At 45.5% G+C, this 56,350-nt stretch carries 66 protein-coding genes (1 of these 66 cut by a window edge); 42 read left to right on the top strand and 24 right to left on the bottom strand.

The window, feature by feature from the left end:
* The 3 genes from Q338_RS01615 to Q338_RS01605 form a co-directional block, all read right to left on the bottom strand.
* Positions 1–1,529, bottom strand: partial view of a 5'-nucleotidase C-terminal domain-containing protein gene (locus Q338_RS01615; RefSeq protein WP_051968397.1) — the 5' portion only. Its footprint begins 292 nt before the window's first position; 1,529 of the gene's 1,821 nt are visible here — the first part of the coding sequence; its start codon is at positions 1,527–1,529; its stop codon lies beyond the left edge, outside the window.
* Between the two features lie 86 nt (positions 1,530–1,615).
* Positions 1,616–2,290, bottom strand: a complete 675-nt coding sequence (locus Q338_RS01610; RefSeq protein WP_034291348.1) for a CPBP family intramembrane glutamic endopeptidase — start codon at positions 2,288–2,290, stop codon at positions 1,616–1,618.
* A 60-nt stretch (positions 2,291–2,350) separates the two neighbouring features.
* Positions 2,351–3,211 carry an endonuclease/exonuclease/phosphatase family protein gene (locus tag Q338_RS01605; RefSeq protein ID WP_034291346.1) on the bottom strand — a complete coding sequence of 287 codons (861 nt, stop codon included), beginning with the start codon at positions 3,209–3,211 and terminating at the stop codon, positions 2,351–2,353.
* Between the two features lie 110 nt (positions 3,212–3,321).
* Here Q338_RS01605 and Q338_RS01600 point away from each other — a divergent pair, with 110 nt between their 5' ends.
* The 5 genes from Q338_RS01600 (at position 3,322) to prmC (ending at position 6,562) form a co-directional block, all read left to right on the top strand.
* Positions 3,322–3,738, top strand: a complete 417-nt coding sequence (locus Q338_RS01600) for a gamma-butyrobetaine hydroxylase-like domain-containing protein (RefSeq protein ID WP_034291345.1) — start codon at positions 3,322–3,324, stop codon at positions 3,736–3,738.
* 55 nt (positions 3,739–3,793) lie between these two features.
* Positions 3,794–4,453 carry a rhomboid family intramembrane serine protease gene (locus Q338_RS01595; RefSeq protein ID WP_034291343.1) on the top strand — a complete coding sequence of 220 codons (660 nt, stop codon included), beginning with the start codon at positions 3,794–3,796 and terminating at the stop codon, positions 4,451–4,453.
* 1 nt (position 4,454) lies between these two features.
* Entirely contained in the window at positions 4,455–4,871 is a 417-nt protein-coding gene (locus tag Q338_RS01590) for a hypothetical protein (RefSeq protein ID WP_034291340.1), read from the top strand.
* A 54-nt stretch (positions 4,872–4,925) separates the two neighbouring features.
* Entirely contained in the window at positions 4,926–5,663 is a 738-nt protein-coding gene (gene ubiE, locus Q338_RS01585) for a bifunctional demethylmenaquinone methyltransferase/2-methoxy-6-polyprenyl-1,4-benzoquinol methylase UbiE (protein ID WP_034291338.1), read from the top strand.
* Between the two features lie 74 nt (positions 5,664–5,737).
* On the top strand, positions 5,738–6,562 hold the full coding sequence (prmC, locus tag Q338_RS01580) for a peptide chain release factor N(5)-glutamine methyltransferase (protein ID WP_034291336.1): 825 nt from the start codon (positions 5,738–5,740) through the stop codon (positions 6,560–6,562).
* Here the strand turns inward: prmC and Q338_RS14290 are convergent.
* Together Q338_RS14290 and Q338_RS01575 are read right to left on the bottom strand one after the other, a co-directional pair.
* On the bottom strand, positions 6,559–6,720 hold the full coding sequence (locus Q338_RS14290; protein WP_156961021.1) for a hypothetical protein: 162 nt from the start codon (positions 6,718–6,720) through the stop codon (positions 6,559–6,561). The two genes, prmC and Q338_RS14290, sit on opposite strands and share 4 nt — an antisense overlap.
* Before the next feature lie 57 nt (positions 6,721–6,777).
* A complete protein-coding gene (locus Q338_RS01575) occupies positions 6,778–8,430 on the bottom strand; it encodes a multidrug ABC transporter permease/ATP-binding protein (protein ID WP_034291334.1) in 1,653 nt (550 codons plus the stop codon).
* A 179-nt stretch (positions 8,431–8,609) separates the two neighbouring features.
* On the opposite strand from Q338_RS01575, the gene Q338_RS01570 reads away from it, so the two are divergent.
* Positions 8,610–8,945, top strand: a complete 336-nt coding sequence (locus Q338_RS01570; protein WP_034291333.1) for a hypothetical protein — start codon at positions 8,610–8,612, stop codon at positions 8,943–8,945.
* Positions 8,946–9,000: 55 nt separating this feature from the next.
* Here the strand turns inward: Q338_RS01570 and Q338_RS01565 are convergent, their stop codons facing one another.
* Positions 9,001–9,324, bottom strand: coding sequence for a hypothetical protein (locus Q338_RS01565; protein ID WP_034291331.1), 324 nt, complete (start codon positions 9,322–9,324; stop codon positions 9,001–9,003).
* A 162-nt stretch (positions 9,325–9,486) separates the two neighbouring features.
* On the opposite strand from Q338_RS01565, the gene Q338_RS01560 reads away from it, so the two are divergent.
* The gene (locus tag Q338_RS01560) at positions 9,487–10,128 is read left to right on the top strand and encodes a TetR/AcrR family transcriptional regulator (RefSeq protein ID WP_034291329.1); all 642 of its coding nucleotides are present in this window, start codon (positions 9,487–9,489) and stop codon (positions 10,126–10,128) included.
* Positions 10,129–10,257: 129 nt separating this feature from the next.
* Here the strand turns inward: Q338_RS01560 and Q338_RS14285 are convergent, their stop codons facing one another.
* Complete coding sequence (locus Q338_RS14285; protein ID WP_156961020.1) at positions 10,258–10,422, bottom strand: hypothetical protein; 165 nt, start codon at positions 10,420–10,422, stop codon at positions 10,258–10,260.
* 96 nt (positions 10,423–10,518) lie between these two features.
* Positions 10,519–11,937 carry a cysteine--tRNA ligase gene (cysS, locus tag Q338_RS01555; protein ID WP_034291328.1) on the bottom strand — a complete coding sequence of 473 codons (1,419 nt, stop codon included), beginning with the start codon at positions 11,935–11,937 and terminating at the stop codon, positions 10,519–10,521.
* Positions 11,938–12,403: 466 nt separating this feature from the next.
* Here cysS and gshA point away from each other — a divergent pair, with 466 nt between their 5' ends.
* The 3 genes from gshA (at position 12,404) to grxB (ending at position 15,239) form a co-directional block, all read left to right on the top strand.
* Positions 12,404–13,744 carry a glutamate--cysteine ligase gene (gene gshA, locus Q338_RS01550; RefSeq protein ID WP_034291326.1) on the top strand — a complete coding sequence of 447 codons (1,341 nt, stop codon included), beginning with the start codon at positions 12,404–12,406 and terminating at the stop codon, positions 13,742–13,744.
* Between the two features lie 165 nt (positions 13,745–13,909).
* Positions 13,910–14,545, top strand: coding sequence for an imidazole glycerol phosphate synthase subunit HisH (hisH, locus tag Q338_RS01545; RefSeq protein ID WP_034291322.1), 636 nt, complete (start codon positions 13,910–13,912; stop codon positions 14,543–14,545).
* 46 nt (positions 14,546–14,591) lie between these two features.
* Positions 14,592–15,239, top strand: coding sequence for a glutaredoxin 2 (gene grxB, locus Q338_RS01540; RefSeq protein WP_034291319.1), 648 nt, complete (start codon positions 14,592–14,594; stop codon positions 15,237–15,239).
* A gap of 59 nt (positions 15,240–15,298) precedes the next feature.
* Here the strand turns inward: grxB and hpaR are convergent, their stop codons facing one another.
* Together hpaR and Q338_RS01530 are read right to left on the bottom strand one after the other, a co-directional pair.
* Positions 15,299–15,748, bottom strand: a complete 450-nt coding sequence (hpaR, locus tag Q338_RS01535; protein ID WP_034291318.1) for a homoprotocatechuate degradation operon regulator HpaR — start codon at positions 15,746–15,748, stop codon at positions 15,299–15,301.
* A 199-nt stretch (positions 15,749–15,947) separates the two neighbouring features.
* A complete protein-coding gene (locus Q338_RS01530; protein ID WP_034291316.1) occupies positions 15,948–16,568 on the bottom strand; it encodes an L-threonylcarbamoyladenylate synthase in 621 nt (206 codons plus the stop codon).
* Between the two features lie 106 nt (positions 16,569–16,674).
* On the opposite strand from Q338_RS01530, the gene tmk reads away from it, so the two are divergent.
* The 5 genes from tmk to Q338_RS01505 all read left to right on the top strand — a co-directional run bounded on the left by tmk (position 16,675) and on the right by Q338_RS01505 (position 21,642).
* Positions 16,675–17,292 carry a dTMP kinase gene (gene tmk, locus Q338_RS01525; RefSeq protein ID WP_034291315.1) on the top strand — a complete coding sequence of 206 codons (618 nt, stop codon included), beginning with the start codon at positions 16,675–16,677 and terminating at the stop codon, positions 17,290–17,292.
* Positions 17,293–17,526: 234 nt separating this feature from the next.
* Positions 17,527–18,639 (top strand): ABC transporter ATP-binding protein, encoded by a 1,113-nt coding sequence (locus tag Q338_RS01520; RefSeq protein ID WP_034291314.1) that lies wholly within the window; start codon positions 17,527–17,529, stop codon positions 18,637–18,639.
* 15 nt (positions 18,640–18,654) lie between these two features.
* Positions 18,655–19,611: an ABC transporter permease subunit gene (locus tag Q338_RS01515; RefSeq protein ID WP_034291312.1), complete on the top strand. Its 957-nt coding sequence runs from the start codon at positions 18,655–18,657 to the stop codon at positions 19,609–19,611.
* Positions 19,611–20,477, top strand: a complete 867-nt coding sequence (locus Q338_RS01510; protein WP_034291310.1) for an ABC transporter permease subunit — start codon at positions 19,611–19,613, stop codon at positions 20,475–20,477. Before Q338_RS01515 ends, Q338_RS01510 begins: the two co-directional genes overlap by 1 nt.
* A 229-nt stretch (positions 20,478–20,706) precedes the next feature.
* Positions 20,707–21,642, top strand: coding sequence for a LysR family transcriptional regulator (locus Q338_RS01505; RefSeq protein ID WP_034291393.1), 936 nt, complete (start codon positions 20,707–20,709; stop codon positions 21,640–21,642).
* 140 nt (positions 21,643–21,782) lie between these two features.
* On the opposite strand, the gene proC is transcribed toward Q338_RS01505, so the two are convergent.
* Positions 21,783–22,580, bottom strand: a complete 798-nt coding sequence (proC, locus tag Q338_RS01500; RefSeq protein WP_034291309.1) for a pyrroline-5-carboxylate reductase — start codon at positions 22,578–22,580, stop codon at positions 21,783–21,785.
* Positions 22,581–22,655: 75 nt separating this feature from the next.
* Here proC and Q338_RS15440 point away from each other — a divergent pair, with 75 nt between their 5' ends.
* The 3 genes from Q338_RS15440 (at position 22,656) to Q338_RS01485 (ending at position 26,288) form a co-directional block, all read left to right on the top strand.
* Complete coding sequence (locus tag Q338_RS15440; RefSeq protein WP_034291307.1) at positions 22,656–24,155, top strand: NYN domain-containing protein; 1,500 nt, start codon at positions 22,656–22,658, stop codon at positions 24,153–24,155.
* 128 nt (positions 24,156–24,283) lie between these two features.
* On the top strand, positions 24,284–25,576 hold the full coding sequence (gene hisD, locus Q338_RS01490) for a histidinol dehydrogenase (RefSeq protein WP_034291391.1): 1,293 nt from the start codon (positions 24,284–24,286) through the stop codon (positions 25,574–25,576).
* 187 nt (positions 25,577–25,763) lie between these two features.
* Positions 25,764–26,288, top strand: coding sequence for a hypothetical protein (locus tag Q338_RS01485; protein WP_147293697.1), 525 nt, complete (start codon positions 25,764–25,766; stop codon positions 26,286–26,288).
* Between the two features lie 186 nt (positions 26,289–26,474).
* Here Q338_RS01485 and Q338_RS01480 read toward each other — a convergent pair whose 3' ends face one another.
* Together Q338_RS01480 and Q338_RS01475 are read right to left on the bottom strand one after the other, a co-directional pair.
* Positions 26,475–27,386 carry a hypothetical protein gene (locus tag Q338_RS01480; protein ID WP_034291303.1) on the bottom strand — a complete coding sequence of 304 codons (912 nt, stop codon included), beginning with the start codon at positions 27,384–27,386 and terminating at the stop codon, positions 26,475–26,477.
* A 118-nt stretch (positions 27,387–27,504) separates the two neighbouring features.
* Positions 27,505–28,074 (bottom strand): CreA family protein, encoded by a 570-nt coding sequence (locus tag Q338_RS01475; RefSeq protein ID WP_034291301.1) that lies wholly within the window; start codon positions 28,072–28,074, stop codon positions 27,505–27,507.
* 94 nt (positions 28,075–28,168) lie between these two features.
* Here Q338_RS01475 and Q338_RS14280 point away from each other — a divergent pair, with 94 nt between their 5' ends.
* A complete protein-coding gene (locus Q338_RS14280) occupies positions 28,169–28,336 on the top strand; it encodes a hypothetical protein (protein ID WP_156961019.1) in 168 nt (55 codons plus the stop codon).
* On the opposite strand, the gene Q338_RS01470 is transcribed toward Q338_RS14280, so the two are convergent.
* Positions 28,313–29,611 (bottom strand): MFS transporter, encoded by a 1,299-nt coding sequence (locus Q338_RS01470; protein ID WP_034291300.1) that lies wholly within the window; start codon positions 29,609–29,611, stop codon positions 28,313–28,315. The genes Q338_RS14280 and Q338_RS01470 overlap by 24 nt on opposite strands.
* Before the next feature lie 103 nt (positions 29,612–29,714).
* Between Q338_RS01470 and Q338_RS01465 the strand changes: the two genes are divergently transcribed.
* From Q338_RS01465 to ptsP, 6 genes are all read left to right on the top strand, one after another.
* Complete coding sequence (locus tag Q338_RS01465) at positions 29,715–30,110, top strand: PTS sugar transporter subunit IIA (protein ID WP_034291299.1); 396 nt, start codon at positions 29,715–29,717, stop codon at positions 30,108–30,110.
* Between the two features lie 28 nt (positions 30,111–30,138).
* A complete protein-coding gene (locus tag Q338_RS15095; RefSeq protein ID WP_245946739.1) occupies positions 30,139–30,627 on the top strand; it encodes a nucleotidyltransferase domain-containing protein in 489 nt (162 codons plus the stop codon).
* Positions 30,628–30,633: 6 nt separating this feature from the next.
* On the top strand, positions 30,634–30,915 hold the full coding sequence (locus Q338_RS15090) for a hypothetical protein (RefSeq protein ID WP_244773597.1): 282 nt from the start codon (positions 30,634–30,636) through the stop codon (positions 30,913–30,915).
* Position 30,916: 1 nt separating this feature from the next.
* On the top strand, positions 30,917–32,008 hold the full coding sequence (locus Q338_RS01455) for a DNA polymerase beta superfamily protein (RefSeq protein ID WP_034291298.1): 1,092 nt from the start codon (positions 30,917–30,919) through the stop codon (positions 32,006–32,008).
* Positions 32,009–32,179: 171 nt separating this feature from the next.
* Positions 32,180–32,449, top strand: coding sequence for an HPr family phosphocarrier protein (locus Q338_RS01450; RefSeq protein ID WP_034291296.1), 270 nt, complete (start codon positions 32,180–32,182; stop codon positions 32,447–32,449).
* A 2-nt stretch (positions 32,450–32,451) separates the two neighbouring features.
* Positions 32,452–34,203 carry a phosphoenolpyruvate--protein phosphotransferase gene (gene ptsP / locus Q338_RS01445; RefSeq protein ID WP_172540022.1) on the top strand — a complete coding sequence of 584 codons (1,752 nt, stop codon included), beginning with the start codon at positions 32,452–32,454 and terminating at the stop codon, positions 34,201–34,203.
* Positions 34,204–34,341: 138 nt separating this feature from the next.
* On the opposite strand, the gene Q338_RS01440 is transcribed toward ptsP, so the two are convergent.
* Both Q338_RS01440 and Q338_RS01435 read right to left on the bottom strand, forming a co-directional pair.
* On the bottom strand, positions 34,342–35,571 hold the full coding sequence (locus Q338_RS01440) for a YihY family inner membrane protein (RefSeq protein WP_244773596.1): 1,230 nt from the start codon (positions 35,569–35,571) through the stop codon (positions 34,342–34,344).
* Positions 35,540–36,475, bottom strand: coding sequence for a LysR substrate-binding domain-containing protein (locus tag Q338_RS01435; protein ID WP_034291292.1), 936 nt, complete (start codon positions 36,473–36,475; stop codon positions 35,540–35,542). The genes Q338_RS01440 and Q338_RS01435 overlap by 32 nt, the downstream gene beginning before the upstream one ends.
* 492 nt (positions 36,476–36,967) lie before the next feature.
* Here Q338_RS01435 and Q338_RS01430 point away from each other — a divergent pair, with 492 nt between their 5' ends.
* A complete protein-coding gene (locus Q338_RS01430) occupies positions 36,968–37,657 on the top strand; it encodes an OmpA family protein (RefSeq protein ID WP_034291290.1) in 690 nt (229 codons plus the stop codon).
* A gap of 78 nt (positions 37,658–37,735) precedes the next feature.
* On the opposite strand, the gene Q338_RS01425 is transcribed toward Q338_RS01430, so the two are convergent.
* Together Q338_RS01425 and dnaG are read right to left on the bottom strand one after the other, a co-directional pair.
* Positions 37,736–38,683: a hypothetical protein gene (locus Q338_RS01425; RefSeq protein ID WP_034291288.1), complete on the bottom strand. Its 948-nt coding sequence runs from the start codon at positions 38,681–38,683 to the stop codon at positions 37,736–37,738.
* Between the two features lie 35 nt (positions 38,684–38,718).
* Positions 38,719–40,485: a DNA primase gene (gene dnaG / locus Q338_RS01420; protein ID WP_034291287.1), complete on the bottom strand. Its 1,767-nt coding sequence runs from the start codon at positions 40,483–40,485 to the stop codon at positions 38,719–38,721.
* A 19-nt stretch (positions 40,486–40,504) separates the two neighbouring features.
* Between dnaG and Q338_RS14275 the strand changes: the two genes are divergently transcribed.
* Positions 40,505–40,648 (top strand): hypothetical protein, encoded by a 144-nt coding sequence (locus Q338_RS14275; protein WP_156961018.1) that lies wholly within the window; start codon positions 40,505–40,507, stop codon positions 40,646–40,648.
* A gap of 15 nt (positions 40,649–40,663) precedes the next feature.
* Here the strand turns inward: Q338_RS14275 and Q338_RS01415 are convergent, their stop codons facing one another.
* Positions 40,664–41,512 carry an SPFH domain-containing protein gene (locus Q338_RS01415; RefSeq protein ID WP_034291286.1) on the bottom strand — a complete coding sequence of 283 codons (849 nt, stop codon included), beginning with the start codon at positions 41,510–41,512 and terminating at the stop codon, positions 40,664–40,666.
* A 148-nt stretch (positions 41,513–41,660) separates the two neighbouring features.
* On the opposite strand from Q338_RS01415, the gene hisA reads away from it, so the two are divergent.
* The 14 genes from hisA to Q338_RS01345 all read left to right on the top strand — a co-directional run bounded on the left by hisA (position 41,661) and on the right by Q338_RS01345 (position 51,530).
* The gene (gene hisA / locus Q338_RS01410; protein ID WP_034291284.1) at positions 41,661–42,401 is read left to right on the top strand and encodes a 1-(5-phosphoribosyl)-5-[(5-phosphoribosylamino)methylideneamino]imidazole-4-carboxamide isomerase; all 741 of its coding nucleotides are present in this window, start codon (positions 41,661–41,663) and stop codon (positions 42,399–42,401) included.
* A 61-nt stretch (positions 42,402–42,462) separates the two neighbouring features.
* Entirely contained in the window at positions 42,463–42,813 is a 351-nt protein-coding gene (locus Q338_RS01405; protein WP_034291282.1) for a hypothetical protein, read from the top strand.
* 87 nt (positions 42,814–42,900) lie between these two features.
* Complete coding sequence (gene hisF / locus Q338_RS01400; protein WP_211249418.1) at positions 42,901–43,665, top strand: imidazole glycerol phosphate synthase subunit HisF; 765 nt, start codon at positions 42,901–42,903, stop codon at positions 43,663–43,665.
* Positions 43,666–43,721: 56 nt separating this feature from the next.
* Complete coding sequence (locus tag Q338_RS01395) at positions 43,722–44,456, top strand: FKBP-type peptidyl-prolyl cis-trans isomerase (RefSeq protein WP_034291278.1); 735 nt, start codon at positions 43,722–43,724, stop codon at positions 44,454–44,456.
* A gap of 97 nt (positions 44,457–44,553) precedes the next feature.
* Complete coding sequence (locus tag Q338_RS01390) at positions 44,554–45,486, top strand: hypothetical protein (RefSeq protein ID WP_156961017.1); 933 nt, start codon at positions 44,554–44,556, stop codon at positions 45,484–45,486.
* Between the two features lie 3 nt (positions 45,487–45,489).
* Positions 45,490–46,893: a mechanosensitive ion channel family protein gene (locus tag Q338_RS01385; protein ID WP_051968396.1), complete on the top strand. Its 1,404-nt coding sequence runs from the start codon at positions 45,490–45,492 to the stop codon at positions 46,891–46,893.
* A gap of 39 nt (positions 46,894–46,932) precedes the next feature.
* Positions 46,933–47,406: a hypothetical protein gene (locus tag Q338_RS01380; RefSeq protein ID WP_034291272.1), complete on the top strand. Its 474-nt coding sequence runs from the start codon at positions 46,933–46,935 to the stop codon at positions 47,404–47,406.
* 4 nt (positions 47,407–47,410) lie between these two features.
* A complete protein-coding gene (locus Q338_RS01375; protein WP_051968395.1) occupies positions 47,411–48,097 on the top strand; it encodes a hypothetical protein in 687 nt (228 codons plus the stop codon).
* Between the two features lie 19 nt (positions 48,098–48,116).
* The gene (locus Q338_RS01370) at positions 48,117–48,839 is read left to right on the top strand and encodes a hypothetical protein (protein WP_034291270.1); all 723 of its coding nucleotides are present in this window, start codon (positions 48,117–48,119) and stop codon (positions 48,837–48,839) included.
* Positions 48,840–48,948: 109 nt separating this feature from the next.
* A complete protein-coding gene (locus tag Q338_RS01365; RefSeq protein WP_034291269.1) occupies positions 48,949–49,164 on the top strand; it encodes a hypothetical protein in 216 nt (71 codons plus the stop codon).
* Between the two features lie 89 nt (positions 49,165–49,253).
* On the top strand, positions 49,254–49,919 hold the full coding sequence (gene tsaB, locus Q338_RS01360) for a tRNA (adenosine(37)-N6)-threonylcarbamoyltransferase complex dimerization subunit type 1 TsaB (protein ID WP_084693449.1): 666 nt from the start codon (positions 49,254–49,256) through the stop codon (positions 49,917–49,919).
* Between the two features lie 28 nt (positions 49,920–49,947).
* Positions 49,948–50,292, top strand: coding sequence for a YraN family protein (locus Q338_RS01355; RefSeq protein WP_034291266.1), 345 nt, complete (start codon positions 49,948–49,950; stop codon positions 50,290–50,292).
* A 4-nt stretch (positions 50,293–50,296) separates the two neighbouring features.
* Complete coding sequence (locus Q338_RS01350) at positions 50,297–50,890, top strand: phosphoheptose isomerase (protein ID WP_034291264.1); 594 nt, start codon at positions 50,297–50,299, stop codon at positions 50,888–50,890.
* A 100-nt stretch (positions 50,891–50,990) separates the two neighbouring features.
* Positions 50,991–51,530 (top strand): hypothetical protein, encoded by a 540-nt coding sequence (locus Q338_RS01345; RefSeq protein ID WP_244773591.1) that lies wholly within the window; start codon positions 50,991–50,993, stop codon positions 51,528–51,530.
* A 74-nt stretch (positions 51,531–51,604) separates the two neighbouring features.
* Here the strand turns inward: Q338_RS01345 and tsf are convergent, their stop codons facing one another.
* Positions 51,605–52,459 (bottom strand): translation elongation factor Ts, encoded by an 855-nt coding sequence (gene tsf / locus Q338_RS01340; protein ID WP_034291261.1) that lies wholly within the window; start codon positions 52,457–52,459, stop codon positions 51,605–51,607.
* A gap of 85 nt (positions 52,460–52,544) precedes the next feature.
* Positions 52,545–53,273: a 30S ribosomal protein S2 gene (rpsB, locus tag Q338_RS01335; protein WP_034291259.1), complete on the bottom strand. Its 729-nt coding sequence runs from the start codon at positions 53,271–53,273 to the stop codon at positions 52,545–52,547.
* Positions 53,274–53,756: 483 nt separating this feature from the next.
* Here rpsB and Q338_RS01330 point away from each other — a divergent pair, with 483 nt between their 5' ends.
* Entirely contained in the window at positions 53,757–54,914 is a 1,158-nt protein-coding gene (locus Q338_RS01330; protein ID WP_034291257.1) for a porin, read from the top strand.
* 210 nt (positions 54,915–55,124) lie between these two features.
* Here the strand turns inward: Q338_RS01330 and Q338_RS01325 are convergent, their stop codons facing one another.
* From Q338_RS01325 to Q338_RS14980, 3 genes are all read right to left on the bottom strand, one after another.
* Positions 55,125–55,739, bottom strand: a complete 615-nt coding sequence (locus Q338_RS01325; protein ID WP_034291256.1) for a 3'-5' exonuclease — start codon at positions 55,737–55,739, stop codon at positions 55,125–55,127.
* Positions 55,726–55,890 (bottom strand): hypothetical protein, encoded by a 165-nt coding sequence (locus Q338_RS14270; protein ID WP_156961016.1) that lies wholly within the window; start codon positions 55,888–55,890, stop codon positions 55,726–55,728. The genes Q338_RS01325 and Q338_RS14270 overlap by 14 nt, the downstream gene beginning before the upstream one ends.
* A 211-nt stretch (positions 55,891–56,101) precedes the next feature.
* Positions 56,102–56,350: hypothetical protein (locus tag Q338_RS14980; protein ID WP_034291254.1), on the bottom strand; the 249-nt coding region annotated here is incomplete at its 5' end.

Below are 56,350 nucleotides of genomic sequence, written 5' to 3'. Positions count from 1 at the left end.
CTGGCGCGTTTTTCATTGGTGGCGACAATAAATTCTGCTTTCGGCTCAACCAATTTGCCGCGATAACTCAAGTTTTTCACGCGTTGGCTATTCGCGTTCACCAAACGACAATCTTGGTTATAACGCGCAGGCTGTACCAAATCAAATTGGTAAGACACGCCATCAATCACATCAAAATTCTGTGAATGAAATTGCCAATTCATTAAAGGTTGCGCTGTTTTACTGGCAGCCTGAATTTGGTTAAACGCGCCTGCGGAACATTCCAGCCATTCTTTCAATTCCGCGCCGTTCACTTTCACCGCCGCCACTTTTTCGCCAGCCGCCACCAAATCCGCCAATTGGCGTTGGCTCACATCGCCCTGTTCAATTTTGGTGAAATCATACACATTGCTGTGTTGTTTGCCTGTTTTCAGGGGCGAAGTGGCACTTAATACGGGCAATTTTGCTAATTCAGGCTGCCTTGCCAATTGGCGTTGCACAAAATCTTTTTGCGCCGCATTGACCAATTGCACGGCAGAATCGTCTTGCACCAAAGACAAATAGCTGTACAAATTTTCCGCCACTTTGCCCACAGGTTGCGCCATAAATTGACGGGTGGAACGATGATAATGACGCAACACCCATTTCATTAACCAACTGTTGCCAGCATTGGCTTTTTGCGTTTCTGGGTTGAACAAGGGGCGTGTTGCCCATGTTTTATTCATCACGCGCCATCTGCCTGAATTATTGTTTAACAATAAATCCATCGTGCCAATTTCGCTGCCGTAGGCTTTCAGGCTGCCTGCATTCAGCAGCACATCAATGCCATCTATTTGCGACAAGGCGTTTTGATGGGCTTCGCTGTGGTTTAGGACAATAATCACATCCGCGCCCAATTGTTTGAGCAAAGGCACATATTTTTTCGCGGTCAAAACCACATCGCTGATTAAAATCTGCCCACGTAAATCCTGTTGGCTATTGTGAAACACATTGGGCGAAGTCAAACCAAGAAACGCGACATTAATGCGTTGTTTTTCGCCTTGCGTGTCCACCAAATCCATGATTTTAAATAAATAAGGTTTGTAACGCGGTGCTTTGGTGTTGGCATCAAACACATTGGCACTCAACACAGGCACATTGGAGGTGGCGATGGCTTTATCCAAATAATTCAAACCGTAAGCAAATTCACGTTCCCCCACCACACTCGCCATTGCGCCTGCTTTTTCCAATGCCAAATAGCTGGGGTGGATTTCGCCCACTTCCAAGCCTTTGGTCAGCATAAAATCGCCGATGGCTGAACCTTGCAAGATATTGCCATTGTCCACATAGACATGGTTTTTCACTTCACGCTGGGCTTTTTTGACCAAAGTAGCAGTGCGTGTGTAGCCTAGTTGGGGATTGGATTTATCTTGGTCGTAGTCAAAATCGGTCAATTGTGCTTGCACATTGCTGGTTTCAATCACGCGCAATTGCAGCTCTGCCGCCCAAGTGGGCAATGCCAATAGCGCACCTAATAGGAGTGTGCCAACGCGTTTTGCAAAGGAAAACATAGGGTTCACTAAAATAAAAGTTGAAATTGGCTGAATTGTATCAAAAAAATAGGGGAAAATTGAGATTTTTATTAGGTGGATTTTTTTCAGGCAGCCTGCAAACTTTGCCACATCAACGCCACCGTAATCGCATTATTCACAAAATGCGCAAGCATGGCGTATTTCAATTGGCGTGTCTGCCAATAACACGCGCCCAATAATCCGCCCATCATCAGATAAATCAGAAAATCCAAACTGGTCGGCGGCGCATGTGGCACGGCAAACACAATGGACGTGATAAGCCAAATCGCCCACACAGGCAGTTTACCCAACAAACGCCAAAATAAACCGCGAAACAGCAACTCTTCCAACACAGGTGCAAGAATTACCGCAAATACAATTAATTGGAATGGTGCTTGTTTCATCACATTTAATAATAGTTGTTGGTTTTCAGGATTGCTTTCAGGCAGCCCGAATAATTGGCGAATTTGGTCGTAGGCGATTGTAAACAAGAGCAGCAGTAAACCATAACCCACCGCCCACGCAGTCGGCTTGATTTGCCAATTGGACAATAAGGGGTCGGCAATTTGGCGTTGATAATGTTGATTAAATTGCCACGCCAACATCATGCCCACCGCCAATAATAAAACCGCTTCCACCACATGAACCAGCCACGACACGCCCCCCAATCGCGCATTAAACAACAACATACCACCCAACACGCTAGACAAACCCAGCAAATACGCCAAAAATTGGGCGAGCAAAATCAAAAAATTTTTCATAATTATCTTTTCAACATAATGGTTTGATTCAATTTTCAGGCAGCCTGAAACCTTATTCCCCTACTCCACCCAAAGCCCGCGATGGTCAGATTGCCCCCATTCCATCGCCCGCACACGCACGTTTTCACGCGACAAAACATGGTCAATATTTAAACCCAATAAACCCCAAGTGGGCAACCAGTTTGGCGTGTGCTGAACCAGATTTGCCGCGCTCACAAATTCACGAAACACAGGTGAAAACGGACTGGCATTCAAATCGCCCACCACCAAAACCCTTTGTTCACGCGCAATCTGTAGCGCAATTTCTCGCAAATACCGCAAACGCGATTGCGCCAACTCGCCATTAATCGGCGGCGGCGGGTGCAAAGCGTACACCACTCGCCCCGCCTGTTCTGCGCGAATATAAGGATAGCCGTCCACAAAATGCACCGCGCACGATTGCCATGCCTGCCTACTCCACACCGCCAAAGCAAAGGGACTCGCCGATTGATGTTCACAGCCATGTGGCAAGGCAGCCTGCAATTTGCGCCAATGCGGATTATCCAAATCCATTTCCGCCAACGCCACAATCTGCGGCTGATACGCCAAAATTCGCTCGGTTTCGCCCAATGGGTCAGCATTGTTTAAATTCACGTTATACCAAACGGTTTGCCAAGATTGCGCGTTTTCTTGATGATGGGCATGCGTGGGCAGGACAAATAAATAAGTCAAACAAATCAATAAACTGACCGCCCACACCCCACGCCAAATTTTGCCACGCGCCCACACAGCCGCTAACGCAAACACCAGCGTGTAATGCGGCACAAAATGGCTGAATAATTCGGCAAACCAATTTATTTGCCCCAATATTTGCCCGACCAGCAGCGCAATTAAGGTCAAAATTGCCAAACTATGTAGGCGTTTTACAATAAAGTTTTTCATGATTTTTGTGTTATCCAAATCATCACATAATGGTTAAAAAAATAGGCTTTCAGGCAGCCTGAAACCATTTCTGTTAAAATCACCCTATTTTCATTTACAGGCAGCCTGAAATGCACATTCCTCATGAAATCCGCTTAAATAAAGAACGTAACACCCTGATTTTAAAATACGAACACGGAGAACATCATTTACCCGCCGAATATTTACGCGTCTATTCACCCAGCGCAGAAGTGCGCGGACACGGCGTGGGACAAGAAGTTTTGCAAACAGGCAAACGCTTTGTAACCATTACCGATTTGGAAATGACGGGTAATTATGCGTTAAAAATCAGCTTTTCTGACGGACACGATAGCGGTTTATACGACTGGAATTATTTGCACAATTTGGGCGCAAACCACGCCGCCTTGTGGCAAAATTACCTAGACCAACTCGCCGCCGCAGGTTCCAACCGCGAATTTGATGAATCCGCCCCGAAAAATCAATCAGGCGGCGGTTGCGGTGGTGGCTCGTGTGGCTGCAAACATTAAATATGATTGATTGTTTACAGGCTGCCTGAAATATTCACCCAAACACAATAATACCATGAATTTAATAGAACTTATCCCAGCTTTAGTGATTTTAATCACCTGCGCTACCAGTTTAATTGGCTTTAACAATCAATTTGTGTTTCAACGCTACCAATTTCACATTGGCGCGATTCTCCATGACAAGCAATATATTCGTTTGCTTTCGTCTGCGTTTTTGCATGCGGACATGATGCACTTGTTTTTTAATATGTTTACCCTGTATTTTTTCTCGCGGATTATTGCGGTGGTGTATGGGGTGTGGTTGTTTTTGGCTTTGTATTTTGCGGCGATTTTGGCGGGTAATTTGTTTACCCTGTGGCTGTACAAAAATCGCCCGAGTTACGCGGCAATTGGTGCATCGGGCGGCGTGTCGGGCGTGTTGTTTGCGACTGTTGCACTGGTGCCATTGGAAAATTTATATGTTTTCTTTATCCCGATGACTTCGTGGATTTTCGCCACACTGTATTTTGCCTATTCGGTAACGATGATGTTGCGTCCACAACAATGGGATAATACGGGACACGCCGCACATTTGGGCGGTGCAGTATGTGGCATGGCGTTTATTGGGATACTCACACCTATGGCTTATGTGATAAATGGTTTGTATATTGGTATTATGAGTTTGCCATTATTGTATTTGGCTTATGAAATTTTGATTAACAAGAAAGTACGTTAAAATGAAAAAATTAATATTTATCAGCATGATAATTGCATTATCTGCCTGTCAAAAAACCAACCATACACCCAACAATACCAACGCAAATGAAACCGTGATGGCTGCGTCCAATACCCACACAGGCAATGTGCAAATCCGCCAAAACTTCAACCAATCGTGCGTACATTCCGCGCTGGGCAACCAAGTCGCCAGCAATCCAGCCAAACAGCAATTTGCAGAACAAGTGTGCAACTGTGTCTATGAAGAAGGCATTCAGGCTTACGGTAGCACAGACAAATGGGAAGTCGCTATCGCCAATTTTGATAAAAAACAAGCCGATAGCCAATTGCAAAAAGTCAGTGATGATGCCATTCAAGTTTGCTTACACAAACATTTGCCACAAAATAAAGCCAGCGCGAGTGCAAGTGCCGCCCAATAATTTTTCAGGCAGCCTGAAACAAGTTTTATCAATTCAATCCAGAAAGTATCTCCCATGAACGACAAACAAACCCATTTCGGTTTCCAAACCGTCAATGAAAGCGAAAAAGCCAATAAAGTGGCACAAGTGTTTCATTCTGTAGCACAAAATTATGACATCATGAATGATGTGATGTCGGGCGGCTTACACCGTGTGTGGAAACATTTCACCATTCACACCGCGCGTATTCCCAAAGGCGGCAAAGTATTGGACATCGCAGGTGGCACAGGCGATTTATCACGCGGCTGGGCAAAACGCGTAGGCAAAGATGGTGAAGTGTGGCTGACCGACATCAATTCGTCCATGCTCACGGTGGGGCGCGACCGTTTGTTGAACGAAGGCTTGATTTTGCCCGTTGCCGTGTGCGATGCGGAAAAATTGCCTTTTCCAGACAATTATTTTGATTTGGTGTCCGTGTCTTTCGGTTTACGCAATATGACACACAAAGACGTGGCATTGAGCGAAATGTATCGCGTATTAAAACCTGCTGGCACTTTGCTGGTACTGGAATTTTCCAAAGTGTATGAACCACTTGCGCCTATGTATGACGCGTATTCATTTAAATTATTGCCATTGATGGGCAAATTAATCGCCAAAGATGCAGACAGCTATCAATATTTGGCAGAATCCATTCGCATGCACCCCGACCAAGAAACGCTCAAACAAATGATGTTGGACGTGGGCTTTGACCAAGTGGATTATCATAATTTGACGGCTGGCGTGGTGGCACTCCACAAAGGCGTGAAATACTGATTTTGACAATTTAGGCAGCCTGAAACATATTCAGGCTGCCTTTTATTTTAAATAAATCAATTTTTTAGAAAAATATGACCACCTTAAGCCAATGGCTATCCGCCACCCCACTACCGCGCAATGAAGCCCGTTTGCTGCTGCAACACCTCACAGGCTACAGCCGCGCCCAACTCATCACCCACGACCATGAAATCCTGTCCCATCAACAACTTGAGCAACTCAAGGCACTCACTCAACGCCGCGAATTGGGCGAACCCATCGCCTATTTATTGGGGCAACGCGAATTTTATGGGCGCAACTTTCGCGTTTCCCCAGCCGTGCTGATTCCGCGCCCCGAAACCGAGCATTTATTGGAAGCCGCCCTGTGCAGGCTGCCTGAAAACGGCGCGTTGTGGGATTTGGGGACAGGCAGCGGCATTATTGCCCTTTCCGCCAAATTAGAACGCCCCGACAGCCTTGTTTTTGCGAGCGATTTCAGCGCAGCCGCCCTACACATCGCACAAGAAAATGCGGCAAATTTGGGCGCAGAGGTGGCATTTTCGCAAGGTTCATGGTATGAAGCGGCGGAGCGTTTCAGGCTGCCTGAAACGGGTTTGGACATTATCGTGTCCAATCCACCGTATATTGAAAACAATGACTTGCATTTATCGCAAGGCGATTTGCGTTTTGAGCCACAACACGCATTAACCGATTTTGCCGATGGTTTGGCGCATATTCGCGTGTTGATTGAGCAGGGAAAAAATTATTTGAAACCAAATGCTTGGCTATTATTGGAACACGGTTACAATCAGGCGGCGGCGATTCGCGCCCTATTCGCGGAACACGGTTATCAAAATATTGAAACAAAACAAGATTTGGCGGGTTTGGACAGAATCACATTCGGGCAATGGCGCAGCTAAACACGTTTCAGGCTGCCTGAAATATGCAGCAGAATTTGTGATGTGCCACAATTTAATCCCCTCTCCTTATGGGAGAGGGTAAAGTTCGCAATGCTCAACGATTTTTCCCTCTCCCCAGCCCTCTCCCACAAGGAGAGGGAGTAAAATGGCTGGTACATTAATGACTTCTAACAAAATTATTATTTTTGTCGCGTACTTTCAGGCTGCCTACCCAGTTATTCTCCGCGACTTTGCGCGTCTGCGACTATTTTCGCGCCGTCCATGTCCAATTCGCTCAACACGCCGTGTTTCATGGCAATCATGCGTTCGGCGTGGTGGAAATATTTATCGTCATGGCTAATCGCAAACACGGTATAGCCTTGATTTTTCAGCAAAGGCAGCAAATTTTCATAAAACACACGGCGAAATTGCGGGTCTTGGTCAGCCGCCCACTCGTCCAAAATCATCAAACTGCGGCGTTCCAGCGCAGCTATCATCAGGGCAAGGCGTTTGCGTTGCCCTTGTGATAATTTGCTGTTTAATATGCGTTTTTGTTCAATTTTAACTTTATCGCTTAATTGTAAATGCGCCAACCATTCGTCAATTTTTTCGTCTGCCACGTCTGCGCCCACGCCGTCCATCAATTGTTCAAAAATATGAAAATCGGTGAATACGCTGGCAAATAATTGACGATAAGCATCACGATTTTTCTCTGTGATTTCAATATCATCAACAAAAATTTTCCCTGCAGTCGGCGTGTACAAACCCGCCAACACCATAGACAAAGTGGATTTACCCGAACCATTGCCACCAATCAAAAACACCGTTTCGCCGCGTTTTAAAGTCAAATCAATTGGTTGCAATGAGAAATGCTGCCCACCTTGCACGGGATAAGCATAGCTGATTTGTTCCAAACGTATGGTTTGCCAATTTTCAGGCAGCCTGAAATCACCATGAAAATCAGCATGATAATCTGCCAAACCCAAACGCTGTAACGCCTTCAAGCCCACCTGACTTTGCAACATGGCAGGAAACGCGCCAATCGCCGCCGTGAGCGGTGAACGCATAAACAGCACCGTCATGGTAATCGTAGCGGCATCGGACAGGCTCGCCCAATCATATTGTATTGATAAATAAAAGATAATTCCCACCACCGCCAACATCACGCTATTACCCCAATTCACCGCCACCGCATGATACGCGTCCGCTTCCACATGGGTGCTGCGGCGTTGTTCGGCTTGCGGCAAAAAATCTTCGCGGTAAAAACGCTCGGCACGAAAACGGTTTAATTTCAATTCCTTATGACCGTCCAACGCAGTTTCATAATGTTGCTGAATTTCGTCTTCAGCATTGCGCATGGCGCGGAAACTGCCATAGTGTTTTTTTACCACAAAATGCGTTCCCACAATCATCGCCGCCATCAAAATTGCCGTAACCAAAAATAATTTAAACGATAAAACAATCAGATACAAACTACACACCAGCGTAAACAACGCCCCCTGCACCAATTCAGGCAGCCGAGTAAACGCAATGGACAAGCTGCGTATGTCATTAGACAAACTGGCGAGAATTTTGGGTTTGCCTATCCATTGAATTTGCTCGTCATGGCTGTCCAAAATGCGTTTCACAAACTGGGTTTGCGTGTCGTAAATGAAACGCTGCCCCAAACGCGCCAGTTGTATTTGCGCCACACTCGCCACAACAAAATACACCGCCACCAACAATAAAAATGTGCCAATGCCGCCACTATTCAATTGATTATCGCGCAATAAATAATTGTTTATATAGGATAATGTTGCAATCCCCAAACCACCCGACAGCAGTGTGAGCGCAAACATTTGCCAAAAAGCGCGTTGATGTTGTATATAAATCAGTTTAATAATTTCCATAATATTGATTTCTTTAAATAAAAATAGTGAATCAATTTTTCAGGCAGCCTGAAATTTTATTTTCTTGTTATGCTATAGCACAGCAAATTTCTTTTATAATCAATAAATTACTTGCAATTTTATATTTATTTATTTACAATGCAGACATTCTTAACCAAACCCAAATAGGGAGTAACAAAATGACTTGTCAAACTCATGCCAACCACGACCATCAACACGGCGCAAATTGCGGACACACCGCCATCAAACACGGCGACCACATTGACTACTTGCACGATGGTCATTTGCACCACGAACACAACGGACATTACGATGAACACGTTTTGGACGTGAACGAGCAAAACCCAGACGGCTGCAACCCCACCCACGAATGCGCGGGACACATTCACGGCGAAGGCTGCGGACACGAAGCCGTACCACATGGCGACCACATTGACTACATTGTAAACGGTCGTTTGCACCACCAACACGGCGACCATTGCGATGACCACGGCGCAGTGGAAATTGTTAAATAATTTATTAACTGAATTTTTTCAGGCTGCCTTGATACTCAGGCAGCCTGAAATATTTTTATTCGCTCAATGTCCAATCCTGCTCATTGATGTGAATACTATCGCCAAATGGACGGTCGTTGTGGTAGCGCTCTTTTTCAAAATGATTTAAAAATTCAATCATTTCCTCCTGTGAAATCGGGAAATGCTCCACAGTCTCCAAATCTATGCCCTCGCCATAATTGGACACATAAGTGGGTGGTGGATTATCAGGCAGCGTGGCAGCAAATTTTTGCCATGCTTCTTCTAGCAAAGTCATGAGTGTTTGATTTTGTTGAATAAAATCAGATAATTGTTCAATTGTTGCCTGTGGCTGCCAACTGTGTAATTGTTCAGGTTTCATTTTGCAATTTTTGGGAAAAAGGTTAAAATTAGAACCATTTTACGCGAAATCATTTTCAGGCTGCCTGAAAAATCAATACTTAAATTTAACTTATTGCTTTTAAAAGTAAATTTATTTATCATTTACTCTAAAACCATTTCATTCAAACATCAAGGATTTATCATGTCTAGACCACCTTCTCGTACCAATACGGCAAATCGTATTGTAGAAGCCAGTTTGCAGCTATTCAATGAGCAGGGCGAACGCAACATAAGTACCAACCACATCGCCAGCCACATGGGGATTAGCCCTGGTAATTTGTACTATCATTTTAATAATAAAGACGAAATCATTATTCAATTATTCAAACGCTACAGTAATGAATTATTGGACTATTTGTCCAAAGCCAAGCTGCCTGAAACCATTGAGCAAATGATTGATTATATGATGGGCATTTACGATGTGATGTGGGAATATCGCTTTTTGTTTAGCGATGTCAATACTTTACTCAATCGCAGCGTGGAATTGGTCGGCGAACACAATGAGTTTACCCGCGCCAAAATTGCCCCATTGTTGGTCAAATTGTTCACCCAATGGCACAGCTTGGGCATGATAGACATTGATGAACGCGGCAAACAGGATTTGTCCATCAATATCTGGCTGGTAACCAAATATTGGTTTGATTTTGACAGCTCCATGCAGCCCAATGTGAAAATCACCGAAAATGCCAAACAGCGCGGCGTGTACCGTTCATTGAGCTTAATTCGCCCCTATGTTCGCGCAGAACATCGGGCAGAGTTTGACGCTTTACTGGTAGCCAAATAATTTTGCACACAATCTTCAGGCAGCCTGAACCATCGTTTTCAGCAGGCTGCCTGAAGTGTTTTTTCAGAATGTTTTTGGTGGTCTAGCCCCTACTCTGTGTTCATAGATTTTCAGGCTGCCGCAAAAACATTACTGCGCTACACGATAACAAAAGCCCTTGCCATTTGTTTCATCCATTTGTTCCACCAAAACTTTTTTGGAGTCCTTTTTATCACGTGTCCATTTTAATGAAATGGTGCGCTCGGCTTCATTGGCGGGCTGCTGGCTCAATGTTTCGTATAAACCGCGTTCCAATTCAGCAAATGACCTTTTCTGTTTAACCAGTTGAAAATTCTATTTAAAAATATATTTCAGGCAGCCTGAAAACCATTTTCAGGCTGCCTGAACATTTTATCCACGCGTCCAAGTTGTGCCATCTGCGCCATCGCGCACCGTGATTTTGTGTTCCGCCAAAATATCACGAATGCGGTCAGATTCCGCCCAATTTTTGGTTTCACGCGCAATTTTGCGTTGTGCAATCAAATCATTAATTTCATCTGCCGACAAACCTTCCGCCGTGTCGCCACCTTGCAAAAACGCCTGCGGATTGTCCTGCAATAAACCCAATACACCGCCCAAAGTTTTCAGGCAGCCTGAAAGTTCCGCGCTGTTTTGCTTATTCGCTTCATTGGCGATTTCAAACAACACCGCCATCGCTTCCGCCGTGCCGAAATCATCGTCCATTGCCGCGAAAAATTTTTGCGTGTACTCGTTTGCCTGTTCGGATAATGCAAACTCGGTGGGCGCAATATTATTCAAAGTATTGTATAAACGCGCCAATGAGTTTTTCGCGTCATCTAAATGCGCGTCTGAATAATTCAAAGGGCTGCGATAGTGGGCGCGTAAAATAAAAAAGCGGATAACTTCGGGTTGGTATTTTTTCAACACATCGCGAATGGTGAAAAAATTGCCCAGCGATTTGGACATTTTTTCATTGTCCACGCGAATAAAACCATTGTGTAACCAATATTTTACATGGCTATCAATGCGTTTTTCGCCAACTTGAGGCGCATGGTGTCCGCACAAACCGCCGTGTGCACCACAGCTTTGCGCAATTTCATTTTCGTGATGGGGAAATTGCAAATCCGCGCCGCCGCCGTGAATATCAAACGTCTCGCCAAACAAATCGCCGCCCATCGCGGAACATTCAATATGCCAACCAGGGCGACCATTGCCCCATGGGCTTTCCCAATGTGGTTCTTCGGGTTTTGCCGCTTTCCACAACACAAAATCCAATGGGTCGCGTTTGAAATTGTCCACTTCCACACGTTCGCCCGCGCGTAAATCGTCCAAACTTTTGCCTGATAATTGTCCATAAGCGGCAAATTCGCGTACGGCGTAATACACATCGCCATTGGCGGCGGGGTAGGCTTTGCCATTGGCAATCAATTGTTCAATCATCGCAATCATTTGCGGAATGTGCAGCGTGGCTTTGGGTTCCACATCGGGGCGTTGCACGCCGAGCGCGTCTGAATCTTCATTCATGGCTTGGATAAATTCTTCGGTCAATGCTTGAATGCTGACACCACGTTCATTGGCGCGGGCAATGATTTTGTCGTCAATATCGGTAATATTGCGGACGTAAGTGAGCGGATAGCCGCGTTGGCGCAACCACCGCGCAATCATGTCAAACACCACCAACACACGCGCGTGTCCCAAATGACAATAATCGTAAACCGTCATGCCGCAAACGTACATGCGGACATTTTTCGGGTCAATGGGTTCAAATTTTTCTTTTTGGCGTGTTAGGGTGTTGTAAAGATGAAGCATGATTTTTCTCTAATCAAAATAAATAAAACGGCGCAATTATAACAAAAGGCAGCCTGAAAATATCATTATTTCCCCAAATCGCGTTTATTCTGCCGATTTACATTTTCAGGCTGCCTTTCACTACCCTACAAATTTTTGCCTACCGCCTACCTGTCCCCTCTCCCACAGGAGAGAGGGAGCGAAATGCTGGTATCTCAACGATTGCAAGCAATATTTTTTGTAGGGTAGTAAAAGACTGCCTGAAAGTACACGACAATTTTTCCAATCGCCAAAATGTAGGATGCGCCGTGCGCACCAAATAACTGAATAATTTAAATATTGTGGTGGGATTGATGCGCGCGGCGCACCCTACTGTTATTTTGTCGCGTACTAAAAGGCTGCCTGAAAAGGCAATCGCGTTTATAATATTCGGCGAAAATATTTTTTATTCAGGCAGCCTGAAACATCATAATAAAAGGACAATACCATGAAACTCCCCCAAATTTCCCCCAACTACGCGCAACATTTGCAAGATTTTGAACAAAAAATCCTGCAAAACCACAGCCGCATTGAAGCATGGTTTCGCCAACAATGGCAGGAACACGCCCCGCCCTTTTATGGCTCGGTGGACATTCGCAACGCTGGCTACAAAATGGCAAGCATAGACATGAATCTCTTCCCAGGGGGATTCAATAATCTCAACCCCAATTTCATTCCACTCGCTACCATCGCCGCCCAAGATGCAGTAGAACGCGCTTGCGAAACCGCCAAATCGGTTTTGCTGATTCCCGAAAATCATACGCGTAACACATTCTATTTACAGAATGTTTTTGCATTGGCAGGCATTTTGCGCAATGCGGGTTTTGTGGTGCGCATTGGTTCGTTCAACCCAGAATTGACCGAAGCGACCGAATTTGAAACCGCCAATGGCGACAAATTGCTGATTGAACCCTTATTACGCACGCGTGAACGCATTCATTTGGCTGATGGTTTTTCTCCTTGTTTTATTTTGTTAAACAATGATTTATCTGGCGGTGTACCCGAAATTTTGCAAGGCTTATCGCAAACCATTTTGCCGCCGCTACACGGTGGCTGGACAACGCGCCGCAAAACCCAGCATTTTGAAGCCTACAACACAGTCGCCAAACAATTTGCTGAGTTATTACAAATAGATGAATGGCAAATTAATCCCTATTTTGAATATGTGGGCGGACTGGATTTCCAAGAACGCGAAGGCGAAGACGCTTTGGCGGACGCGGTGGAACGCGTGTTGGCAAAAATCCAAGCCAAATACGATGAAAAAGGCATTACCGACAAGCCTTTTGTGATTGTGAAAGCGGACGCTGGCACTTATGGCATGGGCGTGATGAGCGTGAAATCGGCGGACGAAGTGCGCGGCTTGAATCGCAAAAATCGCAATAAAATGGCGAAAGTCAAAGAAGGTTTGGAAGTATCGGAAGTGATTGTTCAGGAAGGGATTTATACTTACGAGACTTTGGACAATGCGGTGTGCGAACCTGTGGTGTATATGATGGACAGGTTTGTGATTGGCGGTTTTTTCCGTGTCCACGAAGGGCGCGGCAATGATGAGAATTTGAATGCGGGTGGCATGGTGTTTGTGCCATTAAATCAAAGCATTCCCAATGCGGGCAGCGCAAATGATGTGGAAACCGAAATTCATTGCAAACGCGTGTTTGAACAATGGGACGAATTGGGCATGGCTCGTCCGAATGCGGAACAGCCCGATTGTTCGTCCAATCGCTTGTATGTGTATGGCGTGATGGCGCGTTTGTCTTTGTTGGCGGCTTCGTTGGAATTGGCGAAATAAGTTGCGCCATTTGGTTTCAGGCTGCCTTTCAGTACACGACAATTTTTGTTTACCAATAATCTGTCCCCTCCCCCGCCCCAACGGGGCAGACCTCCCCCGCCAGCGTGGGAGGGGATAGATTTCAGGCAACCTGAACATTCAAATCATTCATTAAAAAGGAAAAAAATGAATATTACCATTGTAGATTACGGCATGGGCAATTTGCATTCTGTGCAAAAATCGGTGCAAGCCGCCGCGCAATTGGCGCACAGCAGCGCAAATATCACGCTCACCGCCGACCCCGAAATGGTGCTTCGCGCCGACAAAATCATTTTCCCCGGACAAGGTGCCATGCCCGATTGCATGAACGCGCTCAATCAAAGCGGTTTGCGCGAAGCCGTGTTAGATGGTTTGAAAAATAAACCTTTTTTCGGCATTTGCGTGGGCGCACAATTATTGTTTGACCACAGCGAAGAAGGCGATACGGCTGGTTTGGGCTGGTTTTCAGGCAGCGTGAAGCGTTTTGCGCCCGCCACCGACTCGCACGGCAATAAATTAAAAGTGCCACACATGGGCTGGAACACAGTTCGCCAAACCCAAACCCACCCATTATTTAAAGATGTGGCTGATTTGGCACATTTTTATTTTGTCCACAGCTATTATTTTGCGCCGAATGATGACCAGATTGTATTGGGTAGCAGCGAGTATCCCAATGAATTTGCTTGCATTGTTGGCAAAGACAATGTGTTTGCCACGCAATTTCACACGGAAAAAAGCCATGACGCTGGCTTGATTTTATTGCGTAATTTTATCAATTGGTAAATTCAGGCAGCCTGAAAATCAAATATTCACATAACGGAAAAACAAAATGAAATTATACATTTACGACCATTGCCCTTTCTGTGTCCGCGCGCGCCTGATGGCGGGCGTGCGCCAAATGGCGGTGGAAGAAATCGTCTTGCTCAACGATGACGAAGCCACACCCATCGGCTTGATTGGCGCGAAACAAGTCCCCATTTTGCAAAAACCCGATGGCTCGCACATGGGTGAAAGTTTGGATATTGTGCATTATCTCAATGAATTATCGGGCAATCCGCCGCTTGCGCCAGCGCGAGCCGAAGTGCAAGCGTGGTTTGAGCGCGTGAACGAATACTACAATCGTTTGGTGCAGCCGCGTGATGTGAAATTGGGTTTGGCGGAATTTGCCACGCCCGAAGCCATTAAGTATTTTGTTGATAAAAAAGAAAAAACCATAGGCAGCTTTGAAAAAAATCTGAATAAAACGGCGGAATATTTGGCGCAAATTCATGCGGATTTGGCGGATTTGAGCGCATTGGCTTTGTCAGAAAATTATTTGAATGGCGAAAGCGTGAGTGTGGACGATGTGTTGATTTTCCCAGTATTGCGGAATTTAACGATGGTGCGCGGATTGGTGTTTCCCGATAATTTATTGAATTATGTGATGAATATGTCGGAACAATCAGGTGTGGATTTGTTTTTTGACCGCGCTTTATAATTACACAAAATCAATCAGGCAGCCTGAAAATAATTTTCAGGCTGCCTGATGTGATGATTTTATTCTTTCTTCTGCGCGTATTGTTCGCCTAATTTGCTTAATTCGCGCAATAAAGTGTTTAATTTCTGCAACTTATTGCTGCCAAAATCGCGTTCCAAAGCGGCATAAGCGGCTTCCATTTGCGCGGCGATTTGGTCGTATTGCTTCACGCCTTTTTCGGTTAAATTGATGAACACGCGGCGTTGGTCGCTGGCGGGTTTCAAGCGCATTAATAAACCCATTTGTTCCAAACGTGTCAAAACGCCTGTTAAACTGGGGCGCAAAATGCTGGTTTGCTCCGACAAATCTTGAAAATCCATCGTGCCATTTGCCGCCAGCAAGCGCAAAATACGCCATTGCTGTTCGGTCAGCCCCGCGCTGCTCAATGCTGGGCGAAAATAGTTCAATACGCCATCTCGCGCTTGCACCAGAGCAATATTGATAAATGAATGTTGCGATGTTTCGGACATGATATTCTCCTAAATTTCAATGAAAAACATTTCATATTCAATCAAACTGTGATTTCCTGCCTAACGGTAATTTACTATTCATTCACTTGTATTGTATGCCTAAAGATTTGCCTTATCAACTGATTTCTGATTTTGTCAATTAAATTTTTCAGGCTGCCTGTTTGTTTTCCCTTAATAGCAGGCAGCCTGAAACCACTATTTACAAACCAAATAAGGCAATATCACCCTTGCCCTGCCGCACCAATTCCACGCCATCGGTCATGTCAATCACGCTGGTCAATTCCGTGCCACACCAGCCACCATCAATAATCACATCCACTGAATGCCCCAAACGGTCGCGGATTTCGTAGGGGTCGGTCAAGGCTTCATCGTCTTCGGGCAAAATCAGGGTGCAAGACAACATCGGCTCGCCCAATTCACGCAGCAACGCCAGCGCAATTTTATTATCAGGCACGCGCAAACCAATGGTTTTGCGTTTCGGGTGCAAGGTGCGATTGGGGACTTCTTTGGTGGCTTGTAAAATAAAGGTGTAGCTACCGGGGGTGGCGGCTTTTAATTGGCGAAATTGACTGTTGTCCACTTTCGCGTAAGTGCCTAATTCGCTTAAATCGGCGCACATCAGCGTAAAATGATGTTTTAAATCCATTTTTCGGATAGCCAAAATGCGTTCCATCGCCGCCTTGTCTCCCAAATGACAGCCCAGCGCGTAACACGAATCGGTGGGGTAAATTGCCACGCCGCCTTTTTTAATGATTTCAACTGCTTGTTTAATTAAACGCTCTTGCGGATTGTCGGCGTGAATGCTCAAAAATTGTGCCATAATGGTGTATTCCCAAAAAATTTTTATCGTAACAAACTTTCAGGCTGCCTGAAAGGGAAATTTCATTTAAAATAAAATTGTTAATCCAAACACAGGAACCAAAACCATGACAGCAAAATTCATTACCCTAGACGGCATTGACGGTTCAGGTAAAACCACACAATTAAATGTGATGAAACAATGGTTTGAACAAAATAATTTGCCCGTTGTGTTTACCCGCGAACCAGGGGGAACGGCGTTTGGCGAAGCCCTGCGCGAAATTGTGCTGAAAGCGGGCAATCAAATTGACCCACGCGCCGAAACCTTGCTGATGTTTGCAGCGCGGCAGCAACATTTGGTAGATGTGATTTTACCAAATTTAAACAAGGGGATAAATGTGGTTTCCGACCGTTTTACAGATGCCACTTTTGCCTATCAAGGCGGCGGCAAAGGGCTGCCTGAAACCGATATTGACACGCTGCAAACGTGGGTACAAGGCAGCCTGCGCCCCGATTTAACCATTTTATTAGACGTGTCTTTGGAAACCGCCATGCAACGCATTGAAGGCGCACGCGAAAAAGACCGTTTTGAACAAGAAGACAGCGCGTTTTTCACGCGTGTGCGCGACACTTATTTGCGCCGCGCCGCCGCACAACCCGAAGCCTACACCATCGTGGACAGCAGCCGCGACAAAGATTGGACAAAAAATCAAATTGAAATGGCATTAAATCAATTATTTAAATAAATTTTTTGGGCAATTTTGTTTGCACCCAAAACAGCGTAAAATAATGATTGTGGTATTTTTATCATGCTGGGGATATTTAGACTTGCCCCATTGGGTTTTGTCTAATAAAATCACGCGCTTTAAATTTTTTCAGGCAGCCTGAAAGCCGCTAAACAGCACGGAGATTTTACTGATAAATCAAAGATTCTGTCCAAAGCTAGGCGTAAGTCTTTTTCATTTCATTGGAGTACGCTCATGACCACCGAAACCCAACCTTATTTGCAAATCAAAGGATTAGCAAAAAAATATGGGGACAATCTCGCCGTCAAACCACTTGATTTGGTGATTAATCAACACGAAATTTTCGCGCTGCTGGGCAGTTCGGGGAGTGGTAAATCCACACTGCTGCGTATGCTGGCTGGCATGGAAACGCCTAGCGATGGTCAAATTATTTTGGACGGGCAAGACATTACCAAACTCGCGCCCTACGACCGCCCCATTAACATGATGTTCCAAAGCTATGCCCTGTTCCCGCACATGACGGTGGAGCAAAACATCGCCTTTGGTTTGAAACAAGATGGTTTGCCCAAAGACGAAATTCAGGCGCGTGTAGATGAAATGTTGCGCTTGGTGCAAATGCCGCAATTTGCCAAACGCAAACCGCACCAATTGTCAGGCGGTCAGCAACAGCGCGTGGCGTTGGCGCGTAGCTTGGCGAAACGTCCGAAATTATTGTTGTTGGACGAACCTTTGGGTGCGTTGGACAAAAAATTGCGCCAACAAACGCAATTTGAATTGGTGAACACTTTGGAAAAAGTCGGCGTAACCTGCATTATGGTAACCCACGACCAAGAAGAAGCCATGACCATGGCAAGCCGTGTTGCCATCATGTCGCACGGCGAATTGCAACAAGTTGGCACACCCGCCGATGTGTACGATTATCCTGAAAGCAAATTTGTTGCAGAATTTATTGGCGAAACCAATATTTTTAAAGGCACTTTGATTCAAAAAGATGACGCACACGCGCTGATTGATTGCCCAGAGTTGCCTGCAAAAGTTTATACCGACCAAAAATTTGAAGCGGAAAATGGTCAAACCATGTGGATTTCCATTCGCCCCGAAGACATTGATTTACACAAAGAAAAACCCGCCCACCGCGACACCCACAATTGGGCAAAAGGCAAAGTGAAAGAAATTGCCTATTTGGGCAGTTTCGCCATTTACCATGTGCAAATGGACAATGGGCGCATTATTAAGAGCCAAGTGCCTGCGCCCTATTGGTATGTGCGCGGTATTGAGCCGCCAACTTGGGGCGATGAAGTGTATTTGGATTGGCCTGAAAACCAGCCCACGCCTTTAACCCGTTAAGAAAGGCAGCCTGAAATGTCTAGTGTAAACATTAAACGCCGCATGAGACCAGGTGGGAAATTGGTGATTGGCATTCCATTTGTGTGGTTGCTGTTGCTGTTTCTCGTACCATTTTTCATTGTGTTTAAAATCAGTTTTGCGGAACAGGAATTGTCTATTCCGCCCTTTACGCCTTTGTTTAAAGACGATGGCAGCCTGCACATTGTTTGGCAAAACTATAAAGATATTTTTGCTGATTTTGGTTCATCGCTGGCGGCTTTGCTCAACCCGTTTGACGACAAGCAAGGCGACAATATTTATTTGCTGACTTATTGGTTGTCCGTGAAAACGGCTTTGACCACCACCATTATTTGCTTATTGATTGGTTATCCGATGGCGTATGCCATTTCACGCGCTAATCCGTCTATTCGCAATGGTTTATTGTTGGCGATTATGTTGCCGTTTTGGACATCGTTTTTGCTGCGTGTGTATGCGTGGATGGGTTTGCTGGGGCAAAACGGGATTATCAACAATTACTTAATCAAATGGGGCATTATTTCTGAACCTTTGAATTTGTTTTACAACACATTTTCATTGAATTTGGTGATGGTGTACGCTTATTTACCGTTTATGATTTTACCTTTGTACACTCAATTGGTGAAATTAGACCATCGCTTACTGGAAGCGGCGGCGGATTTGGGCGCACACCCAATTAAGGCATTTTTCACGATTACCCTACCCCTTTCCAAAACAGGGATTATTGCAGGCAGCATGTTGGTGTTTATTCCTGCGGTGGGCGAATATGTGATTCCCGAATTGGTTGGCGGTCCTGATAACCTAATGATTGGTAAAGTATTGTGGCAAGCCTTTTTTGACCAAAACAACTGGCCTTTAGCTGCGGCTGTGGCGGTAGTGATGGTTTTGCTGCTGGTGGTGCCGATGGCATTGTTCCAACGCTACGAAGAGCGTGAATTAGAAGAAGGGAAAAAATAATGCAAGGCAATAAAATGTCATGGTTTTTGAAAATCATGCTGCTGCTGGGATTTGCATTTTTGTATATCCCTTTGATTATGCTGGTGGTTTATTCATTTAATGATTCCAAATTGGTAACGGTTTGGGGCGGTTTCTCAACCAAATGGTATGCAAAATTATTGGAAAACGACCAGATTTTAAGTGCAGCATGGTTGTCATTGAAAATTGCGGTGGTGTCATCTTTGGCGGCGGTGGCTTTGGGGACAATGGCGGGCTACGCTTTGGCGCGAATCAAGCGTTTTCGTGGCGCAATGCTGTTTGGCGGCATGGTGTCTGCGCCTATGGTGATGCCTGATGTGATTACAGGTTTATCCATGCTGCTGCTGATTATCCAAGTGCAGGGTTTGATTCAGCAAATGGGTGGCAATGCGGAATGGCTAGACCGTGGCTTTTTCACCATTTTCTTGGGGCATACCACTTTGTGCATGGCGTATATTACGGTGGTGATTCGCTCACGTTTGATGGAATTAGACCAATCGCTAGAAGAAGCAGCGATGGATTTGGGCGCACGTCCGCTCAAAATCTTTTTCTTGATTACGCTGCCTTTGATTGCGCCAGCGATTGCTTCGGGCTTTTTGTTGGGGGTAACTTTGTCGCTAGATGATTTGGTGATTACGTCATTCTTGTCAGGGCCAGGTTCGTCCACGCTGCCACAAGTGATTTTCTCCAAAATCAAATTGGGGCTAGACCCGCAAATGAACGTGTTGGCGACCATTATGATTGGCATAGTCGGCACACTGGTGATTTTCATCAATTACATTATGATGCGCCAAGCCACCAAGCGTGAACGCGAAATGCAAGTCGCCTACAAAGTAGAAGCGAAATAATTGCTTGCCTAAATATTCAGGCTGCCTGAAAATGGGGAAACTTATTTTTCAGGCAGCCTGAAGTGTTTTTTATAAACCATGTAGGGTGCGTATTACGCACCGAAATTTCAATTATTTGAATGATTTGGTGCGTGGTACGCACCCTACATTTTTAGGTGTTTATCAAAATAATCGTGCACCCAAAGGCAGCCTGAAACCCCAATCAACCATGATGACAAAATACACAAAAATGGAAACCATCATAGAATTGCGCCACCTGCGCACCCTCATTGCCCTAGAAGAAACAGGCAGCGTATCACTCGCCGCCCAACGCGTGTTTTTAACCCAATCCGCCCTATCCCACCAAATTCGTTTGCTGGAAAACCATTTTGACACGCCACTCTTTGAACGCAAATCCACCCCCCTACGCTTCACCCCAGCAGGGGAACGGCTGCTGAAACTCGCCCACGAATTGCTCCCCCGCGTGGCGCACGCCGAGCGCGATTTAATGCAAATCATACACGGCGAAGCTGGTGAACTGCGCGTGGCGGTGGAATGCCACACCTGTTTTGATTGGCTAATGCCTGCAATGGGCGTGTTTCGTCCGCAATGGCAACAGGTGGAATTGGACATTGTGTCGGGTTTTCAGGCAGACCCTGTGGGTTTGCTGCTAAGCCATCGTGCGGATTTGGCAATTGTGTCGGAAACTACACCAATTATGGGTATTGCCTATCAGCCGCTTTTTGCTTATGAAATGGTGGGCATTTGTGCGCCCGACCACCCACTTGCCGAACAAGAAATTTGGCAAGCCCAAGATTTTATTGATGAAACATTGATTACCTATCCCGTGCCAGACGATATGTTGGATTTACTGAAAAAAATCCTGTTGCCACAAGGGATTAATCCGAAACGCCGCCACAGCGAATTAACCATTGCCATCATTCAACTGGTTGCCAGCAAACGCGGTATTGCCGCGCTGCCCTATTGGACGGTGATGCCGTATTTGGAGAAAAATTATGTGGTGGCGCGACAAATTGGTAACGAACCACTACGCAGCGAATTGTATGCCGCCATGCGCAGTGAAGATGTGGATTGTGCATACATTCTTGATTTTTGTGAAATTGTGCGACAAGAGAGTTTTGCAAATTTAACGGGATTGAGTCCATTGGGGCTTCAGGCTGCCTAATAGTACACAACAAAAATAATCGTAGGGTGCGCTGTGCGCACCAAATTGACCGAAAATATTTAAATCATTCAATTATTTTGGTGCGCACGGCTCACCCTACATTAACTATTTTTATTGTTTACTATCAGGCAGCCTGAAACTCAATCTCGCAAAATCTGCGCCAATTCCGCCGAGCGCGCCGCCGCCGCATTCACACCTTCTATCAAACCGTCCGCCACTTCACACTCTTCAAATTTCGCCAACGCCGCAAAAGTTGTGCCGCCTTTAGATGTAACCTGTTGCTGCAAAGTAAAAAAATCCTCGCCCGACTGTCCCGCCAACGCCACCGCGCCGCGAAACGTGTTCAACGCCAAAGTCCGCGCCGTCTCATCGGCAAAACCCAAACCTTCCGCCGCTTCCTGCAAGGCATTCATCAAATAAAACACATACGCCGAGCCACTTCCCGACACCGCCGTAATTGCGTTCATCATTTTTTCATCGTTTAACCAAATGGTTACACCGCAGGCTGCCATGATTTTTTCGGCAATCGCGCAATCAGACACACTCACACCGTCCGCCGCAAACAGCCCCGACACGCCCAAACCAATCGCGCTGGGCGTGTTTGGCATGACACGGATAATGCGTTGGCTGCCCAACCAGTTCGCCAAAGTTGCCACTTCCAAACCCGCCGCCAATGAAATAATCAATGCGCCATTGTGCTGCACATTTGCCAATGCGTTTTTCATGTCTTGCGGTTTTACGGCTAAAATCAACACATCATCGGGCGACAAGTTTTCAGGCAGCCTGAAATCGGTTTTGACCTGAAATTCTGTTTTCAAAATCAAATTCTTATCTTCGCTGCGATTGGCAACAAAAATCTCATCGTCTGCCGATTGGGCGCGTAAACCCGAGATAATAGCCCGCGCCATATTGCCGCCACCTAAAAAATAAATTGCCATTTAGAACAATCCTTTTCATAATTTAAATTTTTTCACTACGGGAAACTTTTCCCATTCTAAAGATGAGAGTAAAACATGTCCACCAGCAATAAAAAACTCGCCGTCCTGATTGACGCAGACAATGCCCCCGCCGACAGCATAGACGAAATGTTGGAAGAAATCGCCAAATACGGCATCGCCAGCGTAAAACGCATTTATGGCGACTGGAGTCATGGCTTGAGCAAATGGAAAGCCGTGCTGCTGCCCCACGCCATTATTCCCGTGCAACAATTCGCCTACACCAAAGGCAAAAACGCCACCGATATGGCTCTTGTGATTGACGCCATGGATTTGCTCTATAGCGGCAATGTGGACGGTTTTTGCATTGTGTCCAGTGACAGTGATTTTACGCGTTTGGCTTCGCGGATTCGGGAAAGCGGTTTGACGGTTTACGGTTTTGGCGAGAAAAAAACGCCCGAATCGTTCCGCCGCGCCTGTGATAAATTTGTCTATATTGAAATTTTCCGTCCGCAAAAACCGCAACACAATCCACCCAAAAATCCCCAAACCGAAACCACGCAGCCTGAAAACAAAACCAACCCCAATTTGCTGCACCTGCTCAAACGCGCCGTGAAAGAAAATGCGGACGATTTGGGTTGGGCGCATTTGGCGAGCATTGGCAGTTACATCAATAAAATCAACCCTGATTTTGATGCGCGGCTGTATGGTTTTGGCAAACTGTCGGATTTGATTAAATCATTTGATTTATTTGAACATCGCACCGACAACAATCAATTGCAAATTCGCCGCAAAAAATCGGACAATCAAAAAACCGAAACCAAAATTGAAAATAAACCTGAAAACAAAGCCGAAGCCGTTTCAGGCAGCCTGAAAAACAAAAAACGGCGTGGTCGTCCCAAGAAAAATGATAACGAAACCTCATCTGTCAATACTGCAGCCAGCGAGTTAAACAAACAGGAAACTGTTAAACCTGAAACTGCTAAAAACGAAACATCCGAACTTTCAGGCAGCCTGAAAGCCGCCGACAACGAAAAAAGCAAAAAACGGCGCGGTCGCCCCAAGAAAAACAGCAGCGAACAAGCAAGCATCGCCACCACCGAGTTGCCCAAACCTGAAAACCCAAAACCAGAAACCCCCAAACCCGAAACCGCACCCACGGAAACGCCCGAATCTTCAGGCAGCCTGAAAACCGAAAAAAACAAAAAACAGCGCGGTCGCCCCAAGAAAAATCAAGCGGAAACGCCCGTTGTAGTCGTGTTGGAAAATGCGCCAGCCGCCGAGAAACCAGCAGAAAAACCCAAATCCAAAACCAAATCCAGCACGCCCAACAAAGCCCCATTTGGCAAAGTGATTTTGTTGGCGCAAGCGGCGGTGGACGCGGTGGCGGACGCTTCGGGTTGGGCGCGTTTTGGCGATGTGGTGAAACATTTGGAAACGCAAGTTTCTGTTTCACAATATGGTTTTGCCAATGCGCGTGATTTGCTGCATTCGGTGTACGCCGATTGGCTGACGGTACAGAAAATCGGTCGCGGCGAGCGTGTGCGTGTGAATAAGCGGTTTATTAATAAAGAGTAATTTGTTGTAGGGTGCGCCGTGCGCACCAAAATTCGCACAAATATCAAATTTCTCACAAAAATTGGGTGCGCACGGCGCACCCTACAATTGAAATATTTAAATTAAATTCAAAAAACGAAAGCCCTACCATGCAATTTTTAAACAAACAATCCCCCAATTTCCAAACCGAACTGAAAAACTTGCTCGCCTTTGAAACCGCGCAAGACCCGAAAATTGACCAAATTGTCGCCGATATTTGCGCCGATGTGAAACAGCGCGGCGATGAGGCGGTGGTGGCATACACCAACAAATTTGACGGCACATCGGCTCAATCCATGGCAGATTTGACTTTATCGCAAGACGATTTGCGTGCAGCCTTTTTCAGGCTGCCTGAAAACGTGCAAAATGCCCTGAAAACAGCCGCACAACGCATTGAATCCTACCATCAAAAACAAAAAATGGAATCGTGGACATACACCGATGAAGACGGCACGTTGCTCGGTCAGCAAATCACGCCTCTTGACCGCGTGGGCATTTACGTACCAGGGGGCAAAGCGGCTTACCCCAGCAGCGTGATTATGAACGCCATGCCCGCCCACGTTGCAGGCGTACCCGAAATCATCATGGTTGTGCCAACGCCCAAAGGCGAGCGCAACGACATTGTGTTGGCAGCCGCCTACATCGCAGGCGTAACGCAGGTGTACACGATTGGTGGCGCACAGGCGGTGGCGGCTTTGGCGTATGGCACGCAAACCGTACCGCAAGTGGACAAAATCACAGGGCCGGGCAACGCTTTTGTTGCAGCAGCAAAACGGCGTGTATTTGGCGTGGTCGGGATTGACATGGTGGCGGGTCCGAGCGAAATTTTGGTCATCGCAGACGGCAGCACGCCAGCCGATTGGGTGGCTATGGATTTGTTTAGCCAAGCCGAACACGATGAAATCGCGCAAGCCATTCTCATTTCAACATCAAAGAATTATTTGGACGAAGTACAAAAGTCTATGGACAAATTGATTGAAGAAATGCCACGCCGTGCCATTATTGAAGCCAGCCTGAACAATCGTGGCGCGATGATTTTGGTGGACAATTTGGACGAAGCCTGCGAAGTCGCCAACTACATCGCGCCTGAACACCTTGAATTGTCAGTGGAAAATCCCGAAACTTGGGCGAAAAAAATCCGCCACGCAGGCGCGATTTTCATGGGCAAATACACCAGCGAAAGTTTGGGCGATTATTGCGCGGGCCCCAATCATGTGCTGCCAACCAGCCGCACAGCGCGTTTTTCATCGCCACTCGGCACTTACGATTTCCAAAAACGCAGCAGCCTGATTCAAGTTTCAGAAGATGGCGCACAAAAATTGGGCAAAATCGCCAGCGTGTTGGCGCATGGCGAAATGCTGACCGCACACGCTCGTGCAGCAGAAATGCGTTTGAAAGATTGAGTTTGGATTTTTCAGGCAGCCTTTTAGTACACGACAAAAATCTTTGGATTGCCTGAAACCTGTCCCCTCTCCCGCTTGCGGGGGAGGGGACAGATTGGCGTAAATCCCAAAAATTGTCGTGTACTGAAAGGCAGCCTGAAACGATTTTCATAAGGGCAAAATGATGTTAAATAAGATTGTTTATTCAATGATTTTATCATTGGGTTTGGCAGCTTGTGCGACCCAATCCGCGCCACAAACCGCAACCGCACCCCAATACAATGCGGCTGCGTTGGTGGGCAAATGGCATTGTCACGCGCAATTTGAAGAAAATATGGATTATGCTTTTGACATAGATTATCACGCTGATGGCACCAGCCGCGACAAAGGCATTTTAACCGTGCGATTGAGTGAAAAAGATTTGGTATGGCAATTTGAAGCACAAACGCAAAGCAAATGGCGCATTGACGGTGCATATTTCTTTGAACAACAAGCCGCCAAACCGATTGTCAAACTCTTGCCCATTGAAAACAAAAACACGCGCAGATTGTTAAAAGCGTTTGAAAAAAGCAATCCCGAAGTGCTTGAAATGAAAAAAGAACTGCTAGACAGTTTGAGTAAATTTGATGATGAGGCATTTCGTGGCAAAATCATGACCTTAAATGATAAGCTATTTCAAGTAGAAGTAGAAATTGATGACATGAAAGTCATGAGAACTTGCCAACGCCGCTAAATTTTTTTCAGGCAAAAACCCTTGCAAAACACCTAAAATTTGATTTTTAAAAATTTTAATATTTTGAATTTTAATAAATTTATTTTTCAAAAAAGTTCAAAAAATAGGGTTTTGCAAAGGTTTCAGGCTGTCTGAACGTCCAATAAACCCACCCTTATTTATGATACGAAAAGGGTGGGTTTACTATTAAAACTTTTTCCCATCAAACACTTTTTCGGGTTTCCAAAATGCCCATGCTTTGGGTTTTTGGAAACACAATTCGCCTTGTTCGCAGACGATTTTCATCTGTTTCAGGCTGCCCGATTGCAACGCAGCAGCAATGGGGGCGAAAAAATTGCGTTCCCAATTTGCCCATTGTTCGGCGTATGAATACGTGTCTGCGGCGTGAACAAAAGTTTCGCTGAAGATTTTTGTTGCTGATAAATCAATATTTTGTTCGGCACAATCGCGTTGCCAAGTTTGAAAATCTGTTGGTATGGCGGCGCAATCTTGGCTGCTGTGGCTTATCCATGCGCTGTCGCTGGCGATTTTGGCGGCTGGCTGAAACGCTGGCGCGTGGCTGGGCGCGTTCCAAATCCATAAGCCATTAATTGGACAAGATTTTCTGTCTTGATTCATTGGGTGGGCGTGTAAATACATTTGCGTTTCGGTGGCGAGTTGTAGCCAATCGGCGGCGGCTTCGTTTGGGTCAAGTAGTTGATTTAAATTAAATATATTTTCTACTTGCCAATCAATATTTTGGGGAAATTGAATTTGCCATAAATCGGGGCGAATGGGGTGGAAATGCGCGTCTGCGCCGTAAAGTTGGTTTAGCCCATCGCACAGGGTTTGCGCTTCGGCGGCGGTGATGGCGAGTGCCGCACCGTGTTGAATGGTTACGCTGTTCATGCCCATTTGTTGATTGATGGGGCTGGCGTAGGCGCAATTTTGTGGCTGGGCGAGTTGGTCGCACAGGTGGATTTGGTAGAGTTCGGCGGTGGATTTGGGGGCAGCCTGAAATTGGGCGTGGCGCAGTAAATGGTTAAATGTGGGGATATTTAATTCGGGAAGCTGCTCGTGTTCAGAGCGCAATAAATGGGGGAATATAAGTGTGAACATTTTGTTTTTATTTAGAGAAATAGGTTTTCAGGCTGCCTTTTTAAAATATTCAGGCTGCCTGAAAACTGTCCCCTCCCGTCTGGCGGGGGAGGGGACAGATTATTGAAAATAGAAAAAATTATTTCATGCTAATCACGCACGCACCGTGTTTTTGCGTTGGCACAACGGGCGTGTTGGGTGTGCTGGCGGAAGCGGTGGCGGTTGCCGTGTTTGCCGCGCTGCTGGGGGTGCCGCCATAGCACGACCACGCGCTCAATGAGTTTTTCGGCGAACCTTGAATGATTTTATCGCTGTAAACCATGTAGGCAAAGGCTTTGCGTTTGCTGTCGTAATAGCGCATGATTTGCAGGCTTTTGAAGGCGAAACTGGCATCGCGTTTGAATACTTTGCGTGGTTTGGCGACCACGCTTTCGTAATATTCCACCACAGGTGCGGTTTGGACGCAGGACACGGAAGCGTCAGACGCGTCTTCTTCCAAATTCACGGTTTCTTTCAAGCCGCCTTTTTTCGCGTAAGACAAAAAGCAAGACAAGCCTTTCACATCGGGGTCGTCAAATGCTTCCACCTCAATGCGGTCGTTTTTGCCCAGCATATTGAATACGGTGGATGCTTCGCCGATTTTATCGGTTTTTTCGCCACAGGCTGCCAATAAAAAAGCGGCGGCGAGAACACAGAGTTTGGTTTTCATGATTTTTCCTTTGTTGATTCATGATAATGAGATAATTGCAGGCTGCCTGAAAGTACACAACAAAACCCATGTAGGGTGCTTATGACGCACCGAAATGCCACGTTATTTGAATCATTTGGTACGTGATACGCACCCTACATTTTTGGTGTTAGTCAAAATGGTGCGTACTGAAAGGCAGCCTGAAAGTTTACCGCAAGGCTCTCAACAAGGCAAAATAAACGCCGTTGAGCAATCTGGATTAAGCATTATTTTTCGGTTTTAACAATGCGACTGCCACAGCCGTCAATAATAAAATAATCGCCGCACCAAAATACAACTGATTTTTCTGCCAACCCGCGTCCAACAACACGCCCACCGCCAAAGGCGAAACAATGGAACCCAATCGCCCCACGCCAATCGCCATGCTCACGCCTGTGCTGCGAAAATCTGTGGCGTACAAAGTGGGGTTAATCGTGTACAAACCCGCAATACACGCATTAATCAACGCCCCCAATAACACCGCCAAACCCAACGCCAAAGACAAAGCCGAAGTCGCTGGCACAAACACACACACCGCCAAAGCCGATAAAATCGTAAACCATAACAATACTTTACGCGAATCCCAACGGCTCACCAAAAAACCAAACACCAGCGAACCTATCGTACCGCCAATGGAAATGCCCATGCCTACGGTTTGGCTTTTTTCTTTTGCCATGCCTGCTTCTTCCAGCAAAGCGGGTGTCCATGAGCTGATGAAATAAAATGATGCCATCACGCCAATAAATGCCAACCAAATCAACAAAGTCGTCCGAATTTGCTCGGCTTCAAATAATCGTAAAAAGGACACTTTTTGTTGAGCAGACTGGTTTTCTGCCAACACGTCCCAATCGCCCGCCAAACCAATTTTCGCCGCAATCGCATTCAAACGTGCTTTGGCATTGACTGGGCGTTTGCTCATTAAAAAGTCCACACTTTCAGGCAGCAAGACAAAAATAATCACCCATGTCGCCCCAGTCGCCAATGCGCCCGTCAAAAACACTGCGCGCCAACCATATTCTGCCTGCAACATCACCGCCGACATGCCGCCCAACATCGCCCCCACGCCAAAACCCGCCGCGTAAATCGCAATCGCCAAACCGCGCCATTTTTTATTGGCATATTCACTCACAAGCACATTGGTACACGGCAAAATCCCACCCACACCTAAACCTGTAATCACACGAGAAAAGGTAATTATTTCAAAAGAATGGGCAAAATAAGTCAGCAACATGCCCACCGCCGACAAAGCCGTAGAAAGCAGCACCAAAGGGCGGCGACCAAATTTATCCGCCAAAGGCCCCAGCAACAGCGAACCTGCCGCCATACCCAATAAACCCGCACTCATCAGCGTGCCAATTTGTGCGCCACTCAAACCCAACTCCGCTTTAATGCTTTTCGCGGTAAACGCAACCGCCAATACATCAAAACCATCTAACATATTCAGTAATACCGCTAATACAACCACCAACCATTGTTGTACACTCATGGGGCTGGTGGCGATTTTGTGTCGTAAATCCATGTATTTATCTCAAATAAAAAAGGCGTGAATATAACAGATTTTAGACTTTCAGGCTGCCTAAAAATCTATTACACTTCACCTATTATTTTATTTTGAGAAGATTATGATAGGTTTATTAATCATTACCCACGAATCATTGGGTGCGGCATACACACAACTCGCCAGCCATTTTTTCCCCAATTTTAATTTTGACCACATTCGCCTACTCAATGTGGAAAACACCGATGACCACGCCATCATCATTACACGTGCCCAAACCCTGTTGCCCGAAATCAATTGCGGCAACGGTGTGTTGATTTTAACCGATATTTTCGGCGCAACCCCCTGCAACGCCGCCATGAAACTCATCGTGCCACAACAATCCGCCATGATTAGCGGCTTAAACGCGCCCATGTTAATCAAAGCCGTGAGCCATTCCACTCAAGCCCATGATTTAAATGAATTTACCGAAAAAGTGAAACAATCGGGTTTACAAGGCATTATGGCGTTTACCGAATAATTCAGGCAGCCTGAAAGCAAATATGAATATGAAGACGCAAATTATCCAAAAACTCCATGAAATCAGTCAGCAAAAACACATCCATTTTTTGCACGTTGCCGAAAGTGGTAGCCGCGCATGGGGTTTCCCATCGCCCGACAGCGATTACGATGTTCGCGCCATTTACATCTCGCCCAGCGATGTGTATTTGAGCATAGGCGAACACAAAGATACATTTGAATACATTGAAAATCAATGGTTTGATGTCGGTGGCTGGGATATTCGCAAAACCTTGTCTTTGTTACGCAAAAGCAATGCTGTTTTACTGGAATGGCTGAATTCGCCCACGATTTATCAACAGGATACGGAATTTATTGCCCAATTAAATCCACTTTTGCCGCACTACGTTCAGGCTGCCCCTTTATTACATCATTATCGTGGCATTGCCCATAATGCTTTGAAAGATTTGGATTTAGATGGCGAAATTCGTTTGAAAAAATGGTTTTATGTGTTGCGCCCTTTGTTGGCGGCGCGTTGAGCGGTGTTGCACGGTGGTGTGCCGCCTATGGTGTTGCGCGATTTAATGCAAGACTGGCAGCCTGAACATCATCAAGAAATTTTTGATTTAATTGAATTAAAATCAGAAAAAGACGAACAATATCGCCATATTTTAAGTGCCAATTTGCGCCATGTAACGCTCAATTTGGCAAATGAAGTGGCGCAACTGACACCGCCAGACAGCCAAATCAGGGATATTGAACCTTTGAATGAATTGTTCCGCTCCACCTTAAATCGTTGTGATAAAAATATTGTTCAGGCTGCCTGATATGCACACACTTACCCTTGCCGATTTGCATTCACAAAATCTGATTTTACTGGAAACCGTTTCAGGCAGCCGCGCCTACGGTTTGGCAACCCCAGAATCCGATTGGGACATCAAAGGCGTGTTTTATTTGCCACCAAAACAGTATTTTAGTTTGCACTACACACCGCAAATTGCCAATGAAAGCAATGACATTGTGTATTATGAACTGGGGCGATTTGTGGAATTACTGTTGGCGAGCAATCCACACGCGCTGGAACTGCTCGCCGCGCCCACAGATTGCATACGCCAACGTGCGCCGATTATGGACAATTTGCGGCTGGATTGGTTTGTTTCACAAGCATGTCAGCACAGTTTTGCAGGTTACGCTTTGGGGCAAATTAAAAAAGCGCGTGGTTTAAACAAGAAAATCAATAATCCAATGTCGCCCGAGAAAAAATCGTTATTGGATTTTTGTTATATTATTCAAGAAAATGACACAATTGATTTGCCAATATGGTTGGCAGAAACAAATAGGCAGCCTGAAAAAATCGGCTTGGCTGCCGTGCCACACGCGCGTAATTTATTCGCCGTGTTTTATGATGAAGACGGTTCGCTTGGCTATCGCGGCGTTGCGCCGAAAAATATGGCAAACAGTTTGACCGTGAGCAGCATTCCACCCCACGCCAAACGCGTGGCGTATTTGTCGTTTAATCAGGACGGTTACAGCAGCTATTACCGCGAATACGCTTCCTATTGGCAATGGGTACGCGAGCGCAACGAAACGCGTTACCAAAATAATCAAGCCCATCAAGGCGGCTACGACAGCAAAAATATGATGCACACATTCCGCTTGTTACAAATGGCGCGAGACATTGCGGTTCACGGAGAAATTCGGGTGCGCCGTGATAATCGTGATGAATTGTTGGCGATTAAACAGGGGAGTTTGGATTATGAAACTTTATTGTCGCAAGCAGAACAATTGAACCAAGAAGTGCAAGATTTATTTAATGAAAATCCTTGCAGGCTGCCTGAACAGGTCAATTATGAAGCGGCAGAATGTGCTTTGATTGATATGCGGCGTGAATTGTATCGCGCCTATTTTCAGGCAGCCTGAAAAAGCATGACCAAACAATATGTAGGGTGCGCCGTGCGCACCAAATCCATGAAATAATTAAATTTTATGGAAAAGTAGGTGCGCACAGCGCACCCTACGACTACAACAGATTTGCTCATGTCTTAAGGCAGCCTGAAACCCCACCCCACATTTAAACCATTAGGAAAAATCATGCAAAAACAAACCGTTAAAATCATCAATAAATTGGGTTTACACGCGCGTGCGTCCAGCAAATTCACCCAAACCGCCGCGCAATTTCAAAGCGAAGTGTGGGTGTCGCGCAATGGCAAACGGATTAACGGCAAAAGCATTATGGGTTTGATGATGCTCGCCGCCGCGCAAGGCATGCAAATTGAACTAGAAACGCAAGGCGCAGACGAAATCGCCGCCATGAACGCACTCCTTGATTTAATTAACGATTATTTTGGCGAAGGGGAATAATCATGCTGGTGTTACATGGTTACGCGGCGGGCAAAGGCATTGCGATTGGACGCGCGCATTTGGTGGTGCGCGGCGTGTCGGAAGTGCCACAATTTGATTTGGCAGAAAATGAATTAAACAGTGAAATCAACCGCTTTGAAGCCGCCATCAAAGCCACACGCAAGCAATTGGAACAGCTACGCAACGCCATTCCCGAAAATGCCCCCACCGAATTGGGCGCGTTTATTTCGCTGCATTTGATGTTGTTGAGCGATGTTACTTTGTCGCGTGAACCCATTGATATTATTGAAGAACAATTGATTAACGCGGAATGGGCATTGAAAATCCAAACCGATAGATTAAGCCAGCAATTTGATGAAATTGACGATGAATATTTGCGCCAACGCAAACAAGATATGTTGCAAGTGGTTGAGCGTATTCAAAAAAATTTAATTGGTTTGAATACTGAATTGTTGGTGGACACGGAATTATTGGAAGACACGATTTTAATCGCCCACGATTTATCCCCCGCCGACACGGTATTTTTCAAAGACCAACGCGTAGAAGGCTTTGTTACCGATATGGGCGGGCAAACCAGCCACACCGCCATTTTGGGACGCAGCCTGAATATTCCATCGGTGATTGGTTTGGGCAATGCGCGGCAATTGATTTCGGAACACGAATGGGTCATCGTGGACGGCATGGCGGGCGTGTTGATTATCGCGCCCGATGAATTGGTACTCACCGAATACCGCCAACGCCAACGCGAATACCGCAGCCGCCAACGCCAGTTAAACAAATTAAAACACACCGCCACCACCACCGCCGATGGCGAAGAAATTGAATTGTCCGCCAATATTGAAACGGTGGACGATGTGAAAGCGATACACAAATTTGGCGCAGATGGCGTGGGTTTAATGCGCAGCGAATTTTTGTATTTAAACCGCGACACGCTGCCTGAAGAAGATGAACAATTTGAAATCTACGCCGAAATTGTTAAAAAAATGAAAGGCAAGGTTTTAACCATACGCACGGTGGATTTGGGTGTGGACAAAAATCCGCGTTGGTTTGGCAACAATGGCACGCCCAATGCGGCGTTGAATCCTGCTTTGGGTTTGACGGGCATTCGGCTGTGTCATGCCGAGCCTGTGATGTTTCGCACACAATTGCGGGCGATTTTACGCGCGGCGCATTTGGGGCGTGTGAAATTAATGTTCCCGATGATTTCTGGATTAGATGAATTAAAACAAAGCCTTTCGCACCTAGACACAGCCCGCCGACAATTGAGCGAGCGCGGCGATGAATTTGGCGATGTGGAAGTGGGTTGCATGATTGAAATTCCGTCTGCGGCGATGACGGTGGCGAGTTTGTTGAAATGGGTGGACTTTATTTCCATCGGCACCAACGATTTGATTCAATACACTTTGGCGGTGGACAGAAACGATGACGCGGTGGCACATTTGTATCAACCCGCCCACCCTGCTTTGGTGAAATTATTGGCGCATGTGATTCGCACGGCAAATCGGGCGGGTAAAGCGGTGTCGGTGTGCGGCGAAATGGCTGGCGATACGGTTTATACACGACTATTACTTGGTTTGGGTTTGCGGCATTTTTCCATGAATATTAATAATTTGTTAGACGTGAAAGATATTGTTTTACGCAGCGACACAGGTAAATTAGAAAATGAAATTGTGCGTTTATTGCGTAATGAAGACACGGATAAAGTGGACAGTTTGTTGAAAAAATTAAATGAAGAAAATTTTCAGGCTGCCTGAAGATTGTTAGGCGTACTGCCCACAAAATTGATGTAGGGTGCCTACCACGCACCAAATCGTTCAAATAATTGAAATTTTGGTGCGTGGTACGCACCCTACATTTTGTTGCCTGTACTTGAAAGGCAGCCTGAAAACCATTCACGCACCACTTTTTTTGTCCACTATTTGCTCCGACAAAAACCGCCGTTCAAATTCCGCCAATGTAATGTCCAACATTTCAAAACCCGATTGCATAAGTGCCGCCAAAGCAAATTTAATCGGACTGTCTATCGTGGACGGCATGTAAACAAAATGCCCCACCAATTCGCGTAAGGTAATGTGTTCCAAAGATTTTTTCAGCAGCCAACCATTTTTGTGTGAACCAACATAGCCCATATCTTCCAATTGCTCCAGCAAATCGCCCAATTCATCGTAGCCCATATTCACATGCTGCCTGAAATGCTGGACACGCAGGGAACGCCCATCGGCTTGAGCGCGACTCAACATCAGCAAAATTTGGACAATATCGTTAAACAAAGCGTGTTTGCCGCGTGGACGTAAATACACCGCGCCTTGCCAATACGACAAACTCGCCGTCAGCACCGCCCCCAGCAAAATAATCGCCCACAATAAATGCAGCCACACCAAAAACACAGGAATCGCAGAAAACGCACCGTAAATTATTTGATAACTATTGAAATTTTGAATATAGCCATCAAAACCCAATTTGGCGAATTTGAGTAATACAGTCGTCAATAATGCGCCACACAAAGCGTGTTTGGCGGGGACAAATCGGTTAGGAACAACACGATACAAGATGTACAACACCAGCACATCAAAAATAAACCACGCCATCATTTTCAGGCTGCCTGAAAATTCCGCCGTTTGGCTAATCAAAGACACGCCCAAAGCCAATAATACAGGCATAAACGTCAGCAATGCCCAATACACGGGAAATTGTAGCCATGGGGAACGCGGTCGGCGCACGCGCCAAATGCGGTTAAACGTTTGGTCTATGGTTTTAATCAACAAAAGCGAAGTCAGCAACATCATCACCACACCAACGGTGGTTAATTTACTGGCTTGTTTATTGAATTCATTGAGATAATCCCACACAGCAACCGCACCGCTTGGCACAATAATCGTGTTCACAAACTGCATAAATTCCAGCGTTACATCGCCAAAAATGGGAAACGCCGACACCAGCACCAACACAATCGTCAAAACAGGTACCAGCGCGAGCAAAGTGGTAAAGGTCAGGCTGCCTGCCACTTGCCACACGCGAATTTCATTGCACCGCCGCCAAAAAAAGCGCAAAAATCCCCAATACGGCTTTAATCCCAGCAGTTTCAGTTCATCAAATTGAAAAATCATCAATAGGCGGCGCATACAGTAATTTATCCACACGTTCTCGTGTTAAATTCACGTCAAAATATTCAAAAAAATCATAAGTATAATTTCTTAATAAGACATCGGGGCGCAACAAAATTTGCACATCATCGGGCGCAAATAGGGCAGACACATCGCGTTGCACCAAATCCGTTTGCGCCACCGCCATCGTGTCCACCAAACCCACACCCAAACCCAAACGCACATAAGTTTGCAAAACATCTACATCGTGGCTTATCAAGACAATTTTGCAGTCTTTCATATTGGCGCGTAGCAAAGCGCGTCCGAGTGGCGCGGTGGGGTTTAGCATATAATCGTAAGTCAGCAAGGGGTGGGCAATGATGTCGGTTAAAGCAATTTCAGGCTGCCGTGCCAAAAGATGTTCTTCAGGCACAAGCAAACTGTATGCCCAACGCTCACACAGTAAACGGCGCAAATCGCCCGATTGGGGTACTTGATTGCTGATGGCGAAATCTGCTTCGCCGTGCAACACGAGCGCGGCTAATTCATCGGGGGCGGCTTGTTTAATGCTCAATTGCACATCATTGTGTTTCGCCCGAAACGCCGCCACCGTTGCAGGCAGCCTGAAACGCGCCAATGTGGGCGTGGTGGCTATGGTTAAATTGCCGCCATCGTCTTGCGCGAATTGATTGCCAATGTGCTTGATTTGCTGGACATTACGCAAAATTTGTTCAGCGATTTCCAAAACTTGTACGCCCGCAGGCGTAACCGCCACTATGCGTTTTCCGCTCCGAATAAAAATTTGTACACCCAATTCTTCTTCCAGCAAACGAATTTGTTTGGACACGCCAGGTTGCGAGGTAAACAAACGTTCTGCCGCTTCCGAAACATTGAGATTGCAGCGAAAAGTTTCCACTGCATAGCGTAATTGTTGCAACTTCATGGCTAAATACCGCATTTTTGATGGTAAACAAGTGAATGTACCATAATTTCAGGCAGCCTGAAAATATAGTCGTAGAAATGAAAATGCAGTACAAGGCGACAACGCCCGCCGTGTACGAATAGTACATAAGGGCGTTGGCAACGCCGTACTGCTTTTCAGTTCTGCGACTATTACAGTCAAATCATGGATTGCCTAGCATATTTCATCTCTATTTGCTGCCTAACACAAGGCAGCCTGAAAAACTTGTAACATTTTTACCACAACACAAACCCAGACCACTCCAATAAATCCACAAAATAGCCACTCAATAACAAACAGTTACCCCCAAACACCCCCACTCCCACCCCCGCAGAAAAAAACCGCTTATCTATTGACAGAAACAGCTTAACTTTTTATAGTGAACGCTGAAAAGTTAGGTTTAATCCTAAATATCTCGTAACGTGGCAGACACTTTTCAGGCTGCCAATCATTTTTTTAATGAGGGAATAACAAATGACTAAACAGATTAAATTCAGCGCAATGATGGTTGCCCTGTTGGCATCTACTGGCGCGATGGCAGAAGGCGTACACGGTTACACAACCAGTGGTCAATCTGGCTCTGTGGTACGCAACAGCTACGGCGAATGCTGGCAAAACACCCACCTGAACAAAGAAACCAACGGCTTGGTAGAGTGTGGCGACAAAGCACCTGAACAACAATACCGCACCGAATACAAAACTGAACGCCAAGAAAGCGTAAAAACCTTACAATCTAATTTCTTGTTCGGCTTTGACAAAGAAACCTTGCGTCCTGAAGCCATCACTGAGTTGAACAATGTGGCTCGCCAATTGCAAGGCACTGAAGTGGAATCTGTACGCGTAGAAGGTCATACCGACTTTATGGGCAAAGATTCTTACAACCAAGCATTGTCTGAACGCCGTGCAAACGTAGTGGCAAACTACTTGGCAAATCAAGGCGTTCCAGCTTCTAAAATCTCTGCTGTGGGCTATGGCGAATCTCAAGCACGCATGACTGCTTCTTGCCAAGCACAAGTAGCGCAAATGGGCAAAAAAGTGTCTAAAGCGAAAAAACGCGCTGCTCTGATTGCTTGTATTGAGCCAGACCGCAAAGTAGATATCCGCGTGGTATCTAACGTGGTAACTGAAATCAAAGTACCTGTAACTGTACCTGTACAACAATAATCCAGTTAGCTAAAAATCAAAGCTGAATATTCTAATGATTGAATATTCAGCTTTTTCTATTTTCAGGCTGCCTGAACATTAAAAAATCGCTTCTACCCGAAATAAAACACTTGGATAATGTTTCCTATCTTCATCACGATTATTCGCATAACGCACTTCAGGCTGCACAAACAGCCAATCACGCCACACAGGTTGCCGCCAACTGGCAAATAAACCATAACTGTTCAAACGATGACCATCGCCACTTAATGCCCCCCCCACTTGCACGCCATAATTCAGCCGCCGATTCCCCGACAAATTGTGTTGGCGATACAAACTATTGCCCCACGACCAGCCTTTCTCATCGTCATTGTCCACATAATCCGCGTGTACATAATTCGCCACAAACACATCGTCCGCTTGCGCCCGCTTCACTTCCATGCTGCTACGCGCAAAATGTTTGCTGTCCAAACCGTAACGATACATTTGCTCCAATTTCGTGGTGTAATGCTGCCCATGTTTCCAAGTTTTGCTGGCTTTCAGGCGCAAATAAACATCATCGCCTGAACGCACACCAATATCCGCATCGGTATCAATACCTTGTTTTTTGGAAATATTGGACCAGCGCAACGCCAAAGATGAATTTTCATTACGGCTGCTACGCGCATTCAACCATTTATCATTGTTGTACACCATTGGGCGATTCAATTCATCGCGGCTACTGTTCACAATTTCGTGATCCAAATCGTCATCGCCAAACACTACACTCACTTTGCGCTCCAACACGGGCAATTTTACGCGCCCACGCACACGCGGTTTCACGCGCACACCATCATATTTGTCCCAATTCGTGTCCAACATCACACGCAAATTCGCCGAAGCAGGGTGATTCGGGTCGGGTTCACCAAACCAATCGTCCATACGATTCGCCCATGATTTCAAAGTGTTGTGCGTATTTTGGTGTTGCACGTCCACCCAAGTATCGTTTTGTTGCGCAAACGCACACGGCATGGCAAACACCATCAGCGCACATAATTTCATCTTCATATTTCGTTCCTTTCAGGCTGCCTGAATACAGGTTTTTATTTCATTTTCAATAAATTCATCAATAAATTCATTTCTTGTGCATTCAAATTGCCCTTATTTTTCAATAATTCAATTTGCTCGCCCACCGCTTGCCGCACCAAACGGGTCATGCCATCGGCAAAATCCTGTTGTGCCGCTTCGCTGTCATCATCGCCCCACGCTTCCATTTGGCGACAGACATACGCCAAAGTTTCAGCAAAACGCGTTTCGCGGAAAAATTCCAATGCCTGCGCCATGCCCACACGCACATTGCCCGCGTGTTCACGGTAAAAATTCGCCAATGCCCACAAACACGCCATGTCTTCGCCCATAGGCAAATAATCTGGAAAAACAACCTGTTCCGCCCAATCAGGATTGAATAATAATGCCCGAATTTGTTTTTGCACCAAAGTCGGCGTTTCAGGCTGCCTGAACGATTCGCGCGGCAAATGATAAGACTTGGCTTGCACATGACGGCGCGGCGCGGCTTGTCCCATCAAGTGCGCCAAATTGCTCGGGTCTATGCCCGTTTTATGACTCAATTCTTGTTTCAGCAAATACGCCAACGCGGGGGCTTGGCTAATTTGATTCAAAAACGGCGTGGCGGATTTCACCAATTCGGCTTTGCCTTCTTGCCAATTCAAATCCAAATTTGCGGTCAGCGCGTCCCAAAAATACACGGAAAGTGGCTTGCTTTCGTACAATAAGGCTTCTTCAAAACGCATTTTACCAAATTGGCGAACAAAACTGTCTGGGTCGTGTTGCTCGGGTAAAAATAGAAAATACAAAGATTTATCGTCTTTTAATTGCGGCAATGCGTTTTCCAAAGCCCGCCATGCCGCTTTGCGCCCAGCCTCATCGCCATCAAAACAAAAATACACGCTATCGGTTTGACGAAACAGCAATTTAATATGCTCGGCGGTGGTTGCCGTACCCAAAGCCGCCACCGCGTAGCCCACGCCAAATTGCGCCAATGCCACCACGTCCATATAGCCTTCCACCACCACAATGCGCCCCACGTCTTTAATTGTCTGCCGCGCTTCGTGTAAACCGTATAAATTTTTCCCTTTGTCAAACAAGGGCGTATCAGGCGAGTTTAAATATTTCGGTTTACTGTCGTCCAACACGCGCCCACCAAAACCAATCACTTCGCCCCCCACACCACGAATGGGAAACATAATGCGGTGGCGAAAACGGTCGTATTGCCTGCCGTTTTCATTTTCCAGCACCATGCCGCTTTCCATCAAAGGCATGGACGGATAAGGCTGAAACACTTGCGCCAAAGGCTGCCAACCATCGGGCGCGTAACCAATACCATAATGCGCGATGATTTCGGGCGACAAACCGCGTTGTTGCAAATAAGCCATCGCGTGTTTATGCAAAGGCAATTGTTGGCGATAAAAATCGCAGGCAGCCTGAACGGTGGATTGTAGCGTTTGCTGTTGTTGTTTTTTGGCAACGCGTTGGGTGGCGTGTTCTGGATTGTCGCCGCGCACATTCGGCACGACCATGCCCACGCGGTCAGCCAAAAACTGCACCGCTTCCACAAAGCTCAAACCCTGATGTTGCATAATAAAACCAATCGCCGAACCATGCGCCCCACAGCCAAAGCAATGGTAAAACTGCTTGCTGGGACTCACAGAAAAGCTGGGCGATTTTTCCTTATGAAATGGGCAACACGCCATATAATTCGCGCCACCTTTTTTCAGGGGAACATATTGGTCAATAATATCAACAATATCGGTTCTGGCGAGTAGGTCGTCTATAAATTCGTGGGGTATCATGGTTAGGCAATTTTTTTGAATGGGAAATGTTTTGGGGAAAAGTTCAGGCTGCCTGAAAGTTCACAACAAAACTTACGTAGGGTGCGTATTACGCACCGAAATGCCACATTATTTGAATCATTTGGTGCGTGGTACGCACCCTACATTTGTGTCGTTGTCATAAAGGCAGCCTGAAAACTCAATCGCCACTCACATTCAACACAGGCGCAGCATTTTCTTCACTCAACAACACCGTCATCATATTGGTAACCAATTTGGCTTTTTCGCTGTCGCTCATGTTCACAATACCGCGTCTTTCCAGCTCTTTGACTGTGCCGCCAACCATTTCAATCGCACCGCGCACCAAAGTTTTCCGAGCCAAAATCACCGCTTCGGCTTGTTGGCGGCGCAACATGGCTTGCGCGATTTCGGGCGCGTACGCCAAATGCGTAAAACGCACTTCGTCAATCATAATGCCCGCCAATTCAACACGTTCCTGCACCATTTCTTCAAAACGCGCCATGATATTTTCCGAATTCCCCGACAAACTGTCGCTGCTGCCATCATTGGTGTACGGATAATGCGTGGCGAGTGTCCGCAATGCGCTTTCGCTTTGAATTTGCAGGAAATTGTACACATTTTCCACATCCAATACGGCGGCGGCAGGGTTTTCAATGTGGTACACAATCGCGGCAGCAATTTCAATCGGCGTACCAGACGAATCGTTTACTTTCAGCGTTTCGGTAACATAATTGCTGGTTTTTAAAGAAACCACTTCCGTACTGTAAAAGGGAAACAGCCAATAAAAGCCCGAATGCGGCAAAATCCCCGCATATTTACCAAATAATGTGCCAACCAAAGCCGTATTCGGTTGAATGGTGCGAAAACGTGTCAAACAATACAAAAAAGGCGCAACCACAAACATAGCCAAAAAACCGCCTGAAAAAAACGCAACTGCAGAAAATACCGCTACAACAACTAAAGTTACCGCCATCGCAAAACCATTAATATAGGGCATTTCATATTTAGAACTTTGGGTTTGACTCATGATGCTTTCCTTTCGGGCTAAAAATGGTTGAAGTCAACTAAATTATAACGGAAAACAGGTTTTCAGGCTGTCTAAATGAAAAATCCGCAAAACATGTGTTAATTGGTGTAAAATTGCGCCCTATTCTTTCCCAAAATAGTGAACAAAAATGCAATTAATTCCAGCGATTGACTTAAAAAATGGGCAATGTGTCCGCCTGAAACAAGGCTTGATGGAACAAGCCACCGTGTTTTCCGACCAACCTGCTGATATGGCTTTGCATTGGAAAAAGCAAGGCGCACGGCGTTTGCACTTGGTGGATTTGGACGGCGCGTTTGCGGGCGAACCCAAAAATTTTCCTGCCATTCGTGAAATTCTCGCGGCGGTGGCGGCGGATATTCCCGTACAATTGGGTGGCGGCATTCGTGATTTACAAACCATTGAAAAATATTTAGATTTAGGTTTAAATGATGTGATTATCGGCACGGCGGCGGTGAAAAATCCTGATTTTGTGCGCGAAGCGTGTCGTGAATTTGCTGGGCATATTATTGTCGGTTTGGACGCGAAAGATGGCATGGTGGCGATTGATGGTTGGGCGACTGTTACTGAACATCATGTGATTGATTTGGCAAAACAATTCTCTGATGATGGCGTAAACAGCATTATTTACACCGACATTGGGCGCGATGGCATGATGAGCGGCGTGAACATTGAAGCGACGGTGAAATTGGCACAAAATTTGCTTGTACCTGTGATTGCATCGGGTGGTCTGACGAATTTGGACGATGTACGCGCTTTGTGTGCGGTGGCGCATGAAGGCGTGGCGGGTGCAATTACGGGGCGCGCGATTTACGAGGGCAGCATTGATTTTGCCGCCGCGCAACAATTGGCAGATGAATTGTGTGCTTGATTTTCAGGCTGCCTGAAATTTTTTAATTAATTGATTTTTTAATATGAAAGAGAGTTAAATCATGAACGGTACGTTTATGTTGATGGCGTTTGTAGTGGGCTTTTGGGGCATTTGGTCGGCAAACCGCGACCCCAATTCGCTGATGGAAGGCTTGGGCATTACCATTATTGCAATTGTGGCAAAAGCAATTATGGAATGGAATGGTGTTCCAAGCTTTGCGCCTGTGGAATTGGCAACTTGGGGGGTGATGTGGGTGTTTACGGTGGCGGTGATTGAATTGGTGGGACGTTATTCTGTTAGCATGGGTGTGAATTTGAGTATTTCAGTTGGTGGCGCGGTGGGCTGGTATTTCTTGGCGGAATATATTTTTGGTGCTTCAGGGCAAGCATTATTGAAAAACTACGTTGGTTAAAACGATAACTTGTTCAGGCTGCCTGAAAATGGGACAATTCCTAATTTTCAGGCAGCCTGAATTATTTTTGTCAAAAAGGAACACATTATGTTAGCCAAACGCATTATCCCCTGTTTAGACGTAGAAAAAGGTCGCGTGGTCAAAGGCGTGAATTTTTTGGGTTTACGAGACGCGGGCAACCCCGTAGATGTCGCCAAACGCTACAACGATGAAGGCGCAGACGAAATCACATTTTTGGACATCACCGCCAGCAGCGACAACCGCGACACCATTTTGCATGTGATTGAAGACGTGGCAAGCCAAGTGTTTATTCCGCTTACGGTGGGCGGTGGCGTGCGAAGTGTGGCGGACATTCGCCGTTTGCTCAATGCGGGCGCGGATAAAGTCAGCATTAACACCGCCGCCGTTACCAATCCCGATTTGGTCAGCGAGGCAAGCGCGTTTTTCGGTTCGCAAGCGATTGTGGTGGCGATAGACGCGAAAGCGGTCAATGCTGAAAATTCGCGCTGGGACGTGTTCACGCACGGCGGCAGAAAAGACACAGGCTTGGACGCGGTAGAATGGGCGCGTGAAATGCAAGCGCGTGGCGCAGGCGAAATCCTTTTAACATCAATGGACAGAGACGGTACGAAAATCGGTTTCAATTTGCCGCTTACTCGCGCCATTTCGGAAGCGGTGGACATTCCCGTCATCGCTTCGGGCGGCGTGGGCAATGTGCAGCATTTGGTGGAAGGCGTGTTGCAAGGCAAAGCGGACGCGGTGTTGGCGGCGAGTATTTTTCATTTTGGCGAAGTGTCCATACGCGAAGCCAAATTAGCCATGCAAGCGGCTGGGATTGAAGTGCGTTTGTGATTTTTGATTTTGGCTTTGCTGAACAGCGTTTCAGGCAGCCTGAAAGGTATTTTCAGATGAAAAAAACATTTTTGGCGATGATTTTGGCGGCGGCAAGCGGTTTGGCGTTTGCCGATGATGATGTGAAATTATCGGAACAGCAGCAAAAAGATTTGAGCTATTTAATGGGTTATGAAGCGGCAAATATGGTAAATAAGCTACCAATGCAAGCCATTATGCAATGGGATAAACAAGAAATATGGCAAGGGTTGCAAGATGCACTGGATAATAAAGCAGCTAGAGTCAACAAAAAACAGCATCGTCAATTACTTTTGGAAATAGAGAGAAAACTTGACACATACCACCATCATATCGCTCAAGAAAACCTGACCAAAGGCGAGCAATTTTTGGCGCAAAACAAAACGCAGGCAGACATTCACACCACAGCCTCGGGTTTGCAATATCGCGTGGACAAGGCAGGTTCAGGTGCGCGCGTGAAATTGGGCGATACCGTGAGCGTGTTTTACACAGGTAAATTGTGGAACGGCACAGTATTTGCGCAAGTAAATGAGCAGCCCTTTACCCATGAATTGACCCCAGAAAGCATGATTGCAGGCTGGGTTGAAGGTTTGCAACTCATGCAAAAAGGGGGTGAATACACCTTGTTTATCCCCGCCAATTTGGCGTTTGGCGAGAGCTCAGTGGGTGCATACATTAAACCCAATTCCATGTTGATTTTTGAAATCAAAGTGGCGGACATTCAAGCCACACCCAGCAAAAAGAAAACATCGCCCAAAGCAAAACGCAAATGAATTTTTCAGGCAGCCTTTCAGTACACGACAATTTTTACAAACACCCAAAATGTAGGGTGCGTATTACGCACCAAATTGCCACCAAATTGAATTTTGTGTGAAAAAATGGTGCGCACGGCGCACCCTACGACTTTATGACAAAGGATACCCCATGTTAAGCAATAAACAAACAGATAATTTACTGATTAAATTGGTTTATTTTTTCTTATTGCTGATGTTGGCGTATATTTATTACACAGAATTATATATTCTCTATATTTTATGGCTGCCTGCTGCATACTTTGGTATTGGGAGTGTCTATGTTTTGACTGGTAAAGCACCAAATAATTATGCTTTTCCCCTTTCATTTTATGCCAATGTTTTTCTCGCCATTGCCTGCATTCCCTATATAGATTTATTGTATTATTTATATAATGTGTCTATTTTATGGTTTACCTTATCCATTTTGATTGTTTTACTCACCTTAACTTTTGGCGGCTATATTGCGCACATTATTAAAATGATTTTGCTGGCATTGGTTTTTGTCTCTATACCCTTGTTTATCAAAGAAAGTGAATGGGCAAAATGGCACCATACCACAGCAAAACAAACCCTTGCTGTTACAGGCATTGTTCCCAAAAATCTGATTTATGAACGATACCATTGCGGCAAAAAAACCCCATGTGAAGCTAATTATTTAATCATTGATAAAGTTAAATTATCTTGTTTTTATGGTAGAAAAGATGAATGGTTGATAGATAAATGGACTTGTCAGGATATTTTTGATTATATTGGGCAAAAAGCACACTTCACTTATTTACCAGATGATGAATACCGAAATAGAATTTTCTCCATTCAAATCAATGAAAAAGAATTATTAAGCCATGAGCAAGCCATTGAATTTTACACAGAACAATTCCATCAGTTTTGGCGCAATTTTTTTAGCGGTATTTTCTTGATAACATTGCCATTTGTGATGTTTTATTTTTGGGCGCGAAAAATGATTTTTAGGCAGCCTGAACCCCCATTCCCCCAACCCAAAGGACAATAAAAAATGACAACAGAACAATCCCTTAGTGAAAAATTAAGCGAAACATTGGCTTATTTATTTGCCCGCGATGAATTTACCGCCACGCTTTTGGGGCGCAGTTTCACGCAAATGATAGGTTGGGCGGAACTGGCTTTGGTGCTGGCATTGGCAATGTTGGCGTGGCTGGCGGCGCATTTCATCACGCGCAAACAGTTGCCGAAAATTCAATCGGTTTGGCTAAAACCATTATTGTTGCGGGTCATGTTGCCATTATTATTGACCGTATTTGGGACGGTTGGTTTATTGGGCTGGTGGGCAACGGTGGGGGTAGATTCTTTGTGGTTGCGGCTGATGGTGTTTGCGGCAAACTGGATGTTGGCGATTCGTTTGATTTTAGGTGGTTTGCATTTTCTGCTGCCTGAAAAGTGGTTGAACCATAAGCGTGAATCGTTTTTGGCAACTTTATTGTGGGTGTATTTTTTGTTTTGGGTGTCGGGCATTGATGATTTGTTGATTGGTATGTTGCGCGGTATTCAGTTTGCGGTTGGCAAAAGCACCTTAAATGTTTGGACTTTGCTGACTGGGCTGTTGTGGGTGGGTTTGATGTTGGCGGCGATGATGTCGCTGGGGCGTTGGCTGGGCAAGCAGTTAATGCAAACCGATAGTTTGGACATTAATTTACGGATTGTGTTGTCCAAAATCATTCAGGCTGCCTTACTGATTTTGTCGGTGTTGATTGCCCTGCCTTTGGTGGGGATAGATTTGACGGTATTGTCGGTATTTGGTGGCGCGTTGGGTGTAGGTTTGGGTTTTGGTTTGCAGAAAATTGCCAGTAATTATGTGTCGGGCTTTATTATTTTGGCAGACCGTTCTATCCGCCCAAACGACCGTTTGACGGTAAACGGTTTCACGGGTTATGTAACCGCCATCAATGCGCGTTTTGTCGTATTACGCAGCGCGAGCGGACCAGAAGCCTTGATTCCCAACGAAACTTTTGTAACCAGCACCGTGATTAACGAATCCTACACAGGCAAATCGCTGTACCAAAGTTTGGACGTGCAAGTGGCGTACCACACCGATTTAACCAAAGCCCTACGCATTTTGCAGGAAGCTGCCGCCGCACAAGAACGCGTAGAAAAAGAACCCAAAGCCTTTTTAACCAATTTTGGCGAAAACGGCATTGATTTACGCGTAGGATTCTGGGTAAAAGACCCTGAAAATGGTTTTGCAGGTTTAAATTCGGCGATTTTATTGGCAATTTGGCAGCGTTTTAATGAAGAAGGCATAGACTTTCCCTTTCCACAACGCGAAATCCGCATTTTGCCCGATGAGCAAAATCCCAGCGATTTGGCTTTACTCAAAGCGCAAATTCACGCCAAACACAGCCAAACAGTGGGCAAGGAATTTGATGATGACGATGAACAATAAATTTCAGGCTGCCTGAAAATTAAATTAAGGACAAATCACATGAATACTGTGAAAAAAATATTGTCTGTCATTGGCTTATATATTTTGATTTCACAACTTTTTGTTTGGCAAATGAAAACGAAGCCACGACCGCCTAGTGATTATTTCAATGTTTGTGTCATGGAAAATAATACGCCGAATTTGCTGACCATTAAAAAAATCAAAACCACACAAACCGTTTGTACACAGCCTTTGGATTATGATTTTCCGCATTTTGGTTCCATGCACTTGCGCTTATTACCCAATCAAATTTGGGAACTGGAAACATGGAGAGATAGTATGGGCGACCCAGCTATTTACCGTTATCAAATAGATAATCAGGGCAAAATCACGCCAATCAATTGGGAATATGGCGGCATGATGATGCGTGTGATGGCGTATATTTGGGCAATTTTTATTACCACATTCATTTGGAAATTCGGCAAATGGCTGTATCGCAAAATATTCAAAACATTCAGGCAGCCTGAAAATTAAATTTATGTTGAAAAAGATATTCTTAACGCTCATATTATTCGGTCAAACGGCTTGCACTTCAGTGGTGTGGAACGGCGGCATTTACGATGCCGACCGCGCCATCAACACCCGCACCGTTGTGCAAACCACCGACCACGACCAAATCCACGCCTTTGCCTATGTGCCACACAATGGCGAACCGCTTTCAGGCAGCCTGATGATGATGGGTGGCAAATATTGGTATGCGATTCAATCAGATATATCCACCGAATTGCTCGCACCACTTGCCGCCCGTTTGCCGCAACGCTACCAAATCACCGCCCCCTACACAGGCAAAACACTCGCCGCGCTCCCCGTCAGCATTACCGATGGCAGCCATTTTCACAGCGATTTTTGCCTAGATTACCACGCGCAAAATCTAGATGAACACCAAACCTTACAAAAATTACGCTTCCAGCCGCAAGCCAATCCACAGCATTACCGACTATGCTATGCCACCGAAGGCACAGTTTATACCAAACCACAACAATTTTCCGAAGATTACCGTTTCCACGACAGTATCCCCATAGAATTAACTTTGAAACAAAATCAAACCAATATAGACAAAAGCAAACTCGCCAGCCATATTTTGCTCACGCCACTTGCATTGGCGGTGGACACGGTTAGCGGTATGATTATGTTGCCGATTTTGGTGATTGGCGATTTGTTTTAATTTTTCAGGCTGCCTGAATATGAATATTCAAGAATTAAAAAATAAATTTAAAAAAATCAATCAATTAAAATTAATTTGGGGAATATGGCTCACATTAGCACTCATCACGACCAGCTCACTCACGTTTCTGGACGTTGCCATTCACGCCCCCGAATTGCCGCTTAAATTACAAGACGGCGCACAAGTAAAATGGGAAGTGTGGCGACCTGTTGCCACCCAATCCACCCAATTTGAAATGGGCTACCGCCGCGCCAGCAATGGCGATTTGCGCCTGAATTTGCTCGGCGATGTGGGAAAAGGCGTGATTGGCGAACCCGTGTTGATGAGAATTTCTGTAAATGGCAAAAGTTGCGATTTTATGCAAGATGATGTAACCAGTTGGAATAATTGGGTTTTCCGACCACTCAAACCCGTACAGGCAGCCTGCAAATTGCCCGAACAATCGGGTTGGAACAAATGGACAGCCCAAGTGTTACAAACCAGCCCCAAATTGGTGGGCGAATCCACGCGGCTGGGCATGATTTCGCCTGCTGGCACCATGAGAAATCGCGCCAACAACCGTTATGGCAGCATGGCAGAATGGCTGTTTTGGGGCGAATTGGTGTGGTTGCCGTTTTTTCTGTTTATGAGCATTCCTTTGATTTTGGACGGCATCAATCGTTTGACAAAACGCTTTGATTGGGAACGAAAATTGCGCCAACAATGGCAAAAATTGATTTGGAATTTGCGCCATAAATGGTAGGGGTAAAACGATTTTTCAGGCTGCCTGAAACATTTTTTCATCGCTTGACAGTCATTTCATCAAAACAGATAATCCCATTTTATGTTTTATTTTTATATGAAAAATCAAAATGTTAATTGAAATTAGTGCATTGCCGCCTGCCATTCAAGAGCAAATTTTGTCGGTTCAAAAAGGCGAATTGGTTCAATTTGTGAATCATGGCAAATTAATTGGCAATCTCAACTGCCCCAGCGAAGATTCCTTAATGGCTGCCGCAGGTTTGTTACAAGGTTGCGGCATTGACGGCTTGGAATATGAACGCCAAATTCGCAGCGAATGGGATTAAAAATGTATCTTACGAATATTCAGGCTGCCTGAACAATTTTTATCGTGTAACGTGTTATAATTTCGCCCATTTTTTTATTTTCCCAAACCATGAAACCCCTACTCGCCATAGACACCAGCACCAGCTATTTATCCCTTGCCCTGATTTCAGGCAGCCTGAAAACCGAATTTCACGCCGAAGTGGGCAATAAACAGTCCGCCGAAATCTTGCCACAAATCAATGCCCTATTCTCACAAGCCCATTGCACGGCGGCGGATTTGGGGGCGATTGTGTACGCGCAAGGGGCGGGCGCATTCACAGGTTTGCGAATTGGAATCGGCGTGGCGCAGGGTTTGGCGGCACCGTTTGACACGCCCTTGATTGGCGTACCGTGTTTGGACGCGGTGGCATATCAAATCCCTGATTGTGAATGCGTTTTAGCCGCTACAGACGCGCGTATGGGCGAAGTGTTTTACGCATGGTTTGACACGAAAAACCACATTCGTTTAAGCGATTACGCGGTGGGCAAAGCCGCCGACATCAGGCTGCCTGAAAACGTGTCCGCCGAAAATATGCGTGGCGTGGGCAATGCCTTTGCCTTGGAAATGCCGTTTTCAGGCAGCCTGAATATGCCAACCGCCGCCGATTATCTGGCTTTGGCGCAAACAGGACGTTATCCACAAACAGACGCGGCACACGCCGAATTATTGTATGTGCGCGATAAAATCGCCCTGACCGCCGCCGAACAAGCCGCGCGGAAAATTCAGGCAGCCTGAAAAATTTTAATTTAATCAAATAATTAATATGAAACTAAACCACCCCACAGGACAAGCCGCCGAAGACCGTGCCCTTGCCTTTTTGCTGGAACAAGGTTGCGAATTGGTGGAACGAAATTGGCATTGTCCATACGGCGAAATTGATTTAATCATGCGTTTAGGCGATAAACTCTTGTTTGTTGAAGTGAAATTTCGCAAAACCCAAGCATTTGGCGGCGCAGCATACAGCATTACCCCAAATAAATTAGCCAAACTCCAACGTAGCGCAGAATATTATTTACAAATCAATCAACTAAATACCGCTTGCCGCCTAGACGCGGTTTTGCTACAAGGCACAGCAAGCCCCCAATGGATTACCAACCTCACAGGATAACTCAATGATGATTTTACATGAACGCGTTGCGGCGCATTTTGAAGAAAGCATAAAAGTCAAACAGTTAGCGCAAGAAGTGCTGACCGAAGCCACCGCCGAAGCCGCATTAATGCTGTTTAATGCTTTGGCAAACGATGGCAAAATTTTAATATGCGGCAACGGCGGTTCCGCCGCAGACGCACAGCATTTTGCCGCCGAAATGACGGGGCGTTTTGAACAAGAACGCATGGAATTGGCGGCGATTGCGCTGACCACCGACACCTCCGCGCTGACCGCCATTGGCAACGATTACGGTTTTGAGCATATTTTCAGCAAACAAGTGCGTGCGCTGGGTCGTGCGGGCGATGTGCTGATTGGCATTTCCACATCGGGCAATTCGGGCAATGTGATGGAAGCGATTAAGGCGGCTCATGAGCGCGATATGCGCGTGGTGGCGTTTACAGGGCGCGATGGCGGCAAAATTGCGGCGATGTTGCGCGATGGCGATGTGCTGCTGAATGTGCCGTACCATCGCACAGCGCGTATTCAAGAAGTGCATATTCTCTTAATTCACGCGCTGTGTGATTCCATTGATACCATGTTGATGGAAGGTTTTTAATTTCAGGCAGCCTGAAATGGGGAAGTGGCATTTCAGGCTGCCTAAAAACAACAAACATTTGAAATTGATACCGTTATTTCTAGGAATGTGGGAGTGAATTGTGAATGTTTTAGAACGCAGACAAAAAGCATATCAAAACAGTAATGGTATTTGTATTTTATGTAATCAACCCATTTTAAGTCATGAAAAATGGTCTGTGGAACATTTTATACCTCGCGCAATATATAAATGGATTCAGAAACCAGAGGTTGAATTGCAAGTGGAGAGTGCCGCTAATCTATTTGCAGTACATATGGACTGCAATTTAAAAAAAGATGCAGAAATTCCCACAGTCAATACAATAAATTCTTTAAATGTTTCTCAAACAATTAAAGATGAATTGCTTTTGGTATATCGGGAAATATATGATAGTATTGAACAATATCGTAGTATGAAACAAAGTGTATGGGCAAAACAAGAATGTTCTTGTGCTTTTTGTAAAAAAAGAATCCGATTGGTAAAAGCAACATTGCGGAGAATTAACAATCAGCTTGAACGAACTCGTGAAAATGCCATGTGCCTATGTTTTCATTGTAGCCTTAAAGCATCTCATCCCGAATATAAGAAAAAGATGGTGGATAAAAAGCAACTATCAAAATGAAAATAGAAGAAAAGCTGCCTGAAAAGCCAAAAAACTTTTCAGGCAGCTTTAAATTTTATTGCTGAATCAAAAGATTAAACTTTTGCAGCCGCAGCCACTTCTGCCGCGTAGTCCACAACCGCTTTTTCAATGCCATCGCCCACTTTGTAGCGTGCGAATGACAAGATTTCTGTGCCATTTTCTTTGGCGTATTGGGCAACGGTTTGGTCTGGGTTCATCACAAATGCTTGACCGTTCAAAGACACTTCTGCCAAGAATTTTTTGATGCGACCTTCAACCATTTTCGCAGCGATTTCAGCAGGTTTGCCAGATTCAATCGCTTGTTGGGTGTAGATGTGGCGTTCTTTTTCAACGGTTTCCGCATCAACTTGGTCTTCGCGTACGCATTGTGGTTTCGCTGCAACGATGTGCATGCCGATTTTACGCGCCACGTCTTCGCTGCCTGTGTATTCCACCAACACGCCTTCGGTTGCCAAAGCACCGTGAATGTAAGCCACCAATTCGCCAGAAGTTTCAATTACTTGGAAACGGCGTACAGACATGTTTTCGCCCAATTTGGCAATCACGGCTTTGCGCTCGTCTTCCACCAAAGCCGCCAATTCTTCAACGGTAGCGGGTTTTTTCGCCACCGCAGTTTTGGCAACAAAATTGGCAAATTCAACAAAACCAGCGTCTTTTGCCACAAAGTCGGTTTCGCAGTTTACTTCAACCAATGCGCCCACTTTGCCTTCAATCGCGTAAGCCAACACGCCTTCGGCAGCCGTGCGACCTGCCAATTTACCTGCTTTTGCGCCAGATTTAATGCGCAAGATTTCTTCGGCTTTTTCAAAATTGCCTTCGGCTTCTACCAATGCTTTTTTGCATTCCATCATGCCCAAGCCAGTTGCGGCGCGCAAATCGGCAACCATTTTTGCAGTAATTTCTGCCATATTGTTCTCCAAAAATATCAATTCAAATGAAATTCAAAACAGGCTGCCTGAAACCGTTTTCAGGCAGCCTGAAAAGACAAAAGTCTTATTCAGCAGCTTGTTGTGCAGCCGCTACGGTTTCCGCAACCGCTTGGTTTTTGCCTTCCAACACAGCATCAGCGATGCCACGGCAGTACAAACGAATGGCTTTGGCAGAGTCATCGTTACCAGGGATAACGTGTTTCACACCGTCAGGGCTGTTGTTGGTGTCCACAACGGCAATCACGGGAATGCCCAATTTTTCGGCTTCCACCAAAGTACCGTGTTGGTAGCCTGTGTCAATCACGAAAATCGCGTCAGGCAAACCTTTCATGTCTTTGATGCCGCCCAAAGAGCGTTCCAATTTTTCCACTTCGCGGGTCATGTCCAACAATTCTTTTTTGTTGTAACCGCTTGATTCGGCGTTTGCCAACAAAGCGGCTTTTTCTTCCAAGCGTTTGATGGATTGTTTGACGGTTTTGTAGTTGGTCAGCATGCCGCCCAACCAGCGATGGTCAACGTAAGGCATACCTGCGCGTTGTGCTTCTTCTTTGATGATTTCACGCGCTTGGCGTTTTGTACCAACAAACAAAATCGTGCCTTTGTTGGCAACCAAACGGCGCACCACTTCTTGCGCTTCGTTAAACAAAGGCAAGGTTTTTTCCAAGTTGATGATGTGGATTTTGTTGCGGGCACCAAAAATGTATTGTGCCATTTTTGGGTTCCAGTAACGAGTTTGGTGACCGAAATGTACGCCAGCTTCAATCATTTGGCGCATAGTAACTTGAGAAGACATTGAATTTCCTAAAAAATATAAGGGTTAAAAAGCATACATATTTCTGCCAGAATTTTCAAAATACCTTTTCAGGCTGCCTGAAAACACCCTTAACGCGAAATATGTGTTGCGTCAAAATAAAAAAGTTTCCCAAAAGGAAAACTGGTTGATTATACGGCGAATCAGCAAGATGGCGCAAGGGAAATTTTTACTTGATTTCAGATATATTTAGAATCTGTGTTCATAATCTTATATAGCTTGCTTTTATCGCCACTTCATGCGCCTACTGCGTTGGCTTTTTAAGCCAATCGTCCCGATATTGGCTTAAAAAATCGCCTTATATTCGAAAAAATTTTTAATAAAATCAATATATAAACCTTACAAATACAGGTTATTCGTTATTTTTCATGGGTGGTAATTTGTAAAATTTGTCTCATTTTAGTTAAAATATGATAAATTATTTGTTATTATCAAAAAGTGTACATTTACAAGGGAAACATAATCATGAAATTAAAACAATTGATGATAACCATTTCTATGATACCTCTCGCTAGCTTGGCTCAAGCAGATGTGATTCTGTATGGGCAAATGCGTGGTGGCATGGAAGTGGAAAGCAAAAAAGTGGGCAATACCAAATTATACAATGGTACGCGCACACGCGTGGTTGCCCCAGGCTCTCGTTTGGGCTTTAAAGGCAAAGAAAAACTTTCAGGCAGCCTGAATGCGGTTTGGCAAATTGAACAACGCATTAATTTAAATGGCGATGGTTCGGGTTTTGCTAATCGTGATTCGTATATTGGCTTGGAAGGCGACTTTGGGCGTGTGCATTTTGGTTATGTGAATACACCAATTAATGAGTGGTCAGACGGCTATCTTGACCCATATCAATATATTAGCGATGCTTTAGGCGCGGGCTATTGGACACGCAACAGTTCGGGCAATGATGTGAAACGCCGCCGCACGGCTATGCGTTATTACACGCCACGAATGGGCGGCTTGATGATGCAAGCCTATGTTTCACCAAGCAATAATGCGCCAAACAATGATGAAAATGTGTGGGTAAATTCGCGTAAGATAGACAAAGGTTTGTATGGCGTAGGTTTGGATTACAAACACAAAAATGGCTTTTTCACCAATTTGGTGGGCGCACACACCAAAAATGGCGGCTACAACCCTTTGAAAGATGACGCATTCCAAGCAATTGCACAATTTGGTGTGGAAAAAGACCACTTCACCGCAGGTTTGGCGTATCAATTCGCCAAAAATGTGGACGCACCGAGCGCATTTGACGCGAATATTTTTGACACTTATGTCGCCGCCAATGCAGCCACACCAGCGAGTGGCGTACAAACCCGTGCCATCACGCGCTCACAAGAAGTGTTGGCGATGGCAGCATTCAAAGTTGCGCCTAATCTGCGTTTACGCGCAACGGCGGCGCATGGCTTTGACATCAAAGCCTTACGCACCAACCACACGGCTGGCACAAGCGAAATCCAAAAAGTTGGTAACAATGGCAAGTACTGGCAAGGCGTAGTGGGCGCACAATACACATTTTCCAAACGTACCGATGCCTACACACAAATGGGTTACATTAATATAGGTAAAGGTGATGAAAAAGTTCGCACTGTTGCATTTGGTGTGGGTTTACGCCATCGTTTTTAACAATTGGATTTAAATGGAAAAACACGTTTATCTTTATGATAGATAAACGTGTTTTTTATTTTCAGGCTGCCTTTCAGTACACGATAACTACATGTAGGGTGCGTATTACGCACCGAAATTTCAATTACTTGAATGATTTGGTGCGTGGTACACACCCTACATTTTGGGTGTTTGTAAAAATTGTCGTGTACTGAAAGGCAGCCTGAAAAACTATTCTCGCGCCTGCAAAGCCAAATACATCATCGCCACATTGATGGAATCATTAAGCGCGTCATGGCGTGGTAAATCAGGAATATTCAATTTTTTAATCATGCTCGCCATACGCAAATCCACCACCATATCGTAATATTTCTGGCGCATTTCCTGCTGATAATACAGCGCCGACACTTCAATTTGCCGATTGGGCATGCCCACGCCTATCATTGGTTTCAAGAATTTATTGACCATCGCCACATCGTATTCCAGAAAAAAGCCCACCACAGGACGACCGCCCACAAATGCCAAAAATTGCTTCAAGGCTTCTTCAATCGGTAAGCCGTTACGCAAATCTTTGGGGCGCAAACCGTGAATGGTAACGTTCCGCGCTTCCATCATGCCTTCGGGTTTCACCAAAACGTAAAACGATTCACTGGTAACAATTTTATTGCCACAAATTTTCACTGCGCCGATGGAGATGATTTCCGCTTCTTTCACGTCCAAGCTGGTGGTTTCGCAATCAAAACTGACGTATTCATCTGGGATATTGTCGTCAAACAAAAAGCGGTAGTTAGGGTCGCGCAATTTTTTCAGGGCGAATTGGCGTTTAAAATGTTCAATGATTTTCATGGATTTGTTCCTTTTCGGGAGCATGGCGTTGCGCCGCCATACCCACGCTTTGGGTGGGTGGCGCGTGATATTTTGTGGGCAATAATGTAGGGTGCACCGTGCGCACCAAATCAACCACAATACTTAAATTATTCAGACATTTGGTGCGCACAGCGCACCCTACATTTCGGGGCGACAATTTTTCAGGCAGCCTTTCATTACCCTACAAATTTCTGCCGACCACCCATCTATTCCCTCTCCTTTGGGCATGGGTATCTACACATCTTTTTTGAGATTATGTTGATTGTTTTTCAACAAAAATTTCAAAACAAGCTGACAAAATCTCGCCGTGTTACGCGTGATTTTGAAACTAAAATTAAGGGCTATTGAATTGATATTTCAAATAACCTTTTAATTTTATTGTAAAAAGATGTGTAGATACCCATGCCTTTGGGAGAGGGTAAAACAGTTAATGTACCACGATTTTTCCCTCTCCCCAGCCCTCTCCAAAAGGAGAAGGAGCCAGATGGTGGTATCTCAACGATTACGGGCAATATTTTATTTTTGTAGGGTAACAAAAGGCAGCCTGAAAACATCAAGTATTCAACCGAAAATGCATTCTGATGATGTTT

Source organism: Alysiella crassa DSM 2578, from assembly GCF_000745955.1.
Lineage (GTDB): Bacteria > Pseudomonadota > Gammaproteobacteria > Burkholderiales > Neisseriaceae > Simonsiella > Simonsiella crassa.
This window is presented reverse-complemented; position numbering and strand designations above follow the sequence as displayed.

Bases quoted from the DNA above. Each gene is read 5' to 3' on its own strand.
- Q338_RS01610 (WP_034291348.1), bottom strand. From the start codon at position 2,290: ATGAAAAATTTTTTGATTTTGCTCGCCCAATTTTTGGCGTATTTGCTG.
- Q338_RS01605 (WP_034291346.1), bottom strand. From the start codon at position 3,211: ATGAAAAACTTTATTGTAAAACGCCTACATAGTTTGGCAATTTTGACC.
- Q338_RS01600 (WP_034291345.1), top strand. From the start codon at position 3,322: ATGCACATTCCTCATGAAATCCGCTTAAATAAAGAACGTAACACCCTG.
- Q338_RS01595 (WP_034291343.1), top strand. From the start codon at position 3,794: ATGAATTTAATAGAACTTATCCCAGCTTTAGTGATTTTAATCACCTGC.
- Q338_RS01590 (WP_034291340.1), top strand. From the start codon at position 4,455: ATGAAAAAATTAATATTTATCAGCATGATAATTGCATTATCTGCCTGT.
- ubiE (WP_034291338.1), top strand. From the start codon at position 4,926: ATGAACGACAAACAAACCCATTTCGGTTTCCAAACCGTCAATGAAAGC.
- prmC (WP_034291336.1), top strand. From the start codon at position 5,738: ATGACCACCTTAAGCCAATGGCTATCCGCCACCCCACTACCGCGCAAT.
- Q338_RS14290 (WP_156961021.1), bottom strand. From the start codon at position 6,720: ATGTACCAGCCATTTTACTCCCTCTCCTTGTGGGAGAGGGCTGGGGAG.
- Q338_RS01575 (WP_034291334.1), bottom strand. From the start codon at position 8,430: ATGGAAATTATTAAACTGATTTATATACAACATCAACGCGCTTTTTGG.
- Q338_RS01570 (WP_034291333.1), top strand. From the start codon at position 8,610: ATGACTTGTCAAACTCATGCCAACCACGACCATCAACACGGCGCAAAT.
- Q338_RS01565 (WP_034291331.1), bottom strand. From the start codon at position 9,324: ATGAAACCTGAACAATTACACAGTTGGCAGCCACAGGCAACAATTGAA.
- Q338_RS01560 (WP_034291329.1), top strand. From the start codon at position 9,487: ATGTCTAGACCACCTTCTCGTACCAATACGGCAAATCGTATTGTAGAA.
- cysS (WP_034291328.1), bottom strand. From the start codon at position 11,937: ATGCTTCATCTTTACAACACCCTAACACGCCAAAAAGAAAAATTTGAA.
- gshA (WP_034291326.1), top strand. From the start codon at position 12,404: ATGAAACTCCCCCAAATTTCCCCCAACTACGCGCAACATTTGCAAGAT.
- hisH (WP_034291322.1), top strand. From the start codon at position 13,910: ATGAATATTACCATTGTAGATTACGGCATGGGCAATTTGCATTCTGTG.
- grxB (WP_034291319.1), top strand. From the start codon at position 14,592: ATGAAATTATACATTTACGACCATTGCCCTTTCTGTGTCCGCGCGCGC.
- hpaR (WP_034291318.1), bottom strand. From the start codon at position 15,748: ATGTCCGAAACATCGCAACATTCATTTATCAATATTGCTCTGGTGCAA.
- Q338_RS01530 (WP_034291316.1), bottom strand. From the start codon at position 16,568: ATGGCACAATTTTTGAGCATTCACGCCGACAATCCGCAAGAGCGTTTA.
- tmk (WP_034291315.1), top strand. From the start codon at position 16,675: ATGACAGCAAAATTCATTACCCTAGACGGCATTGACGGTTCAGGTAAA.
- Q338_RS01520 (WP_034291314.1), top strand. From the start codon at position 17,527: ATGACCACCGAAACCCAACCTTATTTGCAAATCAAAGGATTAGCAAAA.
- Q338_RS01515 (WP_034291312.1), top strand. From the start codon at position 18,655: ATGTCTAGTGTAAACATTAAACGCCGCATGAGACCAGGTGGGAAATTG.
- Q338_RS01510 (WP_034291310.1), top strand. From the start codon at position 19,611: ATGCAAGGCAATAAAATGTCATGGTTTTTGAAAATCATGCTGCTGCTG.
- Q338_RS01505 (WP_034291393.1), top strand. From the start codon at position 20,707: ATGGAAACCATCATAGAATTGCGCCACCTGCGCACCCTCATTGCCCTA.
- proC (WP_034291309.1), bottom strand. From the start codon at position 22,580: ATGGCAATTTATTTTTTAGGTGGCGGCAATATGGCGCGGGCTATTATC.
- Q338_RS15440 (WP_034291307.1), top strand. From the start codon at position 22,656: ATGTCCACCAGCAATAAAAAACTCGCCGTCCTGATTGACGCAGACAAT.
- hisD (WP_034291391.1), top strand. From the start codon at position 24,284: ATGCAATTTTTAAACAAACAATCCCCCAATTTCCAAACCGAACTGAAA.
- Q338_RS01485 (WP_147293697.1), top strand. From the start codon at position 25,764: ATGATTTTATCATTGGGTTTGGCAGCTTGTGCGACCCAATCCGCGCCA.
- Q338_RS01480 (WP_034291303.1), bottom strand. From the start codon at position 27,386: ATGTTCACACTTATATTCCCCCATTTATTGCGCTCTGAACACGAGCAG.
- Q338_RS01475 (WP_034291301.1), bottom strand. From the start codon at position 28,074: ATGAAAACCAAACTCTGTGTTCTCGCCGCCGCTTTTTTATTGGCAGCC.
- Q338_RS14280 (WP_156961019.1), top strand. From the start codon at position 28,169: ATGCCACGTTATTTGAATCATTTGGTACGTGATACGCACCCTACATTT.
- Q338_RS01470 (WP_034291300.1), bottom strand. From the start codon at position 29,611: ATGGATTTACGACACAAAATCGCCACCAGCCCCATGAGTGTACAACAA.
- Q338_RS01465 (WP_034291299.1), top strand. From the start codon at position 29,715: ATGATAGGTTTATTAATCATTACCCACGAATCATTGGGTGCGGCATAC.
- Q338_RS15095 (WP_245946739.1), top strand. From the start codon at position 30,139: ATGAAGACGCAAATTATCCAAAAACTCCATGAAATCAGTCAGCAAAAA.
- Q338_RS01455 (WP_034291298.1), top strand. From the start codon at position 30,917: ATGCACACACTTACCCTTGCCGATTTGCATTCACAAAATCTGATTTTA.
- Q338_RS01450 (WP_034291296.1), top strand. From the start codon at position 32,180: ATGCAAAAACAAACCGTTAAAATCATCAATAAATTGGGTTTACACGCG.
- ptsP (WP_172540022.1), top strand. From the start codon at position 32,452: ATGCTGGTGTTACATGGTTACGCGGCGGGCAAAGGCATTGCGATTGGA.
- Q338_RS01440 (WP_244773596.1), bottom strand. From the start codon at position 35,571: ATGCGCCGCCTATTGATGATTTTTCAATTTGATGAACTGAAACTGCTG.
- Q338_RS01435 (WP_034291292.1), bottom strand. From the start codon at position 36,475: ATGAAGTTGCAACAATTACGCTATGCAGTGGAAACTTTTCGCTGCAAT.
- Q338_RS01430 (WP_034291290.1), top strand. From the start codon at position 36,968: ATGACTAAACAGATTAAATTCAGCGCAATGATGGTTGCCCTGTTGGCA.
- Q338_RS01425 (WP_034291288.1), bottom strand. From the start codon at position 38,683: ATGAAGATGAAATTATGTGCGCTGATGGTGTTTGCCATGCCGTGTGCG.
- dnaG (WP_034291287.1), bottom strand. From the start codon at position 40,485: ATGATACCCCACGAATTTATAGACGACCTACTCGCCAGAACCGATATT.
- Q338_RS14275 (WP_156961018.1), top strand. From the start codon at position 40,505: ATGGGAAATGTTTTGGGGAAAAGTTCAGGCTGCCTGAAAGTTCACAAC.
- Q338_RS01415 (WP_034291286.1), bottom strand. From the start codon at position 41,512: ATGAGTCAAACCCAAAGTTCTAAATATGAAATGCCCTATATTAATGGT.
- hisA (WP_034291284.1), top strand. From the start codon at position 41,661: ATGCAATTAATTCCAGCGATTGACTTAAAAAATGGGCAATGTGTCCGC.
- Q338_RS01405 (WP_034291282.1), top strand. From the start codon at position 42,463: ATGAACGGTACGTTTATGTTGATGGCGTTTGTAGTGGGCTTTTGGGGC.
- hisF (WP_211249418.1), top strand. From the start codon at position 42,901: ATGTTAGCCAAACGCATTATCCCCTGTTTAGACGTAGAAAAAGGTCGC.
- Q338_RS01395 (WP_034291278.1), top strand. From the start codon at position 43,722: ATGAAAAAAACATTTTTGGCGATGATTTTGGCGGCGGCAAGCGGTTTG.
- Q338_RS01385 (WP_051968396.1), top strand. From the start codon at position 45,490: ATGACAACAGAACAATCCCTTAGTGAAAAATTAAGCGAAACATTGGCT.
- Q338_RS01380 (WP_034291272.1), top strand. From the start codon at position 46,933: ATGAATACTGTGAAAAAAATATTGTCTGTCATTGGCTTATATATTTTG.
- Q338_RS01375 (WP_051968395.1), top strand. From the start codon at position 47,411: ATGTTGAAAAAGATATTCTTAACGCTCATATTATTCGGTCAAACGGCT.
- Q338_RS01370 (WP_034291270.1), top strand. From the start codon at position 48,117: ATGAATATTCAAGAATTAAAAAATAAATTTAAAAAAATCAATCAATTA.
- Q338_RS01365 (WP_034291269.1), top strand. From the start codon at position 48,949: ATGTTAATTGAAATTAGTGCATTGCCGCCTGCCATTCAAGAGCAAATT.
- tsaB (WP_084693449.1), top strand. From the start codon at position 49,254: ATGAAACCCCTACTCGCCATAGACACCAGCACCAGCTATTTATCCCTT.
- Q338_RS01355 (WP_034291266.1), top strand. From the start codon at position 49,948: ATGAAACTAAACCACCCCACAGGACAAGCCGCCGAAGACCGTGCCCTT.
- Q338_RS01350 (WP_034291264.1), top strand. From the start codon at position 50,297: ATGATGATTTTACATGAACGCGTTGCGGCGCATTTTGAAGAAAGCATA.
- tsf (WP_034291261.1), bottom strand. From the start codon at position 52,459: ATGGCAGAAATTACTGCAAAAATGGTTGCCGATTTGCGCGCCGCAACT.
- rpsB (WP_034291259.1), bottom strand. From the start codon at position 53,273: ATGTCTTCTCAAGTTACTATGCGCCAAATGATTGAAGCTGGCGTACAT.
- Q338_RS01330 (WP_034291257.1), top strand. From the start codon at position 53,757: ATGAAATTAAAACAATTGATGATAACCATTTCTATGATACCTCTCGCT.
- Q338_RS01325 (WP_034291256.1), bottom strand. From the start codon at position 55,739: ATGAAAATCATTGAACATTTTAAACGCCAATTCGCCCTGAAAAAATTG.